General features: G+C 32.8%; 44 protein-coding genes. 28 read left to right on the top strand and 16 right to left on the bottom strand.

Annotation, left to right across the window (positions count from 1 at the left end):
* Positions 1–78 precede the first annotated feature (78 nt).
* Both apaG and ABD935_RS16460 read right to left on the bottom strand, forming a co-directional pair.
* The gene (gene apaG, locus ABD935_RS16465; RefSeq protein ID WP_345194009.1) at positions 79–465 is read right to left on the bottom strand and encodes a Co2+/Mg2+ efflux protein ApaG; all 387 of its coding nucleotides are present in this window, start codon (positions 463–465) and stop codon (positions 79–81) included.
* A gap of 168 nt (positions 466–633) precedes the next feature.
* Entirely contained in the window at positions 634–1884 is a 1251-nt protein-coding gene (locus ABD935_RS16460) for a type IX secretion system plug protein (protein ID WP_345194006.1), read from the bottom strand.
* 157 nt (positions 1885–2041) lie between these two features.
* Here ABD935_RS16460 and ABD935_RS16455 point away from each other — a divergent pair, with 157 nt between their 5' ends.
* From ABD935_RS16455 to ABD935_RS16425, 7 genes are all read left to right on the top strand, one after another.
* The gene (locus tag ABD935_RS16455; RefSeq protein ID WP_345194005.1) at positions 2042–3394 is read left to right on the top strand and encodes a Na(+)-translocating NADH-quinone reductase subunit A; all 1353 of its coding nucleotides are present in this window, start codon (positions 2042–2044) and stop codon (positions 3392–3394) included.
* The gene (locus tag ABD935_RS16450; protein WP_345194003.1) at positions 3394–4620 is read left to right on the top strand and encodes an NADH:ubiquinone reductase (Na(+)-transporting) subunit B; all 1227 of its coding nucleotides are present in this window, start codon (positions 3394–3396) and stop codon (positions 4618–4620) included. Before ABD935_RS16455 ends, ABD935_RS16450 begins: the two co-directional genes overlap by 1 nt.
* Before the next feature lie 2 nt (positions 4621–4622).
* Positions 4623–5369 (top strand): Na(+)-translocating NADH-quinone reductase subunit C, encoded by a 747-nt coding sequence (locus tag ABD935_RS16445; protein WP_345194001.1) that lies wholly within the window; start codon positions 4623–4625, stop codon positions 5367–5369.
* A gap of 3 nt (positions 5370–5372) precedes the next feature.
* Positions 5373–6020, top strand: coding sequence for an NADH:ubiquinone reductase (Na(+)-transporting) subunit D (locus tag ABD935_RS16440; protein ID WP_345193999.1), 648 nt, complete (start codon positions 5373–5375; stop codon positions 6018–6020).
* 117 nt (positions 6021–6137) lie between these two features.
* Complete coding sequence (gene nqrE / locus ABD935_RS16435) at positions 6138–6848, top strand: NADH:ubiquinone reductase (Na(+)-transporting) subunit E (RefSeq protein ID WP_345193997.1); 711 nt, start codon at positions 6138–6140, stop codon at positions 6846–6848.
* A 1-nt stretch (position 6849) separates the two neighbouring features.
* Positions 6850–8157 carry an NADH:ubiquinone reductase (Na(+)-transporting) subunit F gene (gene nqrF, locus ABD935_RS16430; RefSeq protein WP_345194015.1) on the top strand — a complete coding sequence of 436 codons (1308 nt, stop codon included), beginning with the start codon at positions 6850–6852 and terminating at the stop codon, positions 8155–8157.
* 172 nt (positions 8158–8329) lie between these two features.
* On the top strand, positions 8330–8677 hold the full coding sequence (locus tag ABD935_RS16425; RefSeq protein ID WP_345193995.1) for a VOC family protein: 348 nt from the start codon (positions 8330–8332) through the stop codon (positions 8675–8677).
* A 6-nt stretch (positions 8678–8683) separates the two neighbouring features.
* On the opposite strand, the gene ABD935_RS16420 is transcribed toward ABD935_RS16425, so the two are convergent.
* A complete protein-coding gene (locus ABD935_RS16420) occupies positions 8684–13684 on the bottom strand; it encodes a DUF8202 domain-containing protein (protein WP_345193993.1) in 5001 nt (1666 codons plus the stop codon).
* 297 nt (positions 13685–13981) lie between these two features.
* Between ABD935_RS16420 and ABD935_RS16415 the strand changes: the two genes are divergently transcribed.
* Complete coding sequence (locus ABD935_RS16415; RefSeq protein WP_345193991.1) at positions 13982–14941, top strand: tetratricopeptide repeat protein; 960 nt, start codon at positions 13982–13984, stop codon at positions 14939–14941.
* Here the strand turns inward: ABD935_RS16415 and rsmG are convergent, their stop codons facing one another.
* Positions 14942–15571, bottom strand: a complete 630-nt coding sequence (gene rsmG / locus ABD935_RS16410) for a 16S rRNA (guanine(527)-N(7))-methyltransferase RsmG (RefSeq protein WP_345193989.1) — start codon at positions 15569–15571, stop codon at positions 14942–14944. It abuts the gene before it with no gap.
* A 232-nt stretch (positions 15572–15803) separates the two neighbouring features.
* Between rsmG and ABD935_RS16405 the strand changes: the two genes are divergently transcribed.
* Positions 15804–16898: a fatty acid desaturase family protein gene (locus ABD935_RS16405; protein ID WP_345193987.1), complete on the top strand. Its 1095-nt coding sequence runs from the start codon at positions 15804–15806 to the stop codon at positions 16896–16898.
* A 28-nt stretch (positions 16899–16926) separates the two neighbouring features.
* A complete protein-coding gene (locus ABD935_RS16400) occupies positions 16927–18111 on the top strand; it encodes a pyridoxal phosphate-dependent aminotransferase (protein ID WP_345193983.1) in 1185 nt (394 codons plus the stop codon).
* A gap of 119 nt (positions 18112–18230) precedes the next feature.
* Here the strand turns inward: ABD935_RS16400 and ABD935_RS16395 are convergent, their stop codons facing one another.
* Positions 18231–19658 carry a TrkH family potassium uptake protein gene (locus tag ABD935_RS16395; RefSeq protein ID WP_345193980.1) on the bottom strand — a complete coding sequence of 476 codons (1428 nt, stop codon included), beginning with the start codon at positions 19656–19658 and terminating at the stop codon, positions 18231–18233.
* 82 nt (positions 19659–19740) lie between these two features.
* Positions 19741–21096: a Trk system potassium transporter TrkA gene (gene trkA / locus ABD935_RS16390; protein ID WP_345193978.1), complete on the bottom strand. Its 1356-nt coding sequence runs from the start codon at positions 21094–21096 to the stop codon at positions 19741–19743.
* Between the two features lie 138 nt (positions 21097–21234).
* Between trkA and ubiE the strand changes: the two genes are divergently transcribed.
* Positions 21235–21960: a bifunctional demethylmenaquinone methyltransferase/2-methoxy-6-polyprenyl-1,4-benzoquinol methylase UbiE gene (ubiE, locus tag ABD935_RS16385; protein ID WP_345193976.1), complete on the top strand. Its 726-nt coding sequence runs from the start codon at positions 21235–21237 to the stop codon at positions 21958–21960.
* 4 nt (positions 21961–21964) lie between these two features.
* A complete protein-coding gene (gene porT, locus ABD935_RS16380) occupies positions 21965–22696 on the top strand; it encodes a type IX secretion/gliding motility protein PorT/SprT (protein ID WP_345193974.1) in 732 nt (243 codons plus the stop codon).
* Between the two features lie 72 nt (positions 22697–22768).
* Here porT and ABD935_RS16375 read toward each other — a convergent pair whose 3' ends face one another.
* Entirely contained in the window at positions 22769–23503 is a 735-nt protein-coding gene (locus ABD935_RS16375) for a TrmH family RNA methyltransferase (RefSeq protein WP_345193972.1), read from the bottom strand.
* 199 nt (positions 23504–23702) lie between these two features.
* Between ABD935_RS16375 and tamL the strand changes: the two genes are divergently transcribed.
* From tamL to ABD935_RS16350, 5 genes are all read left to right on the top strand, one after another.
* On the top strand, positions 23703–26228 hold the full coding sequence (gene tamL, locus ABD935_RS16370) for a translocation and assembly module lipoprotein TamL (protein ID WP_345193970.1): 2526 nt from the start codon (positions 23703–23705) through the stop codon (positions 26226–26228).
* Positions 26229–26353: 125 nt separating this feature from the next.
* Entirely contained in the window at positions 26354–27421 is a 1068-nt protein-coding gene (gene fbaA / locus ABD935_RS16365) for a class II fructose-bisphosphate aldolase (RefSeq protein WP_345193968.1), read from the top strand.
* 250 nt (positions 27422–27671) lie between these two features.
* A complete protein-coding gene (gene accD, locus ABD935_RS16360) occupies positions 27672–28529 on the top strand; it encodes an acetyl-CoA carboxylase, carboxyltransferase subunit beta (RefSeq protein WP_345193966.1) in 858 nt (285 codons plus the stop codon).
* 370 nt (positions 28530–28899) lie between these two features.
* The gene (gene rpsO / locus ABD935_RS16355) at positions 28900–29169 is read left to right on the top strand and encodes a 30S ribosomal protein S15 (RefSeq protein ID WP_345194013.1); all 270 of its coding nucleotides are present in this window, start codon (positions 28900–28902) and stop codon (positions 29167–29169) included.
* Positions 29170–29469: 300 nt separating this feature from the next.
* Positions 29470–31722 carry a polyribonucleotide nucleotidyltransferase gene (locus tag ABD935_RS16350; RefSeq protein WP_345193965.1) on the top strand — a complete coding sequence of 751 codons (2253 nt, stop codon included), beginning with the start codon at positions 29470–29472 and terminating at the stop codon, positions 31720–31722.
* A gap of 238 nt (positions 31723–31960) precedes the next feature.
* Here ABD935_RS16350 and ABD935_RS16345 read toward each other — a convergent pair whose 3' ends face one another.
* From ABD935_RS16345 to ABD935_RS16335, 3 genes are all read right to left on the bottom strand, one after another.
* The gene (locus ABD935_RS16345; protein WP_345193963.1) at positions 31961–32437 is read right to left on the bottom strand and encodes a hypothetical protein; all 477 of its coding nucleotides are present in this window, start codon (positions 32435–32437) and stop codon (positions 31961–31963) included.
* Between the two features lie 128 nt (positions 32438–32565).
* A complete protein-coding gene (locus ABD935_RS16340) occupies positions 32566–33783 on the bottom strand; it encodes a hypothetical protein (RefSeq protein WP_345193961.1) in 1218 nt (405 codons plus the stop codon).
* Between the two features lie 34 nt (positions 33784–33817).
* Positions 33818–35338, bottom strand: coding sequence for a hypothetical protein (locus tag ABD935_RS16335; RefSeq protein ID WP_345193959.1), 1521 nt, complete (start codon positions 35336–35338; stop codon positions 33818–33820).
* A 151-nt stretch (positions 35339–35489) separates the two neighbouring features.
* Between ABD935_RS16335 and yiaA the strand changes: the two genes are divergently transcribed.
* From yiaA to ABD935_RS16320, 3 genes are all read left to right on the top strand, one after another.
* The gene (gene yiaA / locus ABD935_RS16330; protein WP_345193957.1) at positions 35490–35972 is read left to right on the top strand and encodes an inner membrane protein YiaA; all 483 of its coding nucleotides are present in this window, start codon (positions 35490–35492) and stop codon (positions 35970–35972) included.
* 145 nt (positions 35973–36117) lie between these two features.
* On the top strand, positions 36118–36996 hold the full coding sequence (locus ABD935_RS16325) for an alpha/beta hydrolase (protein WP_345193955.1): 879 nt from the start codon (positions 36118–36120) through the stop codon (positions 36994–36996).
* Positions 36956–37780, top strand: coding sequence for an alpha/beta hydrolase (locus tag ABD935_RS16320; RefSeq protein WP_345193952.1), 825 nt, complete (start codon positions 36956–36958; stop codon positions 37778–37780). Before ABD935_RS16325 ends, ABD935_RS16320 begins: the two co-directional genes overlap by 41 nt.
* Before the next feature lie 411 nt (positions 37781–38191).
* Here the strand turns inward: ABD935_RS16320 and lysS are convergent, their stop codons facing one another.
* Positions 38192–39883, bottom strand: a complete 1692-nt coding sequence (lysS, locus tag ABD935_RS16315) for a lysine--tRNA ligase (protein ID WP_345193950.1) — start codon at positions 39881–39883, stop codon at positions 38192–38194.
* 275 nt (positions 39884–40158) lie between these two features.
* Here lysS and ABD935_RS16310 point away from each other — a divergent pair, with 275 nt between their 5' ends.
* From ABD935_RS16310 to lipB, 3 genes are all read left to right on the top strand, one after another.
* Positions 40159–41046 carry a hypothetical protein gene (locus ABD935_RS16310; RefSeq protein ID WP_345193948.1) on the top strand — a complete coding sequence of 296 codons (888 nt, stop codon included), beginning with the start codon at positions 40159–40161 and terminating at the stop codon, positions 41044–41046.
* Between the two features lie 257 nt (positions 41047–41303).
* A complete protein-coding gene (locus ABD935_RS16305; RefSeq protein ID WP_345193946.1) occupies positions 41304–41462 on the top strand; it encodes a YqaE/Pmp3 family membrane protein in 159 nt (52 codons plus the stop codon).
* Positions 41463–41601: 139 nt separating this feature from the next.
* On the top strand, positions 41602–42300 hold the full coding sequence (gene lipB, locus ABD935_RS16300) for a lipoyl(octanoyl) transferase LipB (protein WP_345193943.1): 699 nt from the start codon (positions 41602–41604) through the stop codon (positions 42298–42300).
* 117 nt (positions 42301–42417) lie between these two features.
* On the opposite strand, the gene ppk2 is transcribed toward lipB, so the two are convergent.
* From ppk2 to ABD935_RS16275, 5 genes are all read right to left on the bottom strand, one after another.
* Positions 42418–43197 carry a polyphosphate kinase 2 gene (gene ppk2 / locus ABD935_RS16295; RefSeq protein ID WP_345193941.1) on the bottom strand — a complete coding sequence of 260 codons (780 nt, stop codon included), beginning with the start codon at positions 43195–43197 and terminating at the stop codon, positions 42418–42420.
* Between the two features lie 100 nt (positions 43198–43297).
* Positions 43298–44347 carry a nucleoid-associated protein gene (locus ABD935_RS16290; RefSeq protein WP_345193939.1) on the bottom strand — a complete coding sequence of 350 codons (1050 nt, stop codon included), beginning with the start codon at positions 44345–44347 and terminating at the stop codon, positions 43298–43300.
* Positions 44348–44469: 122 nt separating this feature from the next.
* A complete protein-coding gene (locus ABD935_RS16285; RefSeq protein WP_345194011.1) occupies positions 44470–44574 on the bottom strand; it encodes a TapB family protein in 105 nt (34 codons plus the stop codon).
* A 254-nt stretch (positions 44575–44828) separates the two neighbouring features.
* Positions 44829–47261 (bottom strand): ribonuclease HII, encoded by a 2433-nt coding sequence (locus ABD935_RS16280; RefSeq protein ID WP_345193937.1) that lies wholly within the window; start codon positions 47259–47261, stop codon positions 44829–44831.
* Positions 47262–47320: 59 nt separating this feature from the next.
* Entirely contained in the window at positions 47321–47920 is a 600-nt protein-coding gene (locus ABD935_RS16275; protein ID WP_345193935.1) for a ribonuclease HII, read from the bottom strand.
* 369 nt (positions 47921–48289) lie between these two features.
* On the opposite strand from ABD935_RS16275, the gene ABD935_RS16270 reads away from it, so the two are divergent.
* The 5 genes from ABD935_RS16270 to ABD935_RS16250 all read left to right on the top strand — a co-directional run bounded on the left by ABD935_RS16270 (position 48290) and on the right by ABD935_RS16250 (position 57599).
* Complete coding sequence (locus ABD935_RS16270; protein ID WP_345193932.1) at positions 48290–51658, top strand: SusC/RagA family TonB-linked outer membrane protein; 3369 nt, start codon at positions 48290–48292, stop codon at positions 51656–51658.
* Positions 51659–51669: 11 nt separating this feature from the next.
* Complete coding sequence (locus ABD935_RS16265; protein ID WP_345193930.1) at positions 51670–53175, top strand: RagB/SusD family nutrient uptake outer membrane protein; 1506 nt, start codon at positions 51670–51672, stop codon at positions 53173–53175.
* Positions 53176–53202: 27 nt separating this feature from the next.
* Entirely contained in the window at positions 53203–54057 is an 855-nt protein-coding gene (locus ABD935_RS16260; RefSeq protein ID WP_345193928.1) for a zinc-binding metallopeptidase, read from the top strand.
* Positions 54058–54060: 3 nt separating this feature from the next.
* A complete protein-coding gene (locus tag ABD935_RS16255) occupies positions 54061–55404 on the top strand; it encodes a DUF4302 domain-containing protein (protein WP_345193926.1) in 1344 nt (447 codons plus the stop codon).
* Positions 55405–55595: 191 nt separating this feature from the next.
* Positions 55596–57599, top strand: coding sequence for a putative porin (locus ABD935_RS16250; protein ID WP_345193924.1), 2004 nt, complete (start codon positions 55596–55598; stop codon positions 57597–57599).
* The last annotated feature ends 72 nt before the right edge of the window (positions 57600–57671 follow it).

Raw genomic sequence — 57671 nt, 5'->3', positions numbered from 1 at the left:
GATTCCGGTATTGGTTCTCTTTAGTATTTGTGCTTATTGATTGCTAAATCAAAAAAAAACGTGATTTATAATGACCAACTAATTAATAGCAAAAGTAGCGCTCAACTTAAATGTAGGAATGGTGACTTGAAACTTTTTGGTAGTGGTGAAGTTTACCATACTATAATGCCCTTGCATAGCGCCAAAAGGCGAGGTAAGTAAACAGCCCGATGTATAGGTGTGAGATTCACCTGGTTTAAGCACGGGTTTTTTGCCAATAACGCCTTCGCCAGAAACGGTTTCAATGTTATTTAGTGCGTCTAGGATTTCCCAGTGACGTGCATTAAGTTGTACAGAATCTTTGCTTTGGTTTTCGATAGTTACGGTATATCCAAAGGCGTACTGTATTTTATAATTTTTATAAAATGAGCCTTCGAAAGTAGTGTCTACCGAAATTTTTATGCCTCTTGTTACTTGTTGAACCATGTTAACTATTGATATACAAAGTGTTTGCTTGCGCTAAAATAATAAATATTAAGTGGTTAACACAAATATTAACGTGATTGATATAAAAATTAGATGAAATGCATTTTTAACCCTTAATATTTGTTAAATATCCATTACAGCTTGGAGTTTTAATGTCTTTTTTGATGTTTAATTTGAAATATTTACTGAGCTACCTTCGCCAACACCTATAATTTTGTCGAATCGAGCGCCTAAATCTCTGTAATAAACTAGAACTTTATAGTTGTTTTCGGTCTGGTAGAAATTCCCACCAATAAAACCTTCATCAATACTTCCATCTTTATTCACTACAATAAATTTGTAATTATAAAACCCTTGTTTGAGCAGCATGGTATTTTGGAAAATATCGTATTCGGTGTTGTATTTCATTTCTGTGCTATCATCAATAGCATAATTATTAAAGTTTCCGTATACATGAATGGTCTTGTCCTTTAAGGCTTCACTTGCTTTTAAAGAAAAATGCATCCACACATAATCTGCTTCAATACTTGGGTTTTCGGCATCAATATTTAGAATAACATAATTACCGTTTATATCAGGGTTATACGTGTATGGCCTGTTGGCTCTTTCGATATTAGTATACAAATAATTGTGATACAAATCTTTTAAATCTATGGAGCGTATACCTGTGTTTGCCGCACGAACATCTTTGTTTTCAAAGTAAAAATATTCATTTCCGCCCCAAAAACTGGTTTCTTTATCATATTTGTAAATCAGTTGATTGCCTATAGTATATTGTGGTTTTAGGTTTGAAATAGCGGTGTTTAAATTGTTATTCTGAACTATAATTACTTTTACCGTTTGTAAAGGATTATTAAACTGCATACCGTTTGATGAGATAACAATATCTACACGTTGTTTTTCTTCTATAAATTGAACATCGCGGGAGCGCTTTATATTTACGCCAACATTCGTTTTATCTTCATAAATCATAAATTTTCTAGAGAAAACAAGGTCACCATCATTATTGTAAACTGAAAGCATATAATTTCCAGAAACCCGTAATCCTTTTGTAAATTGATTTGGAATAGTGAGTTTATAATGCGAATAAATCTGATAGGTATTAAATGAGTTTTCGTAATTACGGATGCGTTGATTATCAAAACCATTCATATATTCCGATTTTATTAAGACCGAAGGTGTCCAATCAAAATTAAAATGTTCAATTTTATAGTAGTAGTCTTCTTCGTCCCCATTTAAAGCATCAAATTCTAAAACAACATACTCCCCAAGCCTTAAAATGGGCAATTGCATTTCTGGAGTATCTCCTCTAAAATTAATTGTTTTTATATAATCTGGTGGATTAACTTCATCTATTTGAGAAAAAATTACAGCGGGAAATAAAAGGAATACGAATAGTAGAAAAGGCTTAAATGTCATTAAAAAAAAGGTTTCTTTGTAAATATAAACAAATATAATGCCTAAAACCGAACTTCTTTCAACAGGAATAAATTTCTATTAAATTTATTATGAAAACTGTTTATTTAATTCGTATTTTTGCCCCGATTTTTAGACAACTAATTTCAATAAAATAAATATGTCAAACGACATTCGTATTAAAAAAGGTCTGGACATTAAACTTATTGGTGAAGCTGAAAAAATTGTTGAACAAGCGATTATCAGTAACTACTGCACCATAAGACCAGAAGATTTTCACGGCGTTATTCCAAAACTTGTTGCAAAAGAGGGTACTTCAGTTACAGCTGGAAGCACTTTGTTTTATGACAAATCTCACGAAGCAATTAAATTTGCATCACCAGTTTCTGGTAAAGTAGTGGAGGTGGTTAGAGGACCAAAAAGACGCATTGATGCTATTATAATTGAAGCTGACAAAGCACAATCTTTTCAAGATTTTGGAAAGCTTAATGTTGAAACTGCTAAGGCAGAAGACATAAAAGCACATTTACTAGCCTCAGGATGCTGGCCATTTGTAAAGCAACGTCCGTATGATGTGATTGCAAGTCCAGAAAAATCGCCAAAAGCGATATTCATTTCAGGTTATGCCAGCGCACCGTTAGCAGCCGATTTAGATTTTACATTACAAGGTAAAGAGGCAGAATTACAAGCTGCTATAACCGCTTTAGGTAAACTAACCGAAGGTAGTGTACATATATCTGTTGGTAGTACTGGTTCGCCGCTTGCTAGTTTATCTGGTGTTACAACCCATAAAGTTTCAGGGCCACATCCATCAGGAAATGTGGGCACGCTAATTAATAAAGTGGATCCGATAAACAAAGGCGAAGTGGTTTGGACAGTAAGCGCTCAAGACCTTGTTATTATTGGAGAATTGCTACTAACAGGGAAATTCAATACAGAACGTATTGTGGCTTTAGTAGGCTCTTCAGTTGAAAAGCCAAGATATTTTAAAACGAGTATTGGTAGCGAAATTTCTACCTTAATTTACGACAAAGGTGTTTCTGAAAAAGGAAACGACCGTATTATATCCGGAAACGTTTTAAGCGGAAAACATATAAAACCTGATGGTAGCTTAGATTATTACAGTAATGTAGTAACTGTTATTCCTGAAGGTGATGATTATGATTTATTCGGATGGACTAAACCAGTATTTGATAAGGTGTCTACCTCAAGAGCCTTAACGTTTTCATGGTTAAATCCTAAGAAAAAGTACGATTTAAACACCAACACGAACGGTGAGCATCGTGCTTTTGTAACTACAGGAACTTATGAAGAAGTTTTTCCTTTAGATATCTTTCCGATGCAAATATTAAAAGCTTGTATGTACCAAGATTTAGATGAAATGGAAGCTTTAGGCATGTATGAAGTAGCTCCTGAAGATTTTGCATTAACAGAATTTGTTTGTGTGTCTAAACAACCACATCAAAAAATTATACGAGCAGGGTTAGATTTAATGCTAAAAGAGATAGGATAATGAATTTAAAAACGAGATTACATATCTTAAAGAGAAAGTATAGGAATAAAAAAATGGCGCCAGTTTTTAATGCGCTTCATACGTTTTTATACTTGCCAGACGAGACCACTCATAATGGAACTCACATAAAGGCAGCCGACGATTTAAAACGTACAATGAATACTGTAATTATGGCTATGGTGCCATGTTTATTGTTTGGTATGTTTAACGCTGGTTACCAACATCATTTAGCTTTAGGTGAAATTCAAGCCGTTACAGGGAGTTTCTTTAGTGCTGAATTTTGGATATTAGATAACTTCATGGTTGGTTTTTGGAAAATCTTACCACTTGTTATTGTATCCTATGGTGTTGGTTTGGGAATTGAATTCATATTCGCCATTATTAAAAAACACGAAGTTGAAGAAGGCTATTTAGTAACAGGTATGTTAGTGCCGCTTATTGTACCCATTGATATTCCTTTATGGATGCTTGCAGTTGCAGTAATCTTTGGAGTTGTTATTGGTAAAGAAGTTTTTGGAGGTACTGGAATGAATATTCTAAACCCGGCATTAACTATTAGAGCCTTTTTATTCTTCGCCTATCCAACTTGGATGTCTGGTGATAAAGTATGGGTTCATGGAGCGGTTGAAAGAGACCAAGCTATTGCTACAGGACAAAATTCAGATGCCATTTCTGGCGAAACTATATTAGGGACTTTAGCTCAAGGTAGAGAGGTTGCCCATTCTGTTTCAGATATGTTTTTAGGATTTATTCCAGGCTCCGTTGGTGAGACTTCTACATTATTAATAGTAATAGGGGGGGTATTCTTAATCTTCTCAAAGATTGGAAGCTGGAGAATTATGTTGTCTTCTGCTTTTGGAGCTATAGTCATGGGGTTAATTTTTAACCAAGTTGTAGATGCAGGTTGGATTACAGAAAGCAGTAAGTTCTATGGCTTAATGAGTACAACATGGTGGCATCATCTATTAATTGGTGGTTTTGCTTTTGGTACCGTATTTATGGCAACAGATCCTGTTACGGCGTCTCAAACCAATAAAGGAAAATGGATTTATGGTTTCTTAATAGGATTTATTTCTATTTTAATTCGGGTGTTCAACCCAGCATATCCAGAAGGTGTGATGTTAGCCATTCTATTAATGAATGTGTTTGCTCCAACCATCGATCATTACGTTGTACAAGGTAATGTGAAGCAAAGAATGAAACGTTTAAAAGCAAAAACAGCTTAATCATGAGTAACAGAACGGATTCAAATATATATACTATACTTTTTGCCATAGCCATGGTAATTGTAGTTGGTGGATTATTAGCGTTTACAGCATCAGCTTTAAGACCTAAAATTGATAATAACGAACGACTGGAAAAGCAACAAAATATTTTGTATGCTATGGGGGTTAATGCAAATGATGAGAGCAGTGCCATTTTTGTTTCGACAGATGAAGCTCCAGAATTGTTTGCAAAATACATTACCAAACAATTAGTTATTCAAGGTGATGACATATCTGAAAATACTGAAGCTTACTTAATAGATGTTAAGAAAGAACAGACTAGTGCAAAAGCTGGAAATGAAAGGAAATTACCATTATTTATTGGAAACAAGGATGGTAAAACATTTTATATAGCCCCTATTAGAGGCAAAGGACTATGGGATGCCATTTGGGCGTATGTTGCTATGGATGAAAATATGGTTGTTCAAGGTGCTTATTTCGATCACAAAGGAGAAACAGCAGGTCTAGGAGCCAACATAAAACAACGCTATTTTATGGACGATTTTATTGGTGAAAACTTAATGAACAATGGTAGTTTTAAAGGAATTGCTGTTGCCAAAGGAAACAACGATCCGAAGAATACAGATAAAAATGATAACGAAGTAGATGCCATTGCAGGAGCCACGATTACCGGTGACGGAGTTTCAGCAATGCTTAAGTCTGAATTAAGACAATATGTATCTTATTTCGAAAACTTAAAAAACAATTAATTTATGGGACTTTTATCAAAAAAAGACGCAGCATTAATTAAAGATCCATTAGCAGATAATAACCCTATTACTATTCAAGTATTAGGAATATGTTCAGCATTGGCAATTACGGCTGAATTAGAAGCAGCAATAGTAATGTCCATTTCTGTATTATTTGTATTAGGAATTGGTAACGTTGTTATTTCTTTAATGAGAAACATCATTCCTGGAAAAATCAGAATTATTGTTCAATTAATAGTCGTAGCAGCTTTAGTAATTATTGTTGACCAAGTGTTAAAAGCATTTGCATACGAGTTAAGTAAAACGCTTTCGGTTTTTGTTGGGTTAATAATTACCAACTGTATTATTATGGGGCGTTTTGAAGCTTTTGCTTTAGCAAATGGACCTTGGCGTTCATTCTTAGATGGCATAGGGAATTCTTTAGGATATGGTGTTATTTTAATTATAGTAGCTTTTTTTAGAGAATTACTTGGCGCTGGAACTTTATTAGGATTTAAGGTTTTAGGAGACCCTATTGAAAAAACTGGCGCTTATGCACTAGGATACGAAAACAACGGTTTTATGTTATTGGCACCTATGGCATTAATTGTTGTAGGTATAATTATTTGGATACAACGTAGTAGAAACAAAGCATTAATAGAAGATAATTAATTTAAAAGTACTTGAAGTATAAAGTGCCTTAAATACTTAAAGTTGAAAAGGCAAAAAATATGATAATTAACGAAAAACTTTAGGCACTTAAAACTTAATGAACTTATAACTTAAAACATGGAACATATAGAATTATTTTTCAAATCGATATTCATAGATAACATGGTATTTGCTACATTCCTAGGAATGTGTTCATACTTAGCGGTTTCTAAAAAGGTAAGCACAGCTGTTGGTCTTGGTGCTGCTGTTATTTTTGTACTGGCAATAACGGTACCTTTAAACTGGTTACTAGATCAGTATCTTTTACAACCAGGAGCCTTATCTTGGTTAGGAGAAGAGTTTGCGTCATATGATTTAAGCTTCTTATCTTTTATCATGTTCATTGCAACTATAGCGACCATGGTACAATTAGTAGAAATTGTGGTTGAGAAGTTTTCACCATCATTATACAATTCATTAGGTATCTTTTTACCACTTATTGCGGTAAACTGTGCCATTTTAGGAGGGTCTTTATTTATGCAATCTCGTGAAATCCCAACATTAGGTTTGGCTTTTAATTATGGAATAGCTTCAGGAATAGGATGGTTTTTAGCCATTTTAGCTATTGCAGCTATTCGTGAAAAAATTAGATATTCAAATGTACCACCTGCATTAAGAGGATTGGGAATTACATTTATCATTACTGGCTTAATGGCCATTGGATTTATGAGTTTTGGTGGTATGTTAACAGGAGGAGATGAAGAAGCAGTTATAGAAGAAAAGACTGTTAAAGTTGATTCTGAAGATAAAAAAGAAGTGATAGCTAACAACATAAAAGTAAATGAGTAATATGATATTAGCCGCAAGTACATTAGGAACAGTCATAACAACAGTAATAGCGTTTTTAATTATTACGTTGTCATTAGTTGCACTACTATTAGTTGTAAAACAAAAATTGTCACCATCGGGTCCAGTAAAAATTACCATTAATGGTGAACGTGAAATAGAAGTGGCCTCAGGAGGTAGTTTATTATCTACTTTAGGTGCTCAAAAAATATTCTTACCATCAGCTTGTGGTGGTGGTGGTACATGTATTCAATGTGAATGCCACGTATTATCTGGAGGTGGAGAAGCTTTGCCTACGGAAACACCTCACTTTTCAAGAAAAGAATTACAACACGGAGCACGTTTATCATGTCAAGTAAAAGTAAAACAAGACATGGATATTACCATTCCAGAAGAAGTGTTTGGTATTAAAAAATGGGAAGCCGTTGTAGTGCGTAATTATAATGTAGCTTCATTTATTAAGGAGTTTGTTGTTGAAATCCCTGAAGACATGGGATATAAAGCAGGTGGGTATATTCAAATTGAAATTCCACCATGTGAAGTTAAATATTCAGACATGGATATTACAGCACACCCAGAAGAACATGAAACTCCAGATAAATTTCAAGAAGAATGGGATAAGTTTAAATTATGGCCATTGGTAATGAAAAACACCGAAACTATTGAACGCGCATATTCTATGGCTTCGTACCCAGCTGAGGGACGTGAAATCATGCTCAATGTACGTGTGGCTTGTCCGCCTTTTGACAGAGTCAAAGGTGGCTGGATGGATGTAAATCCAGGTATAGCATCGTCTTATATATTTAATCAAAAACCAGGTGATAAAGTAACTATTTCTGGACCTTACGGTGAATTCTTTATCAATGAGTCGGAAAGTGAAATGCTTTATGTTGGTGGTGGTGCTGGTATGGCACCAATGCGCTCGCACTTATATCATTTATTCAGAACCCTAAAAACTGGACGTAAAGTTACGTATTGGTACGGTGGGCGTTCTAAACGTGAGCTATTCTACTTAGATCATTTTTATAAATTAGAAAAAGACTTCCCTAATTTTAAATTCTATTTAGCCTTGTCTGAACCAATGGAAGAAGACAACTGGAAAGTAAAAGAAAATGTTGATGCGCCAGGTGATGGATTTGTAGGATTCATTCATAATTGTGTTATAGATAATTATTTAAGTTTACACGAGTCACCAGAAGATATAGAATTATATTTCTGTGGACCACCATTAATGAACAAAGCCGTTCAGAAAATGGGAGAAGATTTTGGTATCCCAGATGAACATATTAGATTTGATGATTTTGGAGGCTAGCCGATAATCGCCATTAAGTAAATTGGCATAATAAATATAAAACCCAATACGAAAGTGTTGGGTTTATTTTTTATATAAAGAACTCATTTAAACCTGATAATCAATATTATTTATTTTCATTGTTAAACAAAAAAATCAATAGCTTTATAGAACATTTTAATTTTCACTAAAAATGAAGAACAACCACATAAATTATATTGAATTATACGCCAATAACCTTGAAACTATAAAAACATTTTACAATAAAGCTTTTGGTTGGGAATTTACAGATTATGGAACTGATTATGTTGCATTTTCTAATAGCGGTCTGGAAGGTGGATTTGAAAAAAGAGATGGTAAAATCACTAACGGAGCACTTGTTGTTTTATATCATAAAAACCTAGACAACATAAAGACAAAAATTATTGAGTGTGGTGGTGAAATTTCAAAAGACATCTTTTCCTTTCCTGGTGGAAGACGATTTCAATTCATAGATCCAACGGGAAATGAATTGGCTGTTTGGTCTGATATATTAAACTAAGTATTACTATTCAATAATTATTTTTTTGTTTAGCTCTCCATTTTCTGTATTAATTTTAATAATATAAGCTCCAGATGAGGTGTTTATTTCGATGGATTCATCTTTAGAGGAATTCAACTTCACCGATTTTATATTTTGCCCTAAAATATTATACAAATCTATACTTGATAAATACATGTTATTCTTATTCAATATTTTCAATTCAGAGGATGTTACATCGTAGTAAACCGTTACATAATTATTAATATGATCAATCTCATTTAAATTTAATTTACCATTACTCTGCTGGAAAACGAGATTAAATCTATCATTATAACTTCCTGATTCTAAAAAAACATCAAAGGAATCATTATTAATATTATAAGTTTCACCTGTAATTTTATCTTTAATGAACAACAACATACTATCATCGATATTTTCCAACTCATCAACTTTAATCCTAGCAATTCCAGCTTCTTTAACGATTAACCCTAAAGAGAATTCTTGATTTTCATCAAATTTATCAACGCCTTGAATAACAAACTTGTTATCATTAAAAGTCCAATACATATCCTCTTCGCCTACATCGGCCATAAAGGCATCATATCCCATATCAAAATCTATAGAGGCATTTATATCTGCACCTATAACTATTTGTCTGTGATACCCTAATGGAGAACTATATATAAGTTTAATCCTAGGTGTATCATCTTTAGTTGAAGTTATGGACTTGCTTTCTTTTTTACTTCGTGATTTTAGAAATAAAGATGTTGATCCATCTTCTGTTGCAAAAACCCGTTGACTATTTTTAAATACAATATCACCACCATCAACTGTTAATAATGGTGTGCTATTATCGTTGTCAAAACCATCCAAAGCCGTTGATACAAAGAACCCTTGATTAACAGGGATATATTCCCCTGGAACTTTTGTTCCTACTGCAGCACTTCCTGCATTTGATGTGCTATTAATCCTAGAGTCGTTTGAAATAGCGACTGCACCACCTGTTAAATTTCTGGTGGCATAACCACCAACATAGTCTCCTAAATTATGACTATTTTCTTCACCAAAGTGATCCCAAAAGTATAAAGCTCCATTAAAAATAGTTCCAGTTGCATTGTTTCCACCATCTGCAATACTCATATTATCCAAAATAAACTCTGTAGCATCAATGGCTGATGGATATGGGTTTCCAATTAATCGCTCAACATCACCTAAGGTTTTATCTAATTCTAAAGTTATATTTCCATTATATGGCAACCCTTTGAATACATAATTTTGTTCGGCTGAAATTGATACTGCCCCAGATGTTCCTTTCATTGTAAAGCCTTCACCTACAAGCAAAGGTGATGTTTCATCTATCTTTGCCCATGCATAATAATTATCTGCGGCACCATAAAATTTATACAACCAAGCCGTACTAATAGTTCTTGCTAAACCTGGAGGCGGAATAGAGCCGCTGCCATCAGGAGATGAACTATATAAAAGACTTTGATAAAATGCAGACAGTGTTCCGTCATTTATAACACCACTAATAGAATAATTAGTGTTAGTAGCTGGCGCTCCCGATCCTCTTGTTGCAATATTACCTCCAATTGGCCCTACAGATGATGACCAATAATTATAATTATACCCATTGGCTGTGCCTTGTTGGTCTCTTTCAATATAGCCACCACTATCTGCATCAATTATACTGCCTTCTGATTGCACTAATTGAGATTCTCCGACTAAATCAATAACACCATCCAATTCTAGATAATGCGAAATAGTTAAGCCTTGTCCTGAATTTGTTTCGTCTTGTGTATCAACAGGATCAGCAATGGTAATTATACCACCTGTTTGTATTAATCCTAAAAGTGAAATATCTCTATCTCCAGAAGTTATATCATGAGACGTTTCAACAATATTCCAATCTATAATGGTTGTCCCGTCTAAACTTAATGAGTTAGGTATAACTTGATCTGCACTATTAGTCCATGTAGCTGCTGCATCCCAAGCTCCATTTGCCGCAGAAATATATGGCAATGGGGTAGTTTGTGCATCAATTAAAGATTTATCTTTATCTAAATATTTTAGTCTTATATAATTTCTATCATCTGTTAAACCCTCAACTGTAGATCCGTAAAATGAATTAAAATCATAATAAGCTTTAAGATTACTCCAAGGGATTGAAGACACTTCATTACTAGAAGCTGACTGATGGAGTGTTTTATCATTTACATAGTCGGTTCCGCTAATATCAAATCGTTCTATTTCCTGATTCATAAGATACCTTACTTGATTCTGAGTAAGTCCTTGATCCCAAACATAGACTTCATCAATTTCACCTAAAAAAGGGTTGCTTATAGTATTTTTATCTATGTATAAAGCACCTAATGAAAATCTATTAAAATTTGGAGTAGGTGGTTCCACATCTTGTTCAGATTTATCCAACACCCCATCTATATATAAAAATACGGTCCCACTTTTATATACAAATGAAATTTGATGCCATTTCCCATCATTCAAAGCCATTGTTGAAGTAAATCTTGGATTTGAAGGATCATCAACGATAACCTCAACTTGATCCGAACCATTTAACCTAATTTGTAATTTTTCGCCTTTAGACATTAAGGTTCTTGTACTAGCACTAGAGGCACTTTTAACCCATGCAGAAATAGTAAAGGCATCTATATTTAAATTCAAAGCATACTCACCTACCATATAGTCTCCAGTTGCAAAACTTACTGAATGGTTTTCAGCTTTTTTAGTTACTTTTCCAAAAGTAAAATATTTTGTACCATCAAAATCGTACCAGGTTTGGAGTGTTACTCCAGCATCTTCGGACCGAAGTGGAATAACGTCTATAATATCACTATTGGCAAAATTTGCATTATCTGCTACTATTAAAGCATATTCTTCATCTGTACCTAAAGTAAAACTACTAAAAGCTGCAGAAGGTATTGAAACAAATACATTTTCAACATCACCCCCAGAGCCTGTTTTAATAGACTCTACTATTCTCCATTTCCTGTCGATTCGTGTCAATGATGTTGTAATTCCAGAAGCAATGGTTACATTATTAGTACTAGCTCCTGTAAAAGCAGCATTATTACTACCCCAAACTAAGAAATCGCCATCTTCATTAAATTCATTAGTATTAGAACTATTCTTAGAGAATACACCATTTAATCCAATAGTAACTTCATTTGTAATATTTAAAGATTTTGATTGTTTTTGGTTTAAATCTGAATTATCATCTCTACCTATACCAGCTACATGATAATTATAATCTCCTGAGTCTGCAGTAATATCCCAAACTATACCATCAAATGAATTGATATAATTTTTTTCGGCTTCAGTTGAAGTTCCTAATGTAATTCCATATTTTATGGCTAAATAAGATTCTATTTTTTGACGATCAGCATCTGTTACACGTTCAGCAAAAGTAAATATTTCAGCTACTCTACCATTTAAACTCCCTTGTACATCATAATTTCTACCTATCCAGTATTCAGTTCCATTAACAACATCTGGATCTGGTGCCGTATCAATAAATCCGACATTAGTAAAACCTGAATCATCAACAGTGGTAGTTGTTAACAAATTGGAATTATATAATATTTCTTGACCAGTTGGAGATGTATCGGCATCATTTCTAACATTTATAATACTAGCTATAGAATATGATTTACTTGTACTTATTTCTGCCTCTCCATAATATGTCCCAGAAGGTGAAGGAATATCTTGATTGTATGAAATCACTTCATTAGTAAAACGTGATGAATAATCGCCAAATCCTACACCTGTCATATCTCCAGCACTTCCTGAATCCACACCAGCAAAAATGGTGCTTCCAGAAGATATATTTGTCATAGGGGCATCAGGTATCATAACAATAAAAATATCCTGACTATAAAAACCATTAGCTGTATTTTCTAAATATTGTTCTAAAGTTGCTCCATCATTTTCAAACTTAATAACCGGATTGAAATTGATATTATCTGTAGCTGAATCTGAATATGTTGGCTGATTAGCGGATACTGTTTGTGTTGCATCTTTACCATTAGTTCCTATATCTTCCCACAACGACACGCTATCTCCATCTGTTGCGGCCGTATAACTAGGCCCCACACCTTTAAAAACTCCTCTTGTACCTTTTAACCAAAGTCGAAAATCGGCAGAAACACCACCTGGTTGTGGTCCTGTAAAATCAAACATCTCTGCACCTACGTTAAAAGAATATGTAGTATTATCCGTGTTTGAAATATTTATCGTAGCCTCTTGAGAACCTGCACCAGCTACAGGCCCAGTAAATGTAACAAGGATAACAACAAAAGAACCCGGGCTTACGCTAACTGTAGGTGGTTGAGCAGTTGCTAGATTATAAAAAGGTGGTACTAATATTATAGGAGCTATACTAAAACCACTCCCAGTAACAATTGTACTTGAAAGACCAGTAATATCTAGAGGGCAACTTCCTGTATTTGTTACAACAAAGTTTCTAGTTATTGAAGCTCCTTCATTTACGATACCAAAATAAGTACCGTTAGTTGCAATTGTAGTTGTTGAACCATGAGGAATATCTGCAGATGGACTTCCTCCTAAAATAGAAATAACAGGAGATGAATTAACTTCCAATGTAAATGTAAAATCCGCTTGATTCTTTATTTCAATAGTAACTAAAGTACTAGTGGTTGTACAGGCTGAACTTATATTTTCAATGTTGAAATCAAGAAACTTCTTCCCCCCAGGGCAGCTGGCAGGCTTAATATTTTTTTTAGGATTATTTGGTGTAATATCAAAATCTGTAGTATTTGTAATATCTACACCTTTAATTTTTAAATTTTTACAATTACTACCTTCAACATTTGTAATTCTAAAATCTAAACTATTACCAGCATTAATTGTAATTGTAGAACCCTGAGCAACAACGGATCCGCCAACAATTTCTACTTGCATGATTTGGGCAGTACCAACTGTACTAATTAGTAAAAATAAAACAAGAAGTTTAGCTTGAATCAGATTGATTAGGGCATACTTTCTCATATAAAAATTTCTTTAGTTATATTTTAATTTTTATTGAGAGACTATCAATTTTATTAAAAACCGATGTGTAATTATAATCAATAATATCGATATAAAGCAAATAAAATCGATTAAATACATAGTATTGAATAGATAAACCTACATTTTAATAATTACAGAAAGACATATACTACAAAAAATTAGTAGCAATTTCAAAATTGATTCAAAAGAAAATACACTAGCTTAAAATGTTTAAAAAATAATACTAACTTTATTGCTTAAAAAAACGGCATATTTTTTGCGAATTAGGTTTTGTTAATGAAAAAGCAAATACTCACATTACTCACCATTGTTCCCCTGCTCACTTTCGGGCAAGCCAATAAGCTATACCGAAAAGCCATGAGATCAACAGATTTAAACCAAAAAATCACACTTCTTACTCAAGTTATAGATTTAGAGCCTAAAAACCTAGATGCCTATTTTTACAGAGGACTAGCCAAAAATGATTTAGGTGATTATAATGGGGCTATTGTTGATTATTCTAAAATAATTGTTGATCAACCTGATGCGGACACCTATTATAATAGGGGGAATTCCAGATATAGCATAAAAGATTTTGCAGGTGCAAAAGAAGATTATGCCAAAGCTTTTATGCTTGACGAAAACTTTACAGATGCCTTATACAGCCTTGCATGTGTTAAATATGACTTAGGTGATTATGAAGCCGCTATAAAAGATTTTAGCAGCGTTATAAAAACTGTTCCTAATCAGCCCAAAACATATACCCTAAGAGCACATGCTTATAAAGCTACAGAAAATTATATGAATGCGTTACAGGATTACTCAACGGCTATATTAATTGAACCAAGTGCCGATTCTTATTACAATAGAGGTGTGTTCTTTATGGATATCAAATATTATGAAAAAGCGAATAATGACCTTAATATGGCATTAAGACTAAATAAAAACAATGCTTATGCCTATTTTTATAGAGGTGCCTCACATTTATTATTAGGGAAATTCAATGAAGCTATTTCAGATTTTTCTAAAGCCATAGAATTCGACTCAACAGATTTTGATGCCTACTTAGGTCTTGCCATAGCACAATTTAAAATAAATGATACTGACCATGCTAAATTGAATTTTCATAGAGCTAATGATATTCTTTCAATAGGAAAAAGCATAACAAATATTCAGCAATACTCAAACACCTATTGGTTTCAAAACCAGTATTTCTACTTTAATAATAATATTAGCCAGTTAGTAAAAATGAAGTGATTAGCCTCGATACTTTAATGGCAAGTGCACCACCTTTTTAGTTTCATAAAAGTCTTCTGAAAAATAATCGCTCAAATTATAAATGGTTGTGGTTTTATAATCTTGGAGCTCTTCAGACAAATCTCCGCCTTTTAAATACAATATTCCATTTTTAAGGTCATGATTTTGGTTTTTAGCAATTTTACCTTTAACCCAATGTACAAATGTTGGCATGGCAGCTACTGCCCTACTTACAATAAAATCATATTTGCCATCGATTTCTTCTACTCTACTATGGGTGGTTTTTACATTAGTAAGCCCTAAACCTTGAACAACCTCATCTACCACTTTTAATTTTTTAGCAATACTATCCACTAAATGGAATGAACATTCAGGGAATAAAATAGCCAAGGGAATCCCAGGAAATCCACCACCTGTACCCACATCAAGAATGTTACTTCCTTCTTTAAAAGATATCACTTTTGCAATTCCTAATGAGTGCAATACATGGCGCAAATAGAGCTCATCTATATCTTTTCGAGATACCACATTAATCTTTAAATTCCAATCTTGATAAAGTGATTCTAATTGTTTAAATTTATGTATTTGATCTTCCGTTAGATGGGGAAAGTACTTTAAAACAAGTTTCATCGGTTGAGTGTATTTTATTTAATCGGTCAGATGAATTCGCATAGAAAATATCTCTATTCGCATAGAAAATTTTAGTTATGCTCATTTCATTTCTGTTAAATTTTCAACAAAAATATACTTTTTAAGTACATATTTTTACAAAAAATTGGGATTAATTGAATTGGTTTATTCCTATCTTTGCCACAGGTATGATGAGCAATTTATTATTATCAATCATATTAAAGTTAATAGCATGGCTAAACAAGCACTTTCATTCTCAAGAAAAGACTCTGCAAAGTTTTTTAAAACGCTAAATAAGCGTGTTAACGATTACTTCAAAGACAATAACATAAAACGAACTGGAAACTGGAAATTATATACCAAGGCAATCATCATGTTTGCTTTGTTAATTGTTCCTGTCGTTTTAATTTTAACCATTGATTTACCTGGTTGGGCACAAATACTATTAATGGTAGTTGTTGGAATTGGTATGGCTGGTGTAGGCATGAACGTTATGCATGATGCCAATCACGGTTCTTTTTCCAGTAAAAAGTGGGTTAACAAATTAATGGGCAGTAGCATTTATATTTTAGCTGGAAACGATTACAACTGGAAAGTACAACACAATGTATTACATCATACTTACACCAATATACAAGGTCATGATGAAGATATTGATGCCGGTAGAATTATTCGTTTTTCTAAACACACAAAATGGTTAAGAATCCATAAATATCAAAAATATTACGCTTTCTTTTTATATGGTTTGTTAACTGCAAATTGGGCTATTACTACCGATTTCATACAAACATACAAATACCTTAAAAGAAAATTGGCTTATGGAAAAATGCCATCTCCTGCCACGCAGTGGACTAAATTAATTATTGGAAAAATTGTTTATTATGCTATTTGGGTGGTTTTGCCACTAATATTAGGATTTGCATGGTGGCAAGTTTTAATTGGTTTCTTAGTTATGCATTACACAGCTGGAATAATTTTAAGTGTCATATTTCAGTTAGCTCACGTTATGCCCAATACCGAAATGCCTTTACCGGATCAAGATGGTAACATGAAAAACACTTGGGCTATTCATCAATTATTTACCACATCTAATTTTTCACCAAAAAGTTGGTTGGCAGAATTTTATACTGGTGGACTAAACAGACAAGTAGAGCACCATTTATTTGCCAATATTAGTCATGTGCATTATAGTAAAATAGCAAAAATAGTTAAGGATACAGCTAACGAATTTAGTTTACCGTACAATGAGTATAATACTTTTTGGGGTGCGGTAGCAGAACATTATAACCAATTAAAGGCGTTAGGACAAAAGCCTAATTTAGCCTAAACTTCATATTTACACTTAAATAAATTACATGCAATTATTATCTGATAGAATTTTAAACATGGCTACGTCTGCAACATTAGCAATGGCTGCGAAAGCAAGAGAACTTAGAGGCGAAGGAAAAGATATTATTGGCTTAAGCTTAGGCGAGCCAGATTTTAACACACCCGATTTTATTAAAGAAGCCGCTATTCAGGCTATTAATGATAACTATAACTCCTATACACCTGTTGATGGTTATGTGGAGTTAAAAGAAGCTATCATTACCAAATTTAAGCGCGACAATAACTTAACATATACATTACCTCAAATTGTAGTTTCTACAGGAGCTAAACAAGCCTTGGCAAATATTGCTGGTGTGATGCTTAATGAAGGTGATGAAGTGCTTTTACCTTGTCCGTACTGGGTAAGTTATGCTGATATAGTAAAACTGAATGACGGTGTACCAGTAGAAGTCAAAACTTCTATTGATACCGATTTTAAAATGACTCCAGCTCAACTTGAAGCCGCTATTACACCAAACACAAAAATGATTTGGTTTAGCTCGCCATGTAACCCAAGTGGTTCTGTTTATAGTAGAGCTGAGTTAAGAGCATTAGCTGATGTTTTAGTAAAGCACCCAAATATTTATGTGGTTTCAGATGAAATTTACGAACATATAAACTATGGAGAAGGACATGCTAGTATTGCTGAATTTGACGATATGTACAATAACACCATAACAGTAAACGGCGTTTCTAAAGCTTTTGCTATGACGGGATGGCGTATTGGTTATATTGGTGCTCCAGAAAAAATCGCAAGAGCTTGTAACAAAATGCAAGGTCAAATTACGAGTGGTGCAAACTGTATTGCGCAACGTGCTGTAATTACGGCGCTAAACGCATCGCCTTCTCGTGTTCAATTTATGATTGACGAGTTTAAAGTACGTCGCGATTTAATTTTAGATTTATTAAGTGATGTTGAAGGCTTTAAAACCAATACTCCAGAAGGTGCTTTTTATGTGTTCCCAAATGTGACACATTACTTTGGAAAAACATTAAGAGGTAAAAAAATAAACAATGCTACAGATTTTTCTTTATATCTATTAGAAGAAGCTCTTGTGGCAACCGTTACTGGTGAAGCTTTTGGAAATCCTGATTGTATCCGTATTTCTTACGCCGCTTCGCAAGAACAAATTATTGAAGCTATTAAGCGTATAAAAGAAGTTGTGAGTTAAAAAAACAAAACAATTATACATTTTAAGAAAGCCGCTAATTAATTTAGTGGCTTTTTTAGTTAATAAATCTTTTGCATAAATATTTCTTGTTATTAAAGTTGGGCACAACCATAAATCAACTATCTATTCCGCCAAAAGAAAGGCGTAAATAAAATAAGAACAGTAAACAATTCCAAACGCCCAATAAGCATTAAAAAAGAAGCCCACCATTGTGCTAAAGGCGGTAATGTGTCATAGTTGTTTACTGGTCCGAAATCGCCTAAAGCAGGACCTACATTGCCTAGTGTAGATGCTGCTAAACCTATGGCAGATTCAAATTCTATTCCCATTATAGAAAACACTAAGGCGCCAATAATAAACGACAACATATAAAGAATAAAAAAGCCTAAAATATTAAATACAATATCTCCGGAAATTGCCTTATTATTATACCGAACTGGTAAAATAGCATTAGGATGTAAAGTGCGTTTAAACTCTAAAAAACCATTTTTTATCAAAATTAAATGGCGTACCACTTTTACCCCGCCCGATGTGCTTCCTGCTGAACCACCTAAAAACATAAGTCCGAAAAATAAAACCACTAAAAAAGGTGCCCACATGGTATAATCCGCAGTAACAAAACCTGTTGTGGTTATAACAGCTATTACTTGAAACAAGGCATGCCTAAAAGCACTTTCGGCTTCTCCCCAAACCATAGGATGGGCTACAGATGATGCCGAAACATCTGCCTTAAAATAAATGATTAATGCAGCAATAACCGTAAATACAGTAATAAATTTAAAATAAAGCAAAAACTCTTCATCATGTATTATTTTCTGAACTTTTCCTTTAAACGCAAAGTAGCTCAATACAAAATTTGTGCCTGCTAAAAACATAAACAAGATAATGATGTACTGAATTATTGGTTGCCCATTCCAGTAGGCAACACTTGCATTTTTAGTAGAAAAACCACCTGTTGAAAGCGTACACATAGCATGATTAACAGCATCAAAAAACGACATGCCAGCAACTTGTAATAAAATAGTTTCAGCGGCGGTATATCCAAAATAAATAAGCCATAATCGTTTTGCAGTATCTGTAATTCTAGGATGTAATTTATCAGCACTTGGTCCTGGGGCTTCTGCAGCAAATAATTCCATACCCCCAATGCCCAATAATGGTAAAATGGCAATAGCGAGAACAATAATACCCATACCCCCAATCCAATGGGTTAAACTGCGCCAAAATAAAATACCTTTTGGCATGGCTTCAATATCATTTATTATAGAGGCACCCGTTGTGGTGTATCCTGACATGGTTTCAAAAAACGCATTGGTAAAGCTAGGAATTGCTCCAGTAAACAAATATGGAATAGTTCCAGAAAGCGTCATGATAATCCAGCCAAATGCTACAACCACATAACCTTCGCGTCTATTCATTTCTTTTTTATGTTTCAATGAAGACAACATGGAAATAGTGCCTAAAACTAACACTAAAACACCTGAAAGAACTAAATTTAATGTAATGCCGTCTTTATAAATAAAACTTACAAGTGCGGAGATAAGCATAAATCCACCATTGAATAATAACAGCAAACCGAAAAAGTGGACAATAATTCTATAGTTTAGTTTCACGCAGGTTTAAATTAGGCTAATAGAAAAAACTTTCGACTTTTTTAATTGAGGTTGGTAAACAACAAACAACAACTCTATCTCCAGCTATAATTTTAAAGTCACCAAGAGCAAGCATGCCATCGCCATCTCTTATTACACCGCCAATAATTGCTGTGAGAGGGAAATTAATGGACTTGATTACTTTATCACAAATTTTTGAATTTGGATTTACAATAAACTCTAAAAGCTCAGCATCCATACTACTTAGTTTTGTCATGGCAACAACATCTCCCTTTCTTATATATCTAAAAATACTATTTGCAGCTAAAAGTTTTTTATTAATTAAAGTGTCTATCCCTATGGAATGAGAAAGTTCAAAATAATCCATGTTTTCTACTAAAGCAATGGTTTTTTTAACACCTCTATTTTTTGCCACAAGGCTAGAAATAATATTAGTTTCAGAATTTCCAGTAACCGCAATAAAGGCATCCATTTCGGATATATTTTCTTCTTCTAATAATTCTACATTCCTTCCATCTGCATTAATTATTAAGGTATTGGGCAAACGATCGGCCAATTCAAAAGCACGTTCTTTATCATTTTCAACTAATTTCACATTAAACCTTCCTTGTGTTTTAGTTAAGCCCTTTGCTGTTTTTCTTCCTATTCTTCCGCCTCCAAGAATCATGACATTTTTAATTTCAGTTTTAAAAAGTCCTGCCAATTTACATAACTCTTCGTCCCCGCCTTTAGATGTAATAAAAACCACGTGATCCCCTTCGGTAAGCATGGTGTCTCCTCTAGGAATAGTTGTTAGATGCGAACCAAAACGCTGAATAGCTATTGGTACAAAGTGCACATTTGGAAACATTTGAGCCGCTTCTCTTACGGTCTTTCCTATAATCTGAGCTGGATTTGTAAGGTTTAAACCTAACATGGTTAACGCTCCATTTTCAAACTCATAGGTGTCATTAAAAACAGATTGATTCAATAAGAGCTCAATTTCTTTTGCTGCCAATTGTTCTGGAGAAATCAATTCGTCAATTCCAAATTTGGTAAATCCTCCTTTGTTTTTAAAATCAATAAATTCAGTATTAGATATTCTTGCAATAGTTTTATTTGCGCCAAGTTGATTAGCCAATACGCAAGCTGTAATATTGGTAGATTGAGACGATGTTACTGCAATAAACAATTCAGCGGTACTTACTTTTGCTTCAGTTAATATCCTAATAGAAGTTGCATCTCCTTTTAAAACCTTAATATCTAAATGAGAATCTGCATACATGAGACTATCTTTATTGGGGTCAATTAAGGTTATTTCTTGAGATTCGTAAGAGAGTAATTTTGCTAAATGAAATCCAACTTCACCAGCACCTGCAATAATTATTTTCATTATTTAACTATCATAAAAAGTATAACAAATATACTATAAAATAAATATTGCTAATCAAAATCGAATGATTATAATAATTAGAAATCTAATTATGTAAAACTTTTCTAAAAGGTTATCTTTGCTCAAAATTTTTATGATTTGACAAAAGTAAAGCCATACAAAAACAGCGATTTAGGTAAAAAAGAACAGGTTACCAAAATGTTTGATACCATTTCTGGTGATTATGACGGATTAAATCGTGTAATTTCTTTTGGAATAGATATTAAATGGCGAAAAAAAGTAGTTAAATTAGTTAAAGAATCTAATCCCGATAGGATTTTAGATATCGCTACAGGAACTGGAGATTTGGCTATTAATTTAGCCGAAACTAATGCCAGTAAAATTGTTGGTTTAGATATTAGTAGCGGCATGTTAGATATTGGCAAAGAAAAAATTAAAACGAAAAGTTTAGAATCAAAAATAGAAATGGTTTTAGGAGATTCTGAAAACATGCCTTTTAAGGACAATACCTTTGATGCCATTACCGTTGCCTTCGGTGTTCGTAATTTTGAAACCTTGGAAAATGGGCTAAAAGAAATTTACAGAGTACTAAAACCAAACGGAGTATTTGTTATTTTAGAAACATCAATGCCCGATAAGACGCCTTATAAACAAGGCTATAATTTCTACACAAAAAATATATTACCATTGATTGGAAGAGCCTTTTCAAAAGATAGAAGTGCTTACAAATATTTATGCGAATCGGCATCTGTTTTTCCTTATGGGGAAGCGCTAAACAATATTTTACGTAAAATGGGGTTTATTAATGTTGAAGATTTTCCACAAACTTTTGGTGTGGCAACAATTTACAAATCATCTAAGTAATAGTATGAAATACTTTTTTGCATTAATATCATTTTTATTCATCATTGAAACGAGTAATGCCCAGCTTTTTAAGAAAGAAAAAGTAATCTATGATGCCAATCAAGGGCGTGGTTCTACGGATAATAAATTATTGCGATGGGGTTATTTTTTAGGGATTAGTAATTATGATTTCAATTTTGATTATAATAATGATTTACGTGATATTTATGTTCTAAGAAGCCCTGGTTTTAATGTAGGCTTGATAGGGAACTTAAGGGTAAATAGCTTTATAGATTTACGTTTAGAGCCTGGTTTACTAATTACAACCAGAGAATTATATTATAGCGAATCCTATTTTGATGGTGTTCCAGATGTAAAAACTTCTGATTTGATTAGAGAGGTAAAATCCACCTATATACATATTCCATTACTGGTTAAAATTTCTACAAAGCGTATTAATAATTTCAAGCCCTTTATTGTTGGTGGTTTCTCTACAGCTTTAAACCTTTCAAGTAACGAGGATAATCCAGAGGATAACAAAAATGGGCAATTCAGAACGATCAAAAACTCTATATTTTATGAGCTGGGTTTTGGAATTGATTTTTATTTATACAACTTCAAATTCACGCCTTCCATTAGAGGTCTTTTTGGAATGAATGATGAATTGGTTAGAGATGAAGACCCAAATAGTCCTTGGACAAGCAATATTGCGAGCATGAAAACGCGGGGGATTTTTGTTAATTTTACATTTCAATAAAAGTTTGTCGTTTAGTTGTTTGTTTTAAAGTCGAAAAATCAGCCTAAAGCTAAACAGCTTACAACTTAACAACTAACCTCTTCTAAACTCACTCAATAAAATAGCTGTTGCGGTTGCTACATTTAAACTTTCGGTAGCTTGTAAATCTCCAAATCTTGGAATAGCAACTTTTTCATTAATGTAGGTTTCAATTTCTTTAGAAACGCCATTGGCTTCATTCCCCATAACCAAAATACCTTTTTGAGATAAATTTTTAGTATAAACCGTTTCGCCTTCCATGAAAGCACCATAAATAGGCGTTTCGCTTTCCTTTAAAAACACAGCCAAATCCACATAACTAATATTAACTCTAGTGATTGAACCCATTGTTGCTTGAATAACCTTTGGGTTAAAACAATCAGCCGTTTCTCTACTGCAAACCAAATCTTTTATCCCAAACCAATCGCAAAGCCTAATAATAGTTCCTAAATTCCCAGGGTCTCTTATGTCATCAAGAGCTACTATAAGTCCTGAATCATCAATGGGTTTTGGTTCTGGAATTTTAAAAATAGCCAAAGCTTTATTAGGTGTTGTTAAAAAACTAATTCGTTTTAAATCCTTTTCTGAAATTAAAACTTCATCCCGATAGTTATTGGGATTGGCACTGTTATTGAATGATTCAGTCGTATATAAAGCATGAAGCATCCAATTTGATTGTAGCAGTTCTTTTATTGTTTTTATACCTTCAACAACAAAAAATCCATGTTGTTGTCTATATTTTTTGTGCTTTAAACTGGTTATTAATCTTATTTGGCTTTTTGTTAGCATGCAATCTTTATTAATTTTTTATAAAGAAAAGAAATTATTAGTAAGATTAGCAAGGACATAAATTATTTAAATATTTTTTAATGTATTTTTGAGCCTATGATAGCAGTTTGTCATTAGTGCTTTTATTTTAATCAAAACCTTAAAGGATATAACCAGAATTAATTATAATTTTCATTTGAAACGACAGCTCTCGAAAATATTGATTTTAATATGCTTTTTAAAATGTTTCACGTCATGTAATGCCGTAAAACGAGTTGCAGAAGATGAACACGTGCTTACGGCTAATACAGTGATTATTAATGGAGAAAAACATAAATCTGAAACTATAAACAATCTAATATACCAAAAACCTAATAGTAAAATCCCGCTTTTAGGCATTCCGCTTCGCTTACATATATATAATACGGCTCGACCAAATAGAGATTCAATTTTTGAAGCTTGGCTAGATAAAAACCCCAAACGCAGAGAACGCTTAAAAAGAAGATTCTCAAAAAAACAAGTTGATAAAATAAAGGAGTCTGCTTTAGGGTTTAACCAATGGTTGAAAAAAATTGGAGAAGCTCCTACTATTGTAAGTGAAGAAAGAACTAAAAAATCTGTAAGTCGTATTCAAGACTACTATATAAATAATGGTTGGTTTGATGTTAAGTCAAATTACGGCATTACTGAAAATGACAACAAACGTGCAACGGTTGAGTATAACGTTGAAACTGGCAATGCGTTTGTCATAGATTCAATTTCTGAAACTATAAAATCGCCTATTGTTGACAAACTTTACAAGAACATTCGAAAAAATGGCTTAATAAAACGTTACAACCAATACAAGACGACAAACATCGACCTAGAACGTGAACGAATTTCGAGTGAATTACGCAACTCTGGAGTGTATCATTTCAAACAAGACTATATTACTTTTGAAATGGATACCATTGGCACCAATAAAAAAGTAAATATTGATATAAAAATTCAAGATAGGCTCATAAGGACGGAAGATTCTGTTAGACATGAGCCTTTTGAAATTTATAAAATTAGAGATGTAAACATCATAACCGATTACACGTTTGAAAACAGAGGAAAACCATTTCAAGACTCCATATCCTACAACGGTTACAAATTATACAGTTACAATAAAATGCGCTACAGACCAAAAGCGTTAACAGATGCTGTATTTATTAATACTGGCGGTATTTTTAAAGATATAGACAGAACAAGAACCTATAGGCACTTAAATGAGTTGCGAACTTTTAAGTACCCAAATATTGAATATATTGAAAATTTAGATAACACACTTACAGATACTATTAGATTAACACCCTTGAAAAAATTCAATTTAGGGTTTAGTGCAGATGTATCTCAAAGCAATATTCAATCGGTTGGATTTTCACTAAATCCTAGTTTGCTTATACGGAACATTTTTAAAGGTGCCGAAACACTAGAAATATCTGCCATTGGTTCTATTGGTGCTTCTAAAGATGGAAAAGAAGAAGATGACCCGTTTTTTGATATTAACGAATTTGGAGTCGATTTAAAACTAACTATTCCAAGATTATTTTCACCGTTTTATACTGAGGGTATCATCCCTAAATATATGTTGCCAAGTACCCGAATTAGTTTAGCAACAACCAGTCAAACTAACATAGGTTTAGACAAACAAACATTTAGTGGTATTTTTAATTACAATTGGCACCCCAATGATAAAGTCACAAATCGATTAGATGTATTCAACATTCAATACGTTCGAAATCTTAATACAGGCAACTATTTTGATGTGTATAGCAACTCATTTAACGCCCTGAATCGAGTAGCTAGAGATATTGATTATATTGATGATGATGCCACATTAAATATTCCAAATTCAGACAATCCTGTAAACGAAGCTGATAGCTTCATAAATGATGTTTTAACCAATAGCACGTCATTAACTTCAAACGATTCAGATTACAAGACCGTTTCAGGTATTGAAGAGCGTAAACAACGGTTAATTGAAAACAACTTGATTTTATCTTCAAGCTACAATTTTATAAATGATGAACGCACAAATCTATTTGACAACGACTTTTCTATATTTCGGTTTAAGCTAGAATTGGCTGGAAATTTACTATCAAGCGCGTCAAAAATTATAGGTCTTAAAAAAGACAGTAATGGTCGTTATGAAATATTCAATGTCGCCTTTTCGCAATATGTAAAAACGGAATTTGATTATGTAAAACACTGGGAATTAGGTAGAAGAAACGTGCTTGCTATGAGGAGTTTTTTAGGCATTGCTCTTCCTTATGGTAATTCTAACAGCATCCCGTTTTCTAAAAGTTTTTTTGCAGGAGGACCTAATGACAATCGTGCATGGAACCCTTATAGTCTAGGACCTGGAAGTTCTGAAACCACTAACGAGTTTAATGAAGCCAATTTAAAATTCGCATTAAGTTTAGAACAACGTTTTAATATATTTGGAGATTTAAACGGTGCCCTGTTTATAGATGCTGGTAATATCTGGAATGTATTGGATAATGTTGAAGAAGAAAGAGCAACTTTTAATAATTTTGACTCCTTAAAAGACATAGCTATAGGTTCAGGATTTGGCTTACGTTACGATTTTAGCTTTTTTGTGTTCCGTTTTGATATTGGTTTCAAAACCTACGACCCTTCATATAGAGATGAAAACAGGTGGTTTAATGATTATAATTTCGCTAACGCCGTATACAACATAGGAATAAACTATCCATTCTAAATCTTTAACACACTATAACGTTTTAGTATCAATTTCTATTTTTCAAACTACAAAACAGCAGCTAGTTATTCAAAAATTGATTACTTTTGGGTCTTACTAATTACTAATCATATTAAATTAAAAAAATGGGACACAATATAAAGCCAGGAGTTGCTACAGGTCAAGAAGTACAAGCGATTTTCAATCATGCAAAAGCTAATAACTATGCACTTCCTGCAGTTAATGTTATAGGTTCTGACACTATAAATGGCGTTTTAGAAACCGCAAGAGACTTAAATGCTCCAGTAATTATTCAATTTTCAAACGGAGGCGCACAGTTCAATGCTGGAAAAGGGTTGAGTAACGACGGTCAAAAAGCCGCTATAGCAGGTGCTATTGCAGGTGCAAAACATGTGCATACCTTAGCAGAAGCTTACGGTGTTCCAGTAATATTACATACCGACCACTGTGCAAAAAAATTATTGCCTTGGATAGACGGTTTACTTGATGCAAGTGAAGTACATTTTGCAGAAACTGGAAAATCATTGTTCAGTTCTCACATGATTGATCTTTCTGAAGAGCCTATTGAAGAAAACATAGAGATCTGTAAAACCTATTTAGAGCGAATGAGCAAAATGGGAATGACATTAGAGATTGAATTAGGTATTACAGGAGGTGAAGAAGATGGTGTTGACAATACTGACGTTGATGATTCTAAATTATACACACAACCAGAAGAAGTTGCTTATGCTTACGAAGAATTAAGTAAAGTAAGTCCTCAATTTACAATAGCAGCAGCTTTTGGAAACGTACATGGGGTTTACAAACCAGGTAACGTAAAATTAACACCAAAAATCTTAAAGAATTCACAGGACCACATTTCTAAAAAATATGGTGTTGAGCATAATCATATTGATTTTGTATTCCATGGCGGTTCTGGTTCTACAGTTGAAGAAATTAGAGAAGGGATAAGCTACGGCGTTATTAAAATGAATATTGACACCGATTTACAATATGCTTTTATGAGTGGTATTCGTGACTATATGGGAGATAAAGCTGAGTATTTAAAATCTCAAATAGGAAACCCTGATGGTGCTGATTCTCCAAATAAAAAATATTACGACCCAAGAGTTTGGTTACGTGCAGGAGAAGTAACTTTTGTAGCTCGTTTGAAAAAGGCGTTTGAAGACCTTAATAATGTGAATACCCTATAATAATTCATTTTAGAATCATATAAAATCCCATTTAAGCCCTATTAATATTGAGTTTAAATGGGATTTTTATTTTCAAAAACAAAATTTTATTAGATAGCTGTATCAAATTTTGAGTTTGAATAATAAAAATAGTAATTTTATATGTTTTACATTTGCAAACGATAACTAACTAAAACAACGATTTTAAAATTGAATTAAAATCGTAAACCCATCCTAAGCACAGTCAAGGGATTTAAAAAACGTAAATCATATGTCTTGGTTTAAAAGAAAAACAAAAGGAATAACAACTACTACAGAAGAAAAAAAAGACACACCTAGAGGGTTGTGGTACAAATCTCCTACTGGTAAAATTGTTGATGCAGAGGAACTAGAAAAAAATTTTTATGTAAGTCCAGAAGATGGTTACCATGTTAGAATTGGTAGTAGAGAATATTTTGAAATCCTTTTTGATGATAATAAATTTAAAGAATTAGATGCTGATTTAGAATCTAAAGACCCTTTAAAATTTGTGGACACAAAAAAATACCCAGATCGCTTAAAAGCAGCCCAAGATAAAACCAAATTAAAAGATGCCGTAAGAACAGCCGTTGGCAAATCTAAAGACAAAGATTTAGTTGTGGCATGTATGGATTTTAGCTTTATTGGTGGTTCTATGGGAAGTGTTGTAGGCGAAAAAATAGCTCGTGCTGCAGATTACGCTTTAGCAAAAAAAATCCCGTTAATGGTTATTTCAAAATCTGGAGGAGCCCGCATGATGGAAGCTGCATTATCTTTAATGCAACTCGCTAAAACATCTGTAAAACTGGCGCAACTAGCTGATGCTGGCATTCCTTATATTTCTTTATGTACAGATCCAACAACAGGAGGGACAACAGCGTCGTTTGCTATGTTAGGAGATATTAATATAAGTGAACCTGGGGCTTTAATTGGTTTTGCTGGACCGCGTATTGTAAGAGATACTACTGGAAAAGAATTACCAGAAGGGTTTCAAACCGCTGAATTTTTATTGGAACATGGTTTCTTAGATTTTATAACATTACGTAGAGATCTTAAAAACAAAGTAAATCAGTATATTGATTTAATACTAAATCAGCCTTTAAGAGCTTAGATTTTTCTAAATTATTAAGACCTATCTGATTTTAAATCCAGACAGGTTTTTTTACTCAATTGAAGACTTTTTTGGACTGCATAGCATCGTTACGGAGTTATAAAAAGACGAAAAGTGAGTGAAAAATATCATTTTACAGCCAATTAAAAAAGTTTAAATGAGTTCATTGTATAAACATCATTTTTAAAACAAATAATGAGTCAGATTACATTTTAAAAAACATACTCAACTTAAAAAAAATAATTCTTAGCGACTAGAATAAGTCCATTTTCTTTTTAAGAATTTTATTTCAAATCATTAAAAATTACTATATTTGCCGCTCGAAAGAAAGACTTTCGTGTACATAAAAATCATTTACAATAATATTAGCATGTATTTATCAAAAGAAGAAAAAGCAGAAATGTTTGCAAAACACGGTAAAGGTAAAACGGATACTGGTTCTGCAGAAGGACAAATTGCGTTATTCACACAACGTATCAATCACCTAACTGAGCACTTAAAACAAAATCGTAAAGATTATAATACGGAGCGTTCATTAGTAAAATTAGTAGGTAAAAGAAGAAGCTTACTTGATTACTTAACTAAGAAAGATATCTTAAGATATCGTGCTATAGTAAAAGAATTAGGATTAAGAAAATAATTAAAAAAAGAGGCTTTTATTAGCCTCTTTTTTATTTTTGCGTTAGGGATTGAAGTGGCATCCTTTTTTGATTTTTTGTCAAAAAAGATATAGCTGAAAGCCCGACCTTTAGGTAACGCCAATATAAAGATTAACTCTAGCGTAAGAGTTTAAACCACGCGATATGAATAAGCAGATCCTGAAACAAGTTCAGGATTATCAGTTTTTCATTGGTCACACACACAACAACTACACACAACACAACGACCATTGTTTAATTTGATTTGAGCATGATTATGCTTGAATTGCAAGAAAAAATTTATGATTCCACAAGTTTTTAAAGAGGTCATTGACCTAGGAGACGGTAGAGAAATTTCTATTGAAACCGGAAAATTAGCAAAACAAGCTCATGGTAGCGTTGTTGTGCAATCTGGAAAATGTATGTTATTATGTACAGTTGTTTCCAATTACAAACAGTCTGATGTAGACTTTTTACCATTGACAGTAGATTACAGAGAAAAATTTGCTGCTGCTGGACGTTACCCAGGAGGTTTCTTTAAAAGAGAAGCAAGACCGAGTGATGGCGAAGTTTTAACGATGCGTTTAGTAGACCGCGTTTTACGTCCGTTGTTCCCAAAAGATTATCATGCAGAAACACAAGTTATGATCCAATTAATGTCTCATGATGATGAAGTTATGCCTGAAGCTATGGCTGGTTTGGCGGCGAGTGCTGCCATTCAATTATCAGATTTTCCATTTGAATGTGCCATTTCTGAAGCTAGAGTTGGTCGTGTTAATGGCGAATTTGTAATTAACCCAACAAGAGCACAATTAGAAGAATCTGATTTAGAGATGATGATTGGAGCTTCAGCTGATTCAGTAATGATGGTTGAAGGTGAAATGGATGAGATTTCTGAAGAGGAGATGGCCGATGCTATCAAGTTTGCTCACGAAGCTATCAAAGTACAAATTGCTGCGCAATTACGTTTAGCAGAAGCTTTTGGTAAAAAAGAAACTCGTGAATACGAAACTGCTGAAGTAAATGAAGATTTACAAAAAAGAATACACGATTTAGCTTACGATAAATGTTATGCTATTGCTAAGAAGGGAACTTCTAAAGCAGAGCGTAGTAATGCATTTGCTGAAGTAAAAGAAGAAGTAAAAGCTTCATTTACTGAAGAAGAAATGGAAGAGTTTGGCCATCTTGTTGGAGGTTACTACAGTAAGGCTGAAAAAGAAGCTGTTCGTGAATTAACATTAAGCGAAGGTTTACGTTTAGACGGTAGAAAGACTGACGAAATTAGACCAATTTGGTGTGAGATTGATTATTTACCATCTACACATGGTTCTTCAATTTTTACTCGTGGAGAAACACAAGCTTTAGCAACGGTTACCTTAGGGACTTCTAGAGATGCTAATAAAATAGATATGCCATCTCATGAAGGTGAAGAGAATTTCTATTTACATTATAACTTCCCGCCTTTTTGTACAGGTGAAGCTAGACCATTAAGAGGGACTTCTAGAAGAGAAGTTGGTCATGGTAACTTAGCGCAACGTGGATTAAAAGGTATGATTCCTGTTGATTGCCCATATACAGTACGTATTGTATCAGAAGTATTAGAATCTAACGGTTCATCTTCTATGGCAACAGTTTGTGCTGGTACAATGGCATTGATGGATGCTGGGGTTCAAATGACAAGACCAGTTTCTGGTATTGCTATGGGATTAATTTCTGATGGTGATCGTTATGCTGTATTATCTGATATTCTAGGTGATGAAGATCACTTAGGGGATATGGATTTTAAAGTAACTGGTACTTCTGAAGGAATTACTGCTTGCCAGATGGATATTAAAATTAAAGGCTTATCATATGAGATTTTAGTAAATGCGCTAAAACAAGCACGTGAAGGTCGTTTACATATTTTAGGTAAAATTACAGATACTATTGCAGCTCCTGCTGAAAGTGTTAAAGAGCACGCGCCAACTATGGTGACGCGTCGCGTTCCTAATGAATTTATTGGGGCGCTAATTGGTCCTGGTGGAAAAGTAATTCAGGAAATGCAAAAAGAAACTGATACTACTATCGTTATTAACGAAGATCCAGTAACAGAAGAAGGTATTGTTGAAATTTTAGGTGTAGGTTCTGAAGGTATTAATGCGGTTTTAGCAAAAATCGATTCTTTATTATTCAAACCAACAGTTGGTAACGTTTACAAAGTAAAAGTAATTAAAATGCTTGATTTTGGTGCCGTTGTAGAATATATAGATGCTCCAGGAAATGAGGTTTTATTACATGTAAGTGAATTGGCTTGGGAACGTACTGAAAATGTTTCAGACGTTGTAAATATGGGTGATGTTTTTGATGTGAAGTATTTTGGTCAAGATCCAAGAACTCGTAAAGAAAAAGTATCTCGTAAAGCTATTTTGCCAAAACCAGAAGGTTATGTTGCTAGACCACCTAGAGATAGCTCTAGAGATAGTCGTGGTGGACGTGATAACAGAGGTAGAGATAATCGTGGACGCGATAACCGCAGAGACGATAGAAGACCTAGAGAAGACAAGAAGGAAGATTAATTTCTTTTTTAATCTATAATTTTAAGCCTGTTTCTCCCGATAGCTATCGGGATTGAAACAGGCTTTTTTTATACATTTATAATTGAATTGTAAACTGAAGACTTCTATAATGGTAGGCAGACGGGTTTGCTAAATTTAGCCCAAAAACAGGCATCAACTCATAAAAACAAAACGCATCCCGAAATTTCGGGATGCGTTTTTCATCAACTAAACTATAATCAAATTAACTAAACTAAATCTATTTTTGTTTTTTCTTGTGCATGCTTTTTTTCATGCCTTGCTTTTGGTCTTTTCCTTTAGAGGCCATTCGCATTTGTGCTTTCTGCCATTTAGCATATTGCTCTTCATTTAAAATGTTTTTCATTTTAGCTTTCATAGCAATTTGATGGTCTAATTTGGAATTTACCATTTTAAGACGTTGCTCTTGTGTAGGTTTTTGCATTTCTCCACTTTCTTTTTTTGCTTTGCGCTCAGCCATCATTGCTTTTCTTTTAGTGGCATTTTCTAAATTTATTTTTTGAATATTAGCTTGTTGAGATTCATTTAAATCTAAAAACAAAGTCATTTTTTTTGTTTGGAGTGTAGCCATGTCTTCCGCAGAGAGATTCATCATTTTTTGACTTCTTTCTTGGTTATTTGGTTTTTGTCTTTTTTGCTCTTGAGCAATTGCTTGTAGTCCTATAAAGGCTAAGGCAATTAATATTAGCTTTTTCATCTGTATTAAAAATTTAAATTAATTACTACTAGGACTTAGCAATTTTAGAAAGGTTTAAAAGCGGTGTTAGTTTTAACGAGACATTAACAAATCGAATGGGTTTGGCTGAAATAAATACAGTGTCTAGTTTATTCTGAAATGGGGAGTTTTAAACTCACTCCAGTTTGAAAGTCAGGCGCATTGTTTACCAAAAAATCTTCTTTAATGTATATTGATAATTTTAATTTTGGTCGACCATAAGTATATGTGAAATTCCAAGTAGATTGAGCATTATATAGTGTGGCAACGCCATTGTGCCAACCCCCATTTATTTCACTCCATTTGCCAAGTAATCTATAATAATCGGCTTCTTTTTTTTTGTTGTAACGCGATTGTGCTTGGTAATTTATTCCAAAGGCATTATAATTTCCTTTTTTTGTGTATTTAGTTATTTCAATATTACTTTCTATAGTTCCTAAATACGGATTGTTACCTAAATCTATAACCTCCTTAAAATTGATTATGTTTTTGCGTAACAGATTTGCGCCTAAGGCAATATTGAGTTCGTAATTGTTTTTTAGAGGTATTTTCTTGATAGCATTACCAGAAACCCCAATATCTACAGACGAATTAAATTTAGAGGTGTTAAGCCCTAAATGACTGCCAAAATTGAAAAATATATTTCTAGCCTTATTGATTGAAAGTTTAGGATAATAAAAGTGATTGAGCTCAAGACCTCCAATAAAAAAATCATTGTTATTTAGTTCGAGTGTTTTTCCGTTTCTATCAAAGTATTTAAAATTCACTTGATTTAACCCATAATATCGCCTTCCATATGGGTCTTCGCCACCGGCAACATTACTATGGAACCACTCAATACTTTCATCACCTGTAAAAAATGAAAATGGATGTTTTCCTTTGGTAATTAAATAAGAGCGTAAAGTAATACCTAATTCGTGTTGTTTTGATAATGGGATATTAATACCAACTCTAAACTCCTTAATTACTGCATCTATAACGATATTCATATACTCTGCAGGCGTAGTTGCTTGGTCAATAAAATTAAAATGACGGTCATGCCAAATAACTTGGCTTAATTGTTCTCTTACTTCGGAATCTTTAGGGAAATGAGCTTCAACAAAAGGTTGAAAGTTGTTTCCGCTAATAGAGTTTATGGTTAAAGTTGTTTTTTTTGGAGGCGTAAGTTTAAAATTGGTATTAATCCTAGAACTGAAAATACCAAAATGATGTGTTGCTAAAAGGCTAGGGTTTTCAATACCATTTTTAATTGATAAGCTATCTTTTTTTTGCGCTATTACAATAGAACTGTAAATACAGAATACAATAAAAAGCGTTTTTTTTAGCATCGAGCAAAAATAGGTAAAGTTTAAATATAAATAATTATGGAGTTGTTAATTCTTGTTGAGCTTGTTTTATTAAGGTTATTGTGGTTTGGTATAGGTCTGTATTATTTATTTTACCTTTCAGCCAACTATAAAAACTTATTACAAAAATATCTTCTTTGTGGGTTTCAATCCAGTCAAAAGCGTTTTCAACGGTATCTTTAAATGCTTTTGTGGTTACTGTTTCTGGGTTTTTGTAATAGGCTTCAACAAAACCTAAATATGTGATAACACGTTGCTGATTGATGCTTTTTAAATATGAATAATGACCTCTTTTAAAGCTAAGTAATCTTGATTCTGCTAAGTCAATGTTTTTAAGTTCAATATGAAGTAATATTTCGATTAAGTTTTTTTTAATGACCCATTCTTTTCCTGCTTTTTCTGCGTACCAAGAATCGGTATGATAAAATTTGGAAAAAACTTGATGTGCCTTTTTTAAATCGTTTTTTTGAAAATAATACACAATCAGGCTTAAATTAATATCTAATAATGACTCGGTGTCTGGGTGTTTGCTCTTTATAAAAGGCTCTAAGGTTTGTATGGCTAATTCTTGTTGGTTGCTGTAATTTAAATTAAGCGATTTTAGTAGGAGGTATTTTAATTTGAATATGGTGTAATACTTCTGTTTCTTCAAGTTCATGTGTTCATGCATAAGCTCTAAATAAGGCATGGACTCCGAAAATTTTTTGTTTCTGAACAATGTATTTGCAATGGCGTATAAAATTTGAATATGATAGTATAACTGGTTTTCTTTGCTTTTATAATTGAGAATCGATTTGTAAGTGTTAATTAAAAAAGGTTCAATTTTCAAATAGTCTTTAGTGATAAATGCTGAAATACTAGCAATAGTTACTAATTGATACAAAGATTTAAACGACAAAGCATCATTAATGTTAATGTTGTGTGTTTTAAACGTGTTGTCGAGTATGGTTTGAAAATCTAAAACATCTCCTTTGTAGGCAATGTTATTTAGTGTTTGTCTGATTTTCACATAAACAATGTTGAGTTCGTTTTCTATAGCAATATGCTTTTGATTGCCTTTGAGTTTTATAATGAGCGGATCTAATTCTACAGATGGGTTTGCGTAAGCATACTGGATTTTAGTATGATAAATTTCATTTAGCATGGGGAACAAATAATGTTCTGTGGCTAATATTTCAGCTTTGTCTAAAATTTTATAGGCAACCTTATGTTGGTTTTGTTTTAAAAATGATTTTGCAGCTAATAGGTATTTAATGATTTGCATATCCGCAGAATTCTCGTCTTGTAAACTTTGGTTTGCTGTAAAATCTATTAAAGATTGATGCAGGCGTTTTCTTAAAGCATGGTAAGCATCTTTCTTTTCGCTTCCATAAAGCTTTATGGAAATGTCTTTTGAGTTTAGTTCATCTTCTGATAATAGATTAAATAATGCGATGTTTTTGGCATCATTCCGCTTGTTCTTTTTTTCTAAATAAGTGATGAATTTCTGTTGGTCTTCAGTTGAAAATGTAGAAACTATATCGTTTAAATTAATCATTTAATCATCAGTATTAAAATTTTATTATGAATAAATATAGGTGTTTTTTAAATAATATATTAAAATATATCGTCGGTTTTGTTCAAATATAGTGTTTTGTAACTTCAGTAAGTTTCGCAGTTTTGCCCTATAATCATTAAAACAAAAAAATATGAATTATCAAACAACAGTTTCAGTAGATGAAAAGTCTAAAGAAACAAAAACAAAAAAAGAAGTTAAAGTGTATGATCAAAAACCAACATCGGCTTTTATCGGCGCATCTTGGTCTGCTTTATTAATTGGAATGACATCGTATTGTATTGGTTTGTGGAATGCCGGTATGATGCTTAATGAAAAGGGATATTATTTTACCATACTGCTTTTTGGTCTCTTTTCTGTAATCTCTGTTCAAAAGGCGGTAAGAGATAAAATGGAAAATATTCCTGTTACAGATATTTATTATAGTATTAGTTGGTTTACAACAGTAACATCAATCGTGTTGTTGGTTATCGGGCTTTGGAATGCCGATTTGCTTTTAAGCGAAAAAGGCTTTTACGGAATGTCATTTCTATTGAGTTTGTTTGCTGCCATTGCTGTTCAGAAAAACACGAGAGATGTTCAATATATAGATAGGAATATTGAGGAAGATATTTAATAATTGGATAAAGTGTCAAAACAAAAAAATATAAAAGGGTTGTTTTGATGGTTGGTTAGTTAACCCAAAACCTCGTGGCTAATGGCTGCGAGGTTTTAAAATACAAACTCGTTTTTTATTGTATATTAGTATTCAAACTCCGCTTATGCCTTATTGGTTACATATTCTTATTATAGTTGTTGTTGCTTATGCTGTAATAAGTATAGCCTTGTATTATTTACAAGATTATATGTTGTTTAAACCTGAAAAACTCCCAAAGGATTTTGAATTTTACTATGAAAATCAACATACCAAAGAATATAATTTAGAAACTAGGGATGGTGCAGTAATCAATGGATTGCTCTTTAAGCCAAAAAGCGAATCAAAAGGTATTGTACTATACCTAAAAGGGAATTCTAAAAGTATAAAAGGCTGGGGGAAGTTTGCGGTAGATTTTACCAGACATGGTTACAATGTCTTGATGGTAGATTATCGTGGCTTTGGGAAAAGCACAGGCAGGCGCTCACAAAAAGCCATAAAAAGAGATTTACAAGAAGTATATAATAAGATAAAGGAGCGCACCACTGAAGATCGGATTATTTTATATGGCCGTTCGTTAGGTTCAGGGTTTGCTGCAAAGCTGGCGTCTATGAATAACCCGAAAATGTTAGTTTTAGATGCGCCGTATTACAGTTTAACAAAAGTTACGGCACGTTATGCGCCTTTTATGCCATTGTCTTTGCTTATAAAATATCCGTTACCAACTTATAAGTGGTTAAAATATGTGCAATGCCCAATTCATATTATTCATGGGACTAATGATAAATTGATTCCATATAAAACCAGTGTAAAATTGTCTAAAGTAAATCCTAAACGCACCAAATTACATACTGTGATCGGTGGCGGGCATAAAAATTTGAATAACTTTGAATCCTATCATGAAATGATTCAGGATATATTAAACAGTAAGCCACAAAATATCGATTTGTCAACAACAAGTATTCATGTTAAACACACCTCAAAACCGAGTAAAACAAAAGCTTAAAAAGGCAGGTATTGTTTTAATTAGCCTCTATCTTATGGTTGGTACTTTATTGAATTTTTTTCAAGAGAAAATGTTGTTTTTGCCAACGGTATTAGCGCAAGATTATGAGTATCAGTTCTCATATCCTTTTGAGGAATTGTTTTTTAATACAGACCATGAAGCAGTTATAAATGCTATTCATTTTAAAGTGGAAAACCCTAAAGGCGTGATACTCTATTTACATGGAAATGCAGGCGATTTATCTCGCTGGGGTTTGGTTACAGAATATTTTGTTGAGAAACAATATGATGTTTTGGTGATGGACTATCGGACTTTTGGAAAAAGTACTGGAAAGTTAAGTGAACAAGCACTTTATGATGATGCGCAATATTGTTATGATTATTTAAAGGGCAGGTATAATGATAGTGATATTACTATTTACGGACGCTCATTAGGAACAGGGATTGCTGCTTATATAGCCTCAAAAAACACGCCGAAACAACTTGTTTTAGAAACGCCTTATCATAGTATTTTAGATGTGGCGCAATCGAGATTCCCTATGTTTCCGGTAAAACAGCTTTTAAAATATAAACTACCAAGCAATCAATATATAAAGCAAGTTAATTGTCCAATTACAATCTTTCACGGAACAGCAGATGTTGTAGTGCCTTTTGCTTCAGCTGAAAAGTTATTTGATCTTTCAATAAAGGAACAAACAAAATTTATAACTTTTGAAGATGGCAATCATGGGAATTTAATTTCATTTGATAAATACCATCATCAAATTAAAATAATATTGCCTTAATCTACTTTAAGTGTAGATAAATGATATGAATGAATCTTGCGTAGGTATTAAATTATAATTTCCTAATTACTTCTATGATACTATTGGAAAATGGATACTCCAGTTTTTATCACATTACCGGTTATTGCTTTTATAGATTCTTATTAGAACGCAGAAAGTATTAGATTAACCCCTAATAAGTTCGAAGCGATATTTAAAATTTCTTAAAAAATTAACATAAGCATGACTAAATCTTAAAGAAAAACTAAAATATCGACAAGAGCTGTTAAACATTTCTAAAATACTTCTACAGGTGGAAATAATTAACTCTATTTGCACTGAGTTTAGTTAATAGTTTAGTTAGTTTAGTTAAAAAAAAGCCGGTAATTTATAAATTACCGGCTTTTTCTATATGTATGATCTTAATAAGTATTAAACCATTTCAACAAACAATCCATTATCTGTTTTTTCAACTTTAGCAAGATTGTTCTTAGTTAATTCTTTAATGGTTTTATCCCATTTTTTATTTGATAAACCTGATTGCGATTTTAAATCAATCAAAGTCAATTTTTCGGCCTTCTTTAAAACTTCAAAAACTGCTTTAGCATCATCGCTAATAGTTAATGGTTTCTTCTCAGGTCGCATTTGCGGAAAGAATAAAACCTCTTGTATAGATTGGTTATTCGTTAAAAACATAATCAATCTATCCATACCAATGCCCATCCCCGAAGTTGGCGGCATACCGTATTCTAGAGCCCGTAAAAAATCATGATCAATAAACTCAGTCGCTTCATCATCACCTTTAGCAGCCAATTTTAATTGATGCTCAAAACGTTCGCGCTGGTCAATAGGGTCATTAAGTTCAGAATAGGCATTCGCAATTTCTTTACCACAAACCATCAATTCAAAACGCTCCGTTAATTCAGGATTTTCACGGTGTTCTTTACATAACGGACTCATTTCTTTAGGGTAGTCCGTAATATAAGTGGGCTGAATATAGTTGGCCTCACATTTTTCGCCAAAAATCTCATCAATAAGCTTGCCTTTTCCCATAGTGTTATCCACTTCAACACCTAAGTCTTTAGCCGCTTGTCTAATCTCTTCTTCGGTTTTACCAGTAATATCAAAACCAGTAAAATGTTTTATGGAATCTGCCATAGTTACTCTGGCATAAGGCGCTTTAAAATCTATTTCATGTTCACCAAACATAGCTTTTGTAGTTCCGTTAACGGCAATAGCGCAATGTTCAAGTAAACGTTCACAGAAATCCATCATCCAATTATAATCTTTATACGCCACGTAAATTTCCATGGCTGTAAACTCAGGGTTATGGGTTCTGTCCATACCTTCATTTCTAAAGTTTTTAGAAAACTCATAAACGCCTTCAAAGCCACCAACGATCAATCGTTTAAGATATAATTCATTGGCAATTCGCATGTATAAGGGGATGTCTAAAGCATTGTGGTGCGTTATAAATGGACGTGCAGCAGCACCACCCGGGATAGGTTGTAGTATAGGCGTTTCCACCTCAAAATACCCAGCATCATTAAAAAATGAACGCATGGCATTAAACAATTTGGTGCGTTTAACGAACACATCTTTAACATGCGAGTTTACCACCAAATCGGCATAACGTTGTCTATAACGCTGTTCAGGGTCTGTAAATGCATCATGTACATTGCCTTCTGCATCGGTTCTTGGCAAAGGCAATGGTTTTAAAGCTTTACTAAGCAACGTAAAATCTTTGACCCTAACACTTTTTTCGCCAACTTTAGTCGTGAATAATTCGCCTTCAACACCAATAAAATCGCCAATATCCAACAGTTTTTTATAAACATCGTTGTATTTGCTTTTGTCATCGCCTTGGCAAATTTCATCTCTATTAAAATATACCTGTATTCTACCTTCACTATCTTGTAATTCAGCAAAACTAGCATTTCCTTGTATACGTCTAGACATCAATCTTCCAGCAATAATAACTTTATCGCCTTCTTTAAAATCCTCCTTTATTTGTTTAGAAATATGCGAAACAGGATACAAATCTGCTGGGTAAGGGTTAATGCCTAATTCGCGTAATTTTGTTAGTTTTTCTCTTCTTACTAATTCTTGCTCTGAAAGCTGCATCTTATGATTTTTTGAATCGCAAAATTAAACTATTTAAAAAAAATGAAAAGCTTCTTTTTAATTATTCTTTGTTTTTATTCATTCACGGACAGTGTTTTTATAACAATTTGTGAAAATTGTTTTTGTTTATGACATACATCATAGATTGTTAAGTGATATAGTTTTTATTTTGATGTAATTATTACAATAGGTTTTGTCACCTATTTGTTTAAATGTTTTTTTTGCTTTTTATAATCAACGTGTTATTGAATAGATATAATTTAAACTTCATTAAGATGAAAAATTTAATATTAATTTCGCTAGTCTTTTTTACTGTTAGTTTTGACTTGCTAGCACAAGAATTGTCTCCATATATTAAAATTGGGGAGTCAACAGAAAGTGTTCAGGAATTATCAGAGAAAGTTATTTCTGCATTAAAAGATAATTCATTTGCAGTTTTAGGAAGTTATAATCCTGCAAACAATAGTTCTTTAAGGGTTATTGCATTTACAAGAAGTGATTTAAGTAAGGCATCAATAAAAGTGATAGATAGAGGCGCATTAGCTGCAGTCTTTAAAGTGGGTTTGGTTAAAAAAAACAATAAAGTAACTATCTCTTATACTAACCCAGATTATATTTTACGAGCTTATTTAAGAGATAGCTATGATGCATTTGGTAATACTTTTAAAATATTTAGTGCAGATTTAAAAGCTGCATTTTCTACTATTGGAAACGAGTTTGTCCCATTTGGAGGGACTGTGCAAGCAGATAAATTAAAAAAGTACCATTATAAAATTATGATGCCTTATTTTACTGACCCAGTTGTGTTAAATGAATTTGCTTCATTTGAAGAAGGAGTGAAGACCATAGAAAACGCTTTAAATTCTAAAGAAGGAAATACAAAACTTGTTTATAAGCTGATTTATAATAATGCTAAAGTGGCTGTTTTTGGTGTAGGATTACTAAATAAAGAGGATGGGGAATCATATTTTTTACCAATTATTGGTGAAGATCATGTAGCTGCTTTACCTTATGAAATAATATTACAAGATAAAGTTGCGACTATGCTTCATGGTAAATATAGACTTGCTTTACATTGGCCTGATTTATCAATGGGGACTTTTATGAAAATTATGAGTACTCCAGGAGATATTGAAGATGCTTTAGAAGTTCTTTGTCAATAAATAGTTTTAATTCTTACTTTAATAAACTGAACTGGTTTGAACTTTTTTGATTGAAGCGAAAAGTAGAGATTTTTTCCTCAATTAAAGACTTTTTTGAACTGCATAGCATCGTTACGGAGTTATAAAAAGACGAAAAGTGAGTGAAAAATATCATTTTACAGCCAATTAAAAAAAGTTTAAATGAGTTCAATATTCAATTGTAACAAAACTCATAAAATTACGTCAAATTAGTATCGTCAATTAAAATAAATCATATCATGAGTTTTTGGAGAGTTTTACTGTCTATTATTTGCCCACCTTTAGCAGTTATCGATAAGGGTTGCGGATCTATTATAATCGTCTTTTTATTATGGCTTTGTGGCTGGGTGCCAGGAGTTATAGCCGCATTAGTGATACTGAATAATCCTAAAATTTAGTATGCAATCGCAGTTTTTAGTCACAGTATTTAATACGTGATAAAAAGTTTATATTTTCAAAATTCACGAAAAGCAATCATCCATCATCGGTCATTTGTCTTCCGTCTTTTTTGCATAAAATATCGTAATTTTGCGGTTCATGAATAAGCAAATAAAACTTCAAGATTTAGGACTCAAAGACTATAAACAAACCTGGGATTACCAAGAACAGTTGTTTAGAGGCATTGTGGATACTAAAATTAAAAATAGGCGAGAGGCTGCTGGTTTGGAAACCGATAACTTTTTCCTGTTTGTAGAGCATCCGCATGTGTATACTTTGGGTAAAAGCGGGGATATGTCAAATTTGTTGGTTGATGTAGCGCAATTAAAAGCTAAAAATGCAACTTTTTATAAAGTAAATCGAGGTGGAGATATCACTTATCATGGCCCAGGGCAGATTGTTGGTTACCCAATAATAGACTTAGATAATTTTTTTACCGATATTCATAAATATCTTCGTTTTTTAGAAGAAATGATTATTCTAACGCTTGCTGAGTATGGTTTAAAGGCAGAACGTAGTCCGGGAGAAACGGGAGTATGGTTGGATGTGGGTACACCATTTGCTAGAAAAATATGTGCCATGGGTGTTCGAGCAAGCCGTTGGGTAACCATGCATGGTTTTGCCCTTAATGTAAATGCAAATTTGGGTTATTTCGATTTAATGATTCCATGCGGAATTCGTGGTAAGGCTGTAACATCTTTAAATGTTGAACTCGCTCAAAAAACGGTTGATGAAGCTGAGGTTAAAGAAAAACTGTTAAAGCATTTTTGTCATCTTTTTGAGGCGGAGTTTTTATAAGGTACGTTTAATGCAAAGATAAAATTCCGTTTCAAAGAACTTTATCCGTTGTCAAACAAAAGTTGTCTGAAAATATTTGTAAAGTCAAGTAGGGATATGCGAAAAACTTTGCTGTAATCAATACTTCTCAGGCACAAAAGTCTGGTAGTCTATAGGTGGGCGCACATACGCTTTATAATCAGGTAATTCTGGAAGTTCTATAGGTTTTAAATCCATTTTCTCATAAGGTATTTGGCTTAAAACATGGCTAATACAATTTAAACGTGCCTTTTTCTTATTATCTGCATTTACCACATACCAAGGCACTTGTTTCGTGTCAGTATGAGCAAACATATTGTCTTTGGCTTGTGAATATTCCAACCATCTGGATCGCGATTCTAAATCCATAGGACTGAATTTCCAGCGTTTAAGAGGATTGCTGATACGGTTTTTAAAACGCTTTTCTTGCTCTTCATCACTTACCGAAAACCAGTATTTTAATACAATGGTTCCAGACCGTACTAGCATGCGTTCAAATTCTGGACAAGACCTTAAAAATTCGTCATACTCATCATTCGTACAAAAACCCATAACCTTTTCTACGCCCGCTCTGTTATACCAACTTCTGTCAAAAAGCACAATCTCGCCAGCAGCCGGTAAATATTGGGCATATCTTTGAAAATACCATTGTGTTTTTTCTCTTTCGGTAGGTACGCCTAAGGCTACCACTTTACAAACACGAGGATTTAACGGTTCTGTAAATCTTTTAATAGTACCGCCTTTTCCTGAGGCGTCTCTGCCTTCGAAAATAATGACCACTTTTAAACCTTGTTTTTTAACCCATTCTTGAAGATGTACCAACTCGGTGTGTAATTTTGCTAGTTCTTCGTCGTAGTTGAATTTATTATCTTTTGACATGCTTGGTTTTTTGAAAACACAAGTTACTGAAAAACAAAAAAATGACTAGGTGATAATTGACTTTTTTGTGAGTTAAAAAGGTAATTTATAAAGATTCTTATTAATCCTCTGCATTAAAAAACACTTTATAATAGTGCATTTTCTTTTCGTCATCATAACCACGTTCTAAATATTCAGCAGAAGCGTCTGGGGCATCAATATCTAGCTTTATTTGTATGTTGGTGTCCAGTTTTATATCAGTTTTTATTTTTCGCTTTTCTTTGGTTACAACAGCTTCGGCAACATCAAATTGATTTCGAATAACTAAATTTTGTTCGCCTTCAAATTCTTTTTTATAATTGTCAAATTCTTTTTTATGTTTGTCTTCTTCAAAAAGTTCATCTTTAAAGCGCTCTACGTTTACTACTTCATTTTCTTTAAAAAAATCAATGGTTTTTGCTAAAAATGTGTTTTGTTCTTGTGCGCCATAACTGGTTTTTAAAATTTCGGTAGAGAAGTCTTTACAAAGTTCAATATACTGCTGGGTATGGTTATTGGCATCATCGGCATATTTAATATTTAAAAAATGATTGATCCAATATTGCGCATCGTAACTATTATTATCAACACTTAAAATAATGTTGCCTTCTCCATCAGATTGATTCAAAATCAAACAGCCTTTATCTACTTTTTTAGAGCTAATGCCTTTTTGAACCAACACATCATAACTATTATTTTCTAAATAGGTTTGAAAGAAATTCACTTTGCTTTCTATTTTAAATATACCAATAGCGTTGGTGGTTATATCTCTAAATTCTATGCCTTCGAACATGACAATTAATACGTCGCCAGTTTTTATTTGTGCAGAACTAGATTGTTCAAATAAATGCGTAACAATGTGTTTTGAAATTTCTACAAAACCATCTTCATCATTAAACAACTGAGTACTATAACTGTTAATCTCGTTAAGCGAAATATTAGCGTGATGATTAAAACGGTAGCTTTGCACCACGCTCCCAAAAGGTCTTAATAAAAATGGTAGCATTAAATCGTAACTAGCTTCATCAAAATCTACAGTTTTATCTGAAAAAGCATTTTTGGTATCGTTGAATTTATTTCCAACTTTATGAATAATGAATTGAGAAATGGCCGCGTTTTTTCTTGAAATCATGTAAAGTATATTATAAATGCAATACTATTAAATTAACTTGAAATTATACCAAAAAAAGAGCACCAAAGCATTACACTTTGGTACTCAAGATTCGAGGACTTATTTTTTGAGGTTAAAAAGCGTTATTTATTGAAACTTGTATGCTCTGAATATCCCATTAGTTTGCCGTTCTTTTTATAGGATTTACTTTTTACAACACCAACACCTTCTGCAATCCATTCCTTAATATTAATTTTATTTTCATTGATATTTTACAAATTCTATACGTCTATTTTTGGTTTTTTCTACATCTCCTTCAAAAAAATCAATTGCTTTGTTTGCGCTTTAGGAAATGGTATGGTTAATAATGGAACCATCCAAAAAGTAAGGATGCTTAATACCTTTTTTGAGTATTCCATTTGTAAGTGTTTGAATGATAGCTGGTATAAATATAAAATTATTTTTTTAAAACAAGTTAAAAGTCTGGAAATAAAATAACTAACTAATTAATTTGATAAAGAATTATTGAGTTGGACTCCCCTTTTGTTACGAACTCTAAATTTTGGTCCTTATCAATATTATCAAGGGTTATTGATGAGTTTCCATATACTGGGAAGTTCGGAAGCAGTTTTGATTGACTGTCATACAGGTAAATTTTATGCGATTGTAGGTCTGTTATTGAAACATAAATTTTATTGTTAATATAAAAGAGTTTAGGGTTTGAGTAATCGCCAAAATCCAGCTCGATAGTTTTGTTTTTTATGGATAGTTTGTTTTCGCTTTGCGCTACCAAAGTTTTACTTGTGGTTTCAATATGGTGTTTTTCCGAAAGGTTTAAGGTTTTTGTTGATACGTTACCTTTGGTGTCAACAGAAATTAAATCCCCGTTTAAAGTTGTTGTTGTGAACGTATTATTATATAAGTAAATAGGTTGGTTAGAATAGTTGCTCGATGTTTTTGGAGTTACTCTAGTTTTTCCAATTCTGTCTAAAATATAGAGTTTGTTTTTTGTTTTAAAAGTAATATAATCTTTGCTACCAATTCTAAAATGTTTGGGTTGGCAAGCAATAGCGTTGTTGGCAGATTTAAATGTAAAGCCTTTTACAATTTTAGCTTGTACATTATACATTAAAACGTTTTTACCTTGAGTAACTAACAGCCTGTAATTTTTGCGTTTATCATAATCAAAAACAGCCAAAGGTTGTGTGATTTCATCATTGAATTTTGCTGGAAATGGTGCTACATTTTTTCCGTTTCTAGCAATTACGTACACTCTGTTAGGTGTTGCAAAAGCGAGTTGGAGTCTGCCGTTTTTATAAATGTCTATTTGTTCAACGTTTCCTAAAATGGGACCTTGTAATTGTTTTTTCCAAAGAATTTTTCCTTTATTAGAAATTAAATACAGATTGTTATTTACATCCTGAACAATAATTTCTTTCTGTTTGGTAATATGGTTTTTTACAAATTGCGGATTGGTCAATAAGTTTATGTCCAGTTTTATATGGAGTTCTTCTGAAACGGAATGTATGGATGATTTAGTTTTACTCTTTTTTATAATACCATTTACATGAGCAAAGTTGTTGTCATAAATAAATTGAATAGCAGATGCGTTATAATCTGCTAGTTTGTAATTCTGACTTTCTTTAAAGTTTTTGTTCAATATAGATTTTAATGTTGAAGCATTTGTAACTTGTAATAACGATGCAGCATCGCTCAATTTTTCTTTTATATTTTTAAAGTAAGCTTTATCAGCAACAGTTGTTTTATTTTGGTAATTAGCAATAATACTTTGTAGTATTTCAGTATTAGGGGCAAATACAAAAAAGTTGTCTAAAACACAGTATACGTTGGTGTTGTTGTAAGTGATTAAAGGATTGAATGTTTCAGCAAATAATAAGGGCTGACTAAAATTATAAATATCAATTTCACGGTAAGTTTCAATCTTGTTTTTTTCGCTTAACAGGGCATCATTGGTAGCAATAACATCAATGGAATTTAGGGCTATAGCACGGTTTTTGGCTTCATAAATAACACCAACTTCAATAATATCATCAAAAAGAGTCGTGGAGCTGGCTATAGAATCTTTTTTGTTGAATTTTGCTAAATTTGTTTCAATAGTTTTGAAATTATTGAAAGTAAAACTCATAAAACCATCGCTGTTTGAAGGTGTTATGCTTTGAATTTGATTGTCTTGTGGGACCGTGTTTTTAAAAATATTAATTAAGCTTTCTGTTGAATCTGATGCTTTTGTTATACCATTAAAATAAAGTTCATTCTGACCCATTTCAACATCTACGACTATATAATTTGTAAATGTTTTTAGAGATAGCGAGTCCTTAATAAAAAAAGATTTTATAAGTGTATTATTAGGTTTTACTATAACAGAACATGTTTTGTCGTTACTAGCGGTATTATATATCTTTTCTAATGCATCAGGTTTATTTGAATTGTCAAAAAGATTGTCAATATGAGTTCTTGAAGAAGAAGCAAAAAATGTACTGTCAACTATAGTGCTATAAAATATGTTATTATTAATTGTAGATTTTGTAATCGTTTTGTTTTTGTAATTAAGTGTTTCTTCTGTATAGTTTGGTAACGAGTCCGTTAAAAATAAACCGTTGTTGTATTTTGTAATTATGGAATATTGAAGGCTATCGTTTAAATCTTCAGAAAAACAAATTAAAATGGCACTTGTAGGGTTTAAAAGAGATAAGCTTTCAAGTTTGTTTTCTAAATTTTTATATGAATTGTTCTTAGAAATTATCTGTAAAAAATCACTGTTATTTATACTACTTTTTAAACTCTCAAGATGAGATGTTTTTATGATTATTGATGTGTTTTCTGGAACAAAATCGATAAGGTTAGTTCGGTTTGTTTTAGAGTTTGAGCAACTAAAAATAAATATAAGGAGGAGGAAAAAACAAAAGAATCTCATGGATTTAATAAATTTCTGTAAAGATAAAAACTTAGAGACTGTAAATATAAAAACAGCCTTTATATATCAAACTTTAATTGTTCGGGCAATAATCTAAACGATTTTCTATGGTATTTTGTTACGCCATATTTTTTAATAGCTGCTCGGTGCTCTTTAGTGGGGTAGCCTTTATTTTGTTTCCAGTTATACATCGGGAATTCTTCATGAATGGTATTCATATACATATCGCGATGTGTTTTTGCCAATACTGAAGCCGCAGCAATACTTAAATATTTGGCATCGCCTTTAATAATGGTTTCAAACGGAACGTTCTTATAAGGTTTAAACTTATTGCCATCAACAATTATAAATTCTGGTAAGGGATTTAATTGGTCAATAGAAAGTTGCATTGCTAAAATGGAAGCGTTTAAAATATTGATACTGTCAATTTTTTCTTGAAATACATGAGCAACCCCAAAACTTAAAGCTTGTGCCTCAATAATAGGTTTTAAAATATCCCGTTTTTTTTCACTCAGTTGTTTTGAGTCGTTTAAAATTAAATTCTTAAATTTTTTTGGAAGCAAAACAGCAGCAGCGGTAACAGGTCCAGCAAGACAACCCCGACCAGCTTCGTCTGTGCCACATTCCAACAAAAAATCTGAATAGTTTGGTAATAACATGGCGCTAAAATATTGATAATACCAAATGAATTTTAAAATTGTGCTGTTAAATTTGAAATATAAAGTAAATATAAACGAATTCAACCCATCATTTTTGAGGTTTATTTGGTCTAACTCCTTAAAGTTTAATTATTATGCGGGCATAATAATTTTGAGGGGTTTGATAAGAATTACTTAAAACACATTGTAAAATATTTAATTATTATTAGTTTTTGTTGTTATTTTATCATCTATATAAGCTTTTTTTTAATTAAAATTCATTAAAGTTGTGTTGGTTGTCTAATTTATTAAGATTTTTTTAACTGTTTTTTTGTTTCTTTAAGATAATATTTGGAAATTCGTTGCAGACTAACTCAAATAATTATTAATATGAAATTAAAATTGACGTGTTTGTTAATACTGTTTTTGGTGTTTTCAATTCAATTGTCTAATGCACAAGAGAACAAAATTACGGGTACGATTACGGACGCTAATAATCTGCCAATTGGTGGTGTTACAATTGTTGTGGATGGGACAAGAAAAGGTGTGGTTTCAGATTTTGATGGAATCTATACTATTTCAGCTAAAACGGGAGATGTTTTAAAGTTCAGTTTTGTTGGATTGCAAACTCAAATGATTACAGTTGGAGCTGAAAGTTCCATTAATGTCGTTATGATTGAGGATGTAGAAAGTTTGGATGCTGTAGTTGTAACTGGGTATCAAAATGTTAAACGAGAACTCTTTACGGGAGCTTCCCAAACTATTAAGGCAGCAGATATTAAGCTTGATGGAGTTGCCGATATTTCAAGAGCTCTTGAAGGTAGGGCCGCAGGTGTAAGTGTACAAAATGTTACAGGCACTTTTGGTGCTGCACCCAGAATTACCATTCGTGGCTCTTCATCTATCCTAGGTGATACTAAGCCAATTTGGATAGTAGACGGCGTTATACAAGAAGAAATAGTTAATTTATCTGTATCGGACTTAGTTTCTGGAGATGCTAGTACACTATTAAGTTCTGCGGTCGCAGGTTTAAACGCTTCAGATGTGGAAAGTTTTGAAATTCTTAAAGATGCTTCGGCAACAGCATTGTATGGAGCTAGAGCTTTAAACGGGGTAGTTGTTATTACTACAAAATCCGGAAAGAGAAACCAAAAGCCTAAATTTAATTATACATCAGAATATGCTGTTAGAGATATTCCAAGATACACTAACTACGATTTACTAAACTCACAGGAAACAGTTTCTGTTTACAGAGAAATGGAGTCCAAAGGGTTTTTAGATTTGCCTTCTTCATTTCAAGGAAGATATGGAGGTATCTACAATATTATGTACCGAGCAATTAATAATTATGATTCCAGTACAGGACAATATCAACTCGAAAATACCCCAGAAGCAAGAGCTCAATTTTTAAAGCAATTTGAATTAGCTAATACCGATTGGTTTGAAACGTTATTTAATGCAACGCCAACGCAAACGCATGGTTTAAGTTTCTCTAGTGGTAGCGAAAATTCTACGTCTTATGCTTCTTTAGGTTATTATACTGATGGCGGATGGACTATTGCAGACAGAGTGCGACGAATTACAGGGAATTTAAGAAATACGTTTTATTTAAGTGACGATAAATTAAAGATTACGACTCAATTACAAGGGTCTATAAGAAATCAATTAGCTCCGGGTACATTTGCGAGAGAAGAAGATCTAGTTAGTGGGTCTTATACAAGAGATTTTGATATTAACCCATTTAGTTATGCACTTAATACAAGTAGAGCTTTACGCCCGAGAGATAATGATGGAAATCTAGAATATTCGCGTTACAATTGGGCGCCATTTAATATTATTGATGAACTAGATAACAATGGCATAGAAATCAATGTTTCGGATATTAAGTTTCAAGGACAAGCAGAATATAAGATTAATGATAATTTAACTTATAACTTTTTAGGGTCTGCTCGTTATGCAACATCTAATAATGAACATTCTATAAAAGAAAATTCTAATGTTGCAGGAGCTTACAGGTCCGATGAAACGACTGTTGTGAGAGATGCTAATAACTTTTTGTTTTCAGACCCAGACGACCCTAATGCACCACCAAGAGTTGTTTTGCCTGTTGGAGGAATTTTAATAACATCAAAAAACACATTAGTAACTTACACATTTAGAAATACTTTAGATTGGACAAAACGATTCAAAGAAGACCTTCATGGTCTTAGAATTTATGGCGGACAAGAATATAGATATACGGATAGAAGTGAAAGTAGTAATACAGGTTATGGCTATCAATTTGATAGAGGAGGGACTGTATTTACAGATCCAGATATTTTAAAGAAAGCTATTTTAGATGGTAATCCTTATTTTTCTGCATCAGAAACTAGACAGAGAGAAGTGTCTTTCTTCGCTAATGTAACTTACGATTTTGATAAAAAATATGTTTTAAATGTTACAGGTAATTATGAAGGTTCAAATAGAGCAGGGAAATCTTCAGAATCTAGATGGTTACCAACATATACCGTTGGTGGAAAATGGAACGTAGATAAAGAAGATTTTATTCAAAATTCCAATGTCATTTCTAGTTTAGCATTTAGGCCAAGTTATGGTCTAGTGGCCTTATTAGCTGATAATGCTACAAATAACTTAGCAGTATTTCGAAATCAAATAACAGATAGATTTAGTAATGATGATCGTGAAAACTTCATTGATATTGAAGATTTACAAAACAGCGAATTAACTTGGGAGAAAACCATAGAGTTAAATTTAGGATTAGATGTTGGGCTTTTCAATAATAGGATCATGATGAATTTTGATGCTTATTTTAGAAAAGGAAAAGATTTAATTGATTTAATTAGAACAACAGGTATAGGTGGAGAATCGATTAAATTAGGTAACAATTCAGAAATGACCACCAATGGTGTTGAGTTTCAATTAAATACGGTGAACATTGATAACGATAATTTTAGATGGAAAACAGGATTTAATATTTCAAAATTTAATCAAGAAGTGACCTCTCTTAAACAAGAATCTAACGTATTCGATTTAGTAACAGGCACAGGTAGAGGTAATGCTATTGGATTTCCAAAAGGGGCTTTGTTTTCTTTTCAATTTGAAGGACTTAACGAATGGGGCTTACCAATTTTTTTAACACAAGACCCAGAATTTGCCCCTTCTAAACCTTATGATTTGGTGGATTTTCAAGATACTGATAATGTATTGGACTATTTAAAGTATGAAGGTGCAACAGAACCCAATTTATCAGGAGGACTTGCAAATAATTTCACATATAAAAATTGGGATTTTAGTTTCTTTATCTCGTTTTCAGCTGGGAATAAAGTAAGACTTGCCCCTGTTTATGATTCAGTATATGATGATTTAGATGTGTTCCCAAGACAGTTTGTAAATAGATGGATTGCCCCTGGAGATGAAAATATTACGGATGTACCAACTATTGCTTCGCAAAGTTTATTACAATCTTATGGTAGTAATGAATTAGAAAGAGCGTACAATGCCTATAATTATTCAAGTGAGCGTGTAGCTGATGGCGATTTTATTAGAATGAAAAATATATCTTTAGGATATACTTTAGATAAACAGATTGTTGATAGACTAGGACTTTCTAATGTTAGAATGAGTTTGCAAAGCACCAATCCATTTTTAATTTATTCAGATTCAAAACTAGGAGGACAAGACCCAGAGTTTTTCAGGTCAGGCGGGGTAGCTTATCCAATATCTAGATTATTTACTTTTTCTCTTAACGTTGGATTTTAAAAAAATATACAATGAAAAATATAAAATATAATATTACAACTATTGTTGCTCTATTTTTAATGATATCCTCATGTAGTGATATTCTAGATGAAACTCCAGACAATAGGACAACAATTGATTCTCCAGAAAAAATAGCAGAACTATTGGTAGGAGCATACCCAGATGCGGCTTATGTCTCATTTTTAGAACCCATGTCTGATAACGCAGGGGATAAAGGACCAAGTGCGGACACAGGTATAGATTTTGCTACAACACTGAACGAACGCATGTTCTTTTGGGATGATATTAATGATACAGATGAAGATACACCCACTTACTATTGGAATAGAGCATATAAAGCCATTGCACAAGCAAATCAGGCATTATTATCTATTGAAGAGTTAGGTGGCAATGCAGAATTTAATCATTTAAAAGGAGAAGCACTCATTTGCCGTGCCTATGCACATTTTATGTTGGTAAACATATTTTCAAAAACATATAACTCATCTACTTCGGCTTCAGACATTGGAATACCTTATGTTACAGAGCCTGAAACAGTTCTCTTAGGTGATTATGAGAGAGGCACAGTAGAAAATGTTTATAATAACATAAGAGAAGATCTAGAGCAAGGCTTACCCTTAGTTGAAGATGATTATAATGTGCCAGCTTATCATTTTACAAAAAAAACAGCTAATGCTTTTGCTGCGCGTTTCTATTTGGTTATTGGAGAGTGGCAAAAAGTCGTAAACCATAGTACTTTAGCAATTGGTACAGGAGGTGCAGGTGTTTTAAGAGACTGGGAAAATAATTATAGACCAGCTACCTATTCGGAACAAACAACATTATATACGTCTTCTAATTTTGAGCCTGCCAACTTGTTATTAGTTTCTGCAGAGTCAATTTATGATAGGTATCATTATGCGGCAAGATATCAATTAAATAACGATAAAAGAGATGAGATTTTTCCAAATGCAAACGGAACGGGACAACCTTGGTCTTACTCGGTTTTTGGAAGCGGCGATTTATATTTTAATATTCCAAAATTTCAAGAATATTTTAAAGTTACCAATCAAGCTGCGGGTACTGGTAACGCATTTGTTACTTTCGTCTTATTATCTACAGATGAAGCCTTACTAAATAGAGCCGAAGCTTATGCTATGCTAGGACAATTAGACAATGCCTTAGCAGATATAAATATGTCTTACTCGGTTAAAACACGGTTATACGACCCCGCTTTTGATGAGCTAACAGTTTTAGATGTTCAAACACGTTTTGAAGTTACAGATCCAACCACGTACACGCCTTTTTATACTATTCCGGCTGAGTCTTTAGCATTTGTACACGCCGTTTTAACTATTAAAAGAACTATTTTTTACAATGATGGCTTAAGATGGTTTGATAATAAAAGACATAATATGGTTATTGAGCATCAAGATATTTTTGGTAATACGTTCACGTTGCCCAAAGATGATAATAGACGATTGCTGCAAATACCTGAAGCGGCACAGTCTTTTGGGATACAACAAAACCCTAGGTAATACTAAAAACTTAAAAAAAACATCAAAATGAAAAAATATTTATACATAACAATAGCATGCATGGTATTGGCTTTTCCAACATCATGTACCGATGGTTCGGATAGTGTTGGCGAAAGTCAAATAGACACAAGTGTACCCATTTTAAACGATTTAGATATCTGGTTAAGAAGTGAATTTGTTGCACCTTATAATATAGAAATGCTTTACAAATGGGATATTAATGATACTGATGTGGATAGGTTTTTACATCCACCTTTAGAATCTAGTGTAAGACCAGTAGCGGAAGCTTTACAAAAAGCTTGGATAGAACCTTATACGCTAGTTGGAGGTGCGGATTTTATAAAAAAAATTGCACCACGACAGTTTACTTTAGTTGGTAGTTTTAATTATAACCCCAATAGTCCAACAATTACATTAGGAGTTGCAGAAGCGGGTGCGAAAATCACATTGTTTAATATAGATTTTTTAGATTTTACTGATATAAACAGTATTAAGCAACCTTTAAAAACGGTTCAACATGAATATGCACATATCTTAAACCAAAATATTCCTTTCGATGTGGCTTACGGTCAAATAAATCCTGCTGACTACACAGCTCAATGGTTTAATAGATCCAATGCCGAAGCTAGAGAATTAGGTTATATAACAGCGTATGGCTCAAGTCAAGAAGGCGAAGATTTTGTAGAAATGGTGTCAGAAATGCTTACTAATTCAAAAGAAGATTTTGATGCTATTGTTGAGAGTATTTCAAATGAAGAATCAAAAACATTTATAAGACAAAAAGAAGCTATGGTTGTAGATTATTATAAAACTAATTTTGATATAGATTTATATGAACTACAAGTTATAATCGATGCCGCAACTCAAGAACTAGTAAATTAAAAAATGATGAAAAAGATATTTAAAAATTATTGGTTTATCTGTTTAGTGTTTTTATCCCTTGTATCATGTAGTAATGATAATGTGGAAGTGCTTTTTCCAGATTCGCCAGCAGAAAGAATTGCACAACAAAATAGTGAGTTATTAAATTTATTATTAGCAGAGCCAAATGGTTATAAAGGCGTTTATTTTACTAAGAATGATGAATTTGGAGGCTTTACTTTTTTTATGAAGTTTAATGCAGATGGTACCGTAGAAATGACCTCTGATTTTGATTCTGATTCAACTATAGAAACATCTTCTTATGAAGTTCGTTTTGGAACAACAAACGAATTGGTTTTTACAACCAGAAATCATATCCAAAAAGTAAGTAATCCGGAGTTAGAGGGGGCTATTGGAACTGGATTTAAAGGAACATCTGTATTTCAATATTTTGGAAATGAAAACGGAGTGCTGTCTTTCAGGGATGTTAGGAATAGAGATACTGGACATTTTGTTTTTACGCCAACAAATTTCACTGATTTTGAAGATGAAAGCATTATAAGTGTTACAAAATCCTTAACCAATAGAAATGATTTTGAAAGCTCTGATGGTGTTACGGCATTTCCATTTATGAGTATTGATGATGGGACTAATTTAAAACAATATGCCCTTAATTATGATAACATAAATATTTTTGCTAACCCTACTACGCAAGCCGATGATGGTACTGTTTCAGATGAAGAGTTCGGAATGGTATTTACAGAAGATGGTCTTATTATAAGCCCCGCTTTAGAAATCAATGGTGTTACTATTGAAAATTTCACTATAGATGATACATCTTTAGGTATTCAATATGTTGGAACCGTTGGTGGTGTTACAGCTAAAATTGGATATGGTAACGTTCCAGTAACACCTCTTGATCCTTATGATTTTGGAGTTAGAAGAAATAGAGCATGGGTTAATTTTGATGAGCCTTCTAAGTCGAGTACAGCGTATCATAATTTCTATGCGGAATACACTGCCTTTTTGGAGGCAACTTATGGACTTACCATAGACTTTATTCTTTATAATAATTTAAATGACGTAAACGTTCCTGTACTTTTCTTTGGAACAAACTTTGGTGTGTTTTTGTTTGGAGTAGATATTGTTGTTACTGATGGTATTGTAGTCTTTGCCGACAACGGGTTGTCAAATGGAGTGACTCCAGGTACAAAAGCTATTTTTCAACCTTTAATAGACCTTTACATGGGTGGTCCAGAAGGGTTTTATTTAAATAACACTGGTAACTTAGAAGGTTTTTCTAATAGAACATTTTCAATGATTAATGTTGCAGATCCAACCATGGAAATAAATTATTGGGACCAGTAAAAAAAATAATAGAAGCGATAGTTAAAAAAGTTCGTGTTTAACGGACTTTTTTATTGGTAATTACTCAAATGATGAGTTTATTTTTTTTAAAATAAATAATTTTTCCATTTTAATACGTTATCATATTTTGTATATACATTTGCATTCGTAATATTTGTAGCAAGTAAAGCCAAAGCAAGATTTTTATATTTATGAATAAAGTAGTTCTAGTGTTTTTTTTCTTGGGAATATGTCTCACTACTATTGCGCAAGTAAAAAAGCAATTTCCAATTGAAAATAGTCAAGGAGGAGCTATTAAATCTCAAGATTCCATAAACACAGAATCTAGGAAAAGCACAAGCATTGAAAACTTAAAAAACCCTAAAGCCAAAATAGAAGACTACCTAATTATTTCCCATGCAAATGACACAACTTATGTGGATACGACGCTAAGCATTCAAAAAGATTATAAATTCAATTACCTGCGTAAAGATAATTTCGGTTTAATGCCGTTTTCTAACTTAGGGCAAACCTATAACAGTTTAACATACAGTTTTGAAAACACCAGTTTAATGCCCGGTTTTGGCGCACAAGCCAGGCATTTCAATTACATGGAAATTGAAGATATAAATTATTACCGTGTACCAACACCATTAACCGAGTTGTTTTTTAGAACAGCCTTTGAGCAGGGGCAACTAGCCGATTCGTTTTTTACTGTAAATACATCACCTCAATTTAATTTTTCAATTGCATATAAAGGAATGCGCTCCTTAGGAAAGTATCAACATATATTAACGAGTACAGGTAATTTTAGATTCACATCAAATTATAGAACTAAAAATAACCGTTATAATATAAGGGGGCATATAGTAACCCAAGATTTATTAAATCAGGAAAACGGGGGGCTTCAAGATGATCAAGTGGAGCCTTTTGAAACTGGAGAAGAAGAATTTTTAGACCGTTCCATTCTAGAAGTGAATTTTGAAAATGCCGAAAGCATATTACGTGGGAAACGTTTTTATTTAGATCATAATTATAAGATGTTTAATAAAGTGGTCGAGAAATATCTTCCACAAAGTTTAAATGATTCAATCTCAAAAAGTAGACTGGTTGTAAGACATATAATGTCGTTCGAAGATAAATACTTCGAGTATGATCAAACATCTGCAAGTACAGCTTTTTTTGGAGACGCCTTCAAAAGTTCAAATTTAAAGGATAGAGCCACTTTAGAGAATTTTTACAATCAAGTACAATTAGACTTTTATAATAATGTGCTTGGCAGCTTACAATTCAATATCAGCCACAACAATTACAATTATGGGTATAATAAATTAGTAGTCTTAAACGGAAACACAATAACCAACAGGCTAAAAGGTAACATCTTTGCAGCAGGCGGTAAATACCATAAACGGTATAAAGGATTTGATTTACAAGGCGAGTTTGGAGTAAATATATCAGGAGATTTCGATGGTAATTACCTAAAAGCACACGCCACATTTAAACTAAATGATGATATAGGAGCAACAGCATCCATTAATCATAGCTCCAAAGCACCAAATTACAATACCTTATTATATCAAAGTGATTATTTAAATTATAACTGGCAGAATAGTTTTAACAACACCGAAACCCAGCAATTCGCATTTAAGTTGCAATATAAAGAGTACATTAAGCTAACCGCAGATTTTAATACTGTAAATGATTATATGTATTTTAAGAAGGATGAAACCACCCAACAAGTTCAGCCTTTTCAAAATGATAAAACAATAAGTTATCTAAGGTTTAAATTAGAAAACGAAATCAAGTTTGGAAATTTGGCCCTAAACAATACCATACTCTATCAAAATGTAGATGATGACAACAACACGCTAAACATCCCGGAATTTACAACCAGAAACACGTTGTATTATTCCAATCATTTATTCAAAAAAGCTTTGTATCTTCAAACAGGCGTCACCTTAAACTACTTCACAAAGTATTATATGAATGCCTATAATCCATTATTGGCAGAATTCTATGTGCAAACAGATAGGGAATTTGGAAACTTTCCGCGTTTGGACTTCTTTATAAATGCAAAAATTCGTCAAACCCGCATCTATTTAAAAGCAGAACATTTCAATTCAGCATTTACAGGCTATAACTATTACTCGGCACCAAACAATCCGTATAGGGATTTTACAGTACGCTTCGGTGTCGTTTGGAACTTCTTTCTATAAAAGTATAATTTTCATTTGGGCGTTCCCCCGAAAAAGGGTCGGGCTTTCCACTATATCTTTTTTTTTAACGTC

Origin of the sequence: Algibacter agarivorans (assembly GCF_039543245.1) — a bacterium.
Taxonomy (GTDB): domain Bacteria; phylum Bacteroidota; class Bacteroidia; order Flavobacteriales; family Flavobacteriaceae; genus Algibacter_G; species Algibacter_G agarivorans.
Note: the sequence above shows the minus strand (reverse complement) of the source record. Positions and strands in the feature narration are given on the sequence as shown.

Excerpts from the sequence above, each read along its gene's own strand:
- ABD935_RS16425 (WP_345193995.1), top strand. The coding sequence starts at position 8,330 with ATGAAGAACAACCACATAAATTATATTGAATTATACGCCAATAACCTT.
- rsmG (WP_345193989.1), bottom strand. The coding sequence starts at position 15,571 with ATGAAACTTGTTTTAAAGTACTTTCCCCATCTAACGGAAGATCAAATA.
- apaG (WP_345194009.1), bottom strand. The coding sequence starts at position 465 with ATGGTTCAACAAGTAACAAGAGGCATAAAAATTTCGGTAGACACTACT.
- ABD935_RS16395 (WP_345193980.1), bottom strand. The coding sequence starts at position 19,658 with ATGCTTATCTCCGCACTTGTAAGTTTTATTTATAAAGACGGCATTACA.
- ABD935_RS16405 (WP_345193987.1), top strand. The coding sequence starts at position 15,804 with ATGGCTAAACAAGCACTTTCATTCTCAAGAAAAGACTCTGCAAAGTTT.
- ABD935_RS16455 (WP_345194005.1), top strand. The coding sequence starts at position 2,042 with ATGTCAAACGACATTCGTATTAAAAAAGGTCTGGACATTAAACTTATT.
- ABD935_RS16340 (WP_345193961.1), bottom strand. The coding sequence starts at position 33,783 with ATGCTAAAAAAAACGCTTTTTATTGTATTCTGTATTTACAGTTCTATT.
- porT (WP_345193974.1), top strand. The coding sequence starts at position 21,965 with ATGAAATACTTTTTTGCATTAATATCATTTTTATTCATCATTGAAACG.
- ABD935_RS16440 (WP_345193999.1), top strand. The coding sequence starts at position 5,373 with ATGGGACTTTTATCAAAAAAAGACGCAGCATTAATTAAAGATCCATTA.
- lysS (WP_345193950.1), bottom strand. The coding sequence starts at position 39,883 with ATGCAGCTTTCAGAGCAAGAATTAGTAAGAAGAGAAAAACTAACAAAA.
- ABD935_RS16335 (WP_345193959.1), bottom strand. The coding sequence starts at position 35,338 with ATGATTAATTTAAACGATATAGTTTCTACATTTTCAACTGAAGACCAA.
- fbaA (WP_345193968.1), top strand. The coding sequence starts at position 26,354 with ATGGGACACAATATAAAGCCAGGAGTTGCTACAGGTCAAGAAGTACAA.
- ABD935_RS16375 (WP_345193972.1), bottom strand. The coding sequence starts at position 23,503 with ATGCTAACAAAAAGCCAAATAAGATTAATAACCAGTTTAAAGCACAAA.
- ABD935_RS16255 (WP_345193926.1), top strand. The coding sequence starts at position 54,061 with ATGATGAAAAAGATATTTAAAAATTATTGGTTTATCTGTTTAGTGTTT.
- ABD935_RS16445 (WP_345194001.1), top strand. The coding sequence starts at position 4,623 with ATGAGTAACAGAACGGATTCAAATATATATACTATACTTTTTGCCATA.
- nqrF (WP_345194015.1), top strand. The coding sequence starts at position 6,850 with ATGATATTAGCCGCAAGTACATTAGGAACAGTCATAACAACAGTAATA.
- yiaA (WP_345193957.1), top strand. The coding sequence starts at position 35,490 with ATGAATTATCAAACAACAGTTTCAGTAGATGAAAAGTCTAAAGAAACA.
- ppk2 (WP_345193941.1), bottom strand. The coding sequence starts at position 43,197 with ATGTCAAAAGATAATAAATTCAACTACGACGAAGAACTAGCAAAATTA.
- ABD935_RS16305 (WP_345193946.1), top strand. The coding sequence starts at position 41,304 with ATGAGTTTTTGGAGAGTTTTACTGTCTATTATTTGCCCACCTTTAGCA.
- ABD935_RS16270 (WP_345193932.1), top strand. The coding sequence starts at position 48,290 with ATGAAATTAAAATTGACGTGTTTGTTAATACTGTTTTTGGTGTTTTCA.
- trkA (WP_345193978.1), bottom strand. The coding sequence starts at position 21,096 with ATGAAAATAATTATTGCAGGTGCTGGTGAAGTTGGATTTCATTTAGCA.
- ABD935_RS16320 (WP_345193952.1), top strand. The coding sequence starts at position 36,956 with ATGTTAAACACACCTCAAAACCGAGTAAAACAAAAGCTTAAAAAGGCA.
- ABD935_RS16280 (WP_345193937.1), bottom strand. The coding sequence starts at position 47,261 with ATGAGATTCTTTTGTTTTTTCCTCCTCCTTATATTTATTTTTAGTTGC.
- ABD935_RS16260 (WP_345193928.1), top strand. The coding sequence starts at position 53,203 with ATGAAAAAATATTTATACATAACAATAGCATGCATGGTATTGGCTTTT.
- ABD935_RS16325 (WP_345193955.1), top strand. The coding sequence starts at position 36,118 with ATGCCTTATTGGTTACATATTCTTATTATAGTTGTTGTTGCTTATGCT.
- ABD935_RS16450 (WP_345194003.1), top strand. The coding sequence starts at position 3,394 with ATGAATTTAAAAACGAGATTACATATCTTAAAGAGAAAGTATAGGAAT.
- ABD935_RS16275 (WP_345193935.1), bottom strand. The coding sequence starts at position 47,920 with ATGTTATTACCAAACTATTCAGATTTTTTGTTGGAATGTGGCACAGAC.
- ABD935_RS16290 (WP_345193939.1), bottom strand. The coding sequence starts at position 44,347 with ATGATTTCAAGAAAAAACGCGGCCATTTCTCAATTCATTATTCATAAA.
- ABD935_RS16250 (WP_345193924.1), top strand. The coding sequence starts at position 55,596 with ATGAATAAAGTAGTTCTAGTGTTTTTTTTCTTGGGAATATGTCTCACT.
- ABD935_RS16460 (WP_345194006.1), bottom strand. The coding sequence starts at position 1,884 with ATGACATTTAAGCCTTTTCTACTATTCGTATTCCTTTTATTTCCCGCT.
- ABD935_RS16350 (WP_345193965.1), top strand. The coding sequence starts at position 29,470 with ATGATTCCACAAGTTTTTAAAGAGGTCATTGACCTAGGAGACGGTAGA.
- nqrE (WP_345193997.1), top strand. The coding sequence starts at position 6,138 with ATGGAACATATAGAATTATTTTTCAAATCGATATTCATAGATAACATG.
- ABD935_RS16400 (WP_345193983.1), top strand. The coding sequence starts at position 16,927 with ATGCAATTATTATCTGATAGAATTTTAAACATGGCTACGTCTGCAACA.
- lipB (WP_345193943.1), top strand. The coding sequence starts at position 41,602 with ATGAATAAGCAAATAAAACTTCAAGATTTAGGACTCAAAGACTATAAA.
- ABD935_RS16310 (WP_345193948.1), top strand. The coding sequence starts at position 40,159 with ATGAAAAATTTAATATTAATTTCGCTAGTCTTTTTTACTGTTAGTTTT.
- accD (WP_345193966.1), top strand. The coding sequence starts at position 27,672 with ATGTCTTGGTTTAAAAGAAAAACAAAAGGAATAACAACTACTACAGAA.
- ABD935_RS16415 (WP_345193991.1), top strand. The coding sequence starts at position 13,982 with ATGAAAAAGCAAATACTCACATTACTCACCATTGTTCCCCTGCTCACT.
- ABD935_RS16420 (WP_345193993.1), bottom strand. The coding sequence starts at position 13,684 with ATGAGAAAGTATGCCCTAATCAATCTGATTCAAGCTAAACTTCTTGTT.
- rpsO (WP_345194013.1), top strand. The coding sequence starts at position 28,900 with ATGTATTTATCAAAAGAAGAAAAAGCAGAAATGTTTGCAAAACACGGT.
- ABD935_RS16265 (WP_345193930.1), top strand. The coding sequence starts at position 51,670 with ATGAAAAATATAAAATATAATATTACAACTATTGTTGCTCTATTTTTA.
- ABD935_RS16345 (WP_345193963.1), bottom strand. The coding sequence starts at position 32,437 with ATGAAAAAGCTAATATTAATTGCCTTAGCCTTTATAGGACTACAAGCA.